The following is a 53,798-nucleotide window of genomic DNA, read 5'->3' as shown; positions in this document are numbered from 1 at the left end:
CGTTCACGGAGCCGCTCCACCTCACCAAGATCCACAGGCCGCAGCATGCGCCACCGCAACCACCGAGATCAAATCAACCTAACGAAGTACTACTAGGGCCTGTCCGGCGGATCAGGGTCGGACAGGGCGCGGCGTCCGGTGCGGTGCATCGCAAGGCGCCGGAGCGTCTTGATGGCGGAGCCATTCGGATGTTTCGGCAACGCCGCGAGGCGCCGTGCCAGACGCCGCGACCCCGGCCATGATCCGCCGGACAGGCACTAATCCACGTCGAGCCGACAGGCGGCGACCCGTGGCCCGAGGGGGGTGAGTACCACGCGCGTACGGGCCGTTCCCGACTCATGACCGGCCAGGTCGAGCAGCGATCTCACGAGGGAACGGAGCACCGCGCGCTCCGTCTCGTCCAGGACCGCCGGGCCGGTGTCGGCACCCGGCGGCCACTCCACGATCCCGGCCACCGTGTGCATGCCGTTCTCGGTTCTGGTCTCGACGCTCAACTGGGGCCCCTCCAAGGACTCCGGCGCGGTGTACGGAGGGGACTGGACACCGGACGCCACACGCTCGGCCCACCGTTCCACGGTGGACAGGTCCTGGAAGGCCTGGCGGAGTTCCGTACCGTCGGGGGAACGATCCCTGGGGTCCTTCACGTGAGTACTCCTTACTGCAGACAACTACGGAACGACCCTTGCCCACCCGGCTCCCGGTTCCGTCCCGAACCGTTCCCGCTTTCTTCCCGTTCCCTCGTTCGCCAAGGGAACGCAGCGGTAATCGATGGCCGCATGCTGACCCCCGTTCGGCTCGGACAGGGATCCGTGGTGATCCGCAGAGGATGCGACATCCTGGGGGATTGAGGCGTGGCAACCAATCGATTCGACGGCTCGGGCACGATGTGCCGGATGCCGGTGCACAAGGGATCCGGATCCTGATGGGCACCCGGATATCAACGGACATTCCCGGTCGCTTTTCGGGAATGGGGCCCTTCCTCCTCGTCTGGTCCGGTCAGGCGGTGTCCCTGGCAGGAAGCGCGGCGGTCCGGTTCGCCTTCATCGTCGAGGTGTGGGCGTCCGGCGGGAAGGCGACTGCTGTCACCGTCCTCTCGCTGTGCGCCATGCTGCCGCAGGCCGTGTTCAGTCCCATTGCGGGCGCAATCGTCGACCGGATACCCAAGCGCACCGCGCTCCAGATTGCCGACGTCGGCGGGCTCCTCGTGGTGGGCACACTGGCCCTGCTCCACTACCTCGGCGCATTCCACGCCTGGCAGGTCTATCCGGCCGCCGTGCTGCTCGGCATCTGTGCCGCCTTCCAGTTCCCGGCCCTGTCCTCGGCCGTTCCCCTCCTGGTCCGCAAGGACCAACTGGACCGCACCAACGGCCTGTTGGCCGGCGCGAAGAGTGCCGCCGGGATCGGCGGCCCCGCGCTGGGCGGTCTGCTCGTCGCCCTCTTCGGGATCGGCCCGACGCTCCTGGTCGACATGGCGAGCTACGCGTTCGCCCTCATCGGCATCCGGATCGTGCGCTTCAACGGCGACCGGGTGACGAAAAAGACCGACGCACCGCGCAAACGGATCACCGCCGATGCCGTCGAGGGGCTGCGCTATCTGTTCCGGGTACCCGGCCTGCGCGACCTGATCGTCAACTTCTGCGTCGTCAACCTCGTCATGGTCTTCGGCTTCGCCCTGATCTCGCCGATGGTGCTGATCCGGGCCGGCAACGGCGCGCTCGCCGCGGTCAACACCTCGGTCGGCATCGGCGGAGTGGCCGGGGCCCTGCTCATGGCGGCCTGGGGCGGCCCCGCGAACCGGGGCCGGGGCATGATGCTCGGCGTGGTCGGCATGTGCCTGTCCGCCCTGGTGGTGATGAGCCTGGTGGACGGGGTGACCGGCTGGTGCCTGGCCATCCTGGTCGGCGCCCTGCTCATGACGGTGGTCAACGCCTCGATGCAGACGATCGTGCAGACCAAGGTCCCCCACGAATGGCAGGGCCGGGTCTTCGGCGCGGTGATGTTCCTGTCGCAGATCTCCGTGCCCGTGGCCATGGCGGTCTCCGGACCGCTCGCCGACCAGGTCTTCGAACCGCTGGCCGCGCGGGGCTCCGGGCTCTTCACCGTGCTCGGTCCCCTCGTCGGCGACGGTCCGGGCAGCGGCATGGCGGCCATGTTGTTCCTCGCCGGCATCGGCGGGACCGGGGTCGCCGTCTGGGGCCTCGCCAGCCGCTCGATCAGGAACATCGACGACCTGCTGCCCGACCTCGACGCCCCGCAGGAGCCCGCCGGGCAGAGCGAGTGCCGAGGAGGTGAGCGCGATGAGGTGCGTGCATGAGCTGTTCGAGGAGCAGGTGGCACGGACGCCCGGCGCGACGGCGCTGATCCACGAGGACGAACGGATCGACTACGCGGGACTCGACGAGCGGGCGGCCCGGCTGGCGGGCCTGCTGGCCGCGCGGGGCATCCGGGCCGGTGACACGGTCGGCGTGTACCTGGAGCGCTCCGCCGCACTCGTCGTGACGGTGCTCGGCATCCTCAAGGCCGGAGCCGGATACGTGATCCTGGACCCCGGATTCCCCGCCGAACGGCTGCGCGCGATGGCCGAGGACGCGAGGACGGCCGTGGTCGTCTCGGCGCGCGACGCCGCGCCCGGCATGCTCGACGTGGAGCAGGTGCACATCGAGGACGTCCACGGGGCGCAGCCGCTGCCGCGCGGCGCCGTCCGGGTCCGGCCCGACGACATCGCGTGCGTGATGTTCACCTCCGGGTCGACCGGGCGGCCGAAGGGCATCGCCTCGTCGCACCACGCGATCACGTCCACCCTCACCGGGCAGACCTTCGCCTCGTTCGGTCCCGGCGCGATCTGGCTCCAGTGCGCGCCGCTGTCCTGGGACGCGTTCGCCATGGAGCTGTGGGGGCCGCTCATGAACGGCGGGACCTGTGTCCTGCACCCCGGCCGGCGGCCCGAACCCTTCGTGATGGCACGGCTCGTCGCCGAGCACGGCATCACCTCCATGTACCTTTCGGCGTCCTTGTTCAACGTCGTCGTCGACGAGTACCCGCAGGTGATGGACGGACTGCGGGAGCTGGTGGTGGGTGGCGAGGCCCTGTCCGCGCCGCACGCGGCCCGTGCCCTGGAGCGCCGGCCGGAGCTGCGGCTGAGCAATGGCTACGGGCCCGTCGAGTGCATGGTCTTCCTGACCGTCCACCCGGTGAGCCTCGCCGAGCTCGGCGAGGGTCCGGTGCCGATCGGCCGTCCGCTGGCGGGCAAGCGGCTGTACGTCCTCGACGAGGAACTGCGCCCGGTACCGGACGGCCGCACCGGTGAGATCTACGCCGCCGGGGCGGGCCTCGCCCGCGAATACCGGGGACGGCCGGCGCTGACCGCGGAACGCTTCGTCGCCGCCCCGTCCGGTGAGCGTCTCTACCGCACCGGCGACCTCGGGCGACGGCGTGCCGACGGGGTCCTCGAATATCTGGGCCGGGCCGACAGCCAGGTGAAGATCCGGGGCTTCAGGGTGGAGCCGGGCGAGGTCGAGAGCGTGCTGGCCCGGCACCCCGGCGTCGACCGGGCAGCGGTCGTCGCCCATGAGCACCCGGCGGGCGACCGGCAGCTGACCGCGTACGTCGTGCCGCGCGGCGGTGCCCGGGAGAACTTCTCCGAAACGGAGTTGCGTGCCCACGCCTGCGGCGTGCTGGCCGACTACCTGGTCCCGGCGGTCTTCGTACCGCTGGACGCGCTGCCGCTCACCCCCAGCGGAAAGCTGGACCGGGCGGCCCTGCCGGAGCCCGGCACCGCGGCGGCCCTCCCGGGCCGGGCGACGGGGAGCGGCACCGCGGCCGCGCTGTGCGAGCTCTTCTCCCAGGTGCTGCGCACCGGCCCGGTCGGCCCGGACGACGACTTCTTCGCCCTCGGCGGCCACTCCCTGCTGGCCGCCCGGCTGCTGGGCCGGATCCACGCCGTGCTCGGCGCCGAGATCGACATCCGCGGGCTCTTCGAGGCGCCCACCCCGGCGCTGCTGGCCCCGCTCGTCGACACCGCTCCCCCGGCTCCTTGCGCGGCTCCCGCGCCCGGCACCGCCTCCGGCGCGCTCCCGGTGTCGCACGCGCAGCACCGGCTGTGGTTCCTGGACCGGATCGGGGCGGGCGCCGCGTACAACCTGCCGATGCTGGTCCGGTTGCGCGGCGCGGTCGACGCGGCCGCGCTGGGCGAGGCGCTGGCTGCGGTCGCCGGCCGTCACGAAGTGCTCCGCACCGTCTTCGAGGAGTCCGACGGCGCCCCCGTGCGGCGGGTGCTGAACGGGGCGGCCGCGCGGCCTCCCTTCCGCCACCTGCGGGTCGCCGGGGATTCGATGGAGCGGGAGATCGAGCGGGAGGCCCGGCACCGCTTCGACCTGCGTGCCGAACTCCCGGTACGGGCAACGCTGTTCACCAGCCTGGAGCAGCCGAAGGAGCACGCGCTGCTGGTGCTGGTCCATCACATCGCCGGGGACGGATGGTCCCTGCGGCCGCTCTTCCGCGATCTGTCGCGCGCCTACGAGGCACGGGTGAGCGGCGCGGACACTGCCGGGCTCGCCCCGCTCGCCGTCCCCTACGGGGAGCACGCCCGCCACCAGCTCGACCGGCTCGGCTCCGTGTCCGATCCGCACGCCCTCGCCGCCCGCCAGCTCAGGTACTGGCGCAAGGAGCTGGACGGGCTGCCACCCGGCGGTCCGCTGCTGCCCCGCCGCGCCGGGCGCCCCGCCGTACCCGGTCCGGCCGCGCAGGTCGTGGTCCGCCGGCTCGACGCGGCGGCCCACGCCCGGGTGGTCGACGCGGCCCGCGCCCGGGGCGCCACGCTCTTCATGGCCCTGCACGCCGCGCTGGCCACAGTGCTGGTGCGGGCCGGGGCGGACGAGGACCTGGCGATCGGAGCCCCGGTGGCCGGGCGTGCCGGGGACGGCAGTGTCGAGGACGTCGTCGGGTTCTTCGTCAACATGCTGGTACTGCGCACCGATCTGTCCGGCGACCCCACCGCGGGCGAAGTGCTCGCCCGGGTACGGGAGACGGACCTCGCCGCGTTCAGCCACCAGGACGTGCCGTTCGAGGACGTGGTCGGAGGCCTCAATCCGCCCCGCTCCCCGGGCCGTCAGCCGTTCACCGACGTGGTCCTGGCGCTCCAGAACAACGCGCGGGCCGAGGTCACGCTGCCCGGTGCCGAGCACGGCGTCGAGATCGTGCGCACCGGCGCCGCCCGGTTCGAACTCCTGGTGGACGTCACGGACTCCACCTCCGAGCAGGGCGCACCGGACGGGCTGACGCTGACGTTCGAGTACCGGGGGGAGGCGCTGGAGGCGGACTTCGTCCAGTGGCTCGCACTCGCCCTCCCCGAGGCCCTGGAGGCGGCTGCGGCCGACCCCGGCACGCTACTGTCGCAACTGGGTCTCACCGCGCCGCCCCGGCGGGCCGGGGAGAGCGACCGGATCACGGCACCCGCCCGGCACCGGGGCGCCGCCGGGCGACCGATGACCGCCCTGGAGCAGGAGATCGCCGCCGTGTGGGGCGAGGTCCTCGGCGTGCCGGTCGCCCGCCCGGACGACGACTTCTTCGCACTCGGTGGCAACTCCCTGCGCGCGGTGCGCGCCGTGGCCCGGCTCGGCTCCGACAGACCGGTGACGGTGGCCCAGCTGTTCGCCGCGCCCACGGTCGCCGCCTTCGCCGCCGAGCTGGAACAGGCGGTCGTCAGACCCGCGCCGCCCGCCGCGTCCCCCATCCCGCGCCGCCCCAGGGTGCCGCGCCGTCCGCAACCCCAGACCCAGTCCAGCAGAAAGCAGGAGGAGTGGCAGTGGACCTCAGTGTGATGTTCTTCGGTGCGGACAGCACCACGGCCGGCGGGGCCCGGCACACCGAGACCTACGAGGACATCCTCTCCGTGGCCGGGACCGCCGACCGGCTCGGGTTCCACGCCGTCTGGACTCCCGAGCGCCACTTCCAGCAGGTGGGGCAGGTCTTCCCCAGCCCTCCGGTACTCAGCGCGGCGCTCGCCGTCGCCACCGAGCGGATCGGGATCCGCGCGGGCAGCGTCGTGCTGCCGCTCCACCACCCGCTGCGGGTGGCGGAGGACTGGGCCGTCGTGGACAACCTGTCGCACGGACGGGTGGGTCTCTCCGTCGCCACCGGCTGGCACTCCAAGGACTTCACGCTGGCCCCCGAGAGTTACGAGGACCGCCGGCGGTCCGCCCTGGAGACGATCCCGCGGCTGCGGTCGCTCTGGGCGGGCGAGGCCGCCGAGTACCCCGACGGCACGGGCACCCCGGTCTCCGTGACGCCCCAGCCCCGGCCCGTGCAGGACACCCTGCCGCTGTGGATCACCACGTCCGGCAACCCGGAGACCTGGGAGGCTGCCGGACGCCTGCGCGCCGGGGTGCTCGGCGCGACGGTCGGGCAGAGCCGGGACGAGCTGGCCGAGAAGATCGCCCGCTACCGCGCCGCCTGCGCCGCGGCCCCCGACCAGCGGGGCACAGACGCACACGGCCGGGTCACGCTGATGGCCCATACATACGTCGGCACCGACGACGCGGAGGTCCGCCGGATGGCGGGCGCACCGCTCAAGACCTATCTCGCCTCGTACGTCCGCCAGACCGCGGCGAACCGTTCCGCGGACGCCACGACGGCGGCTCTCACCGAGGAACAGACCGCGATGCTCGCCGACTTCGCGTTCGAGCGCTATCTCAGCTGGGGCAGCCTGCTCGGCTCCCCCGGCCACTGCGCCAAGATGCTCGCCGATCTGGCCGAGCTGGGCGTCGACGAGGTCGCCTGCTTCATCGACTTCGGCATCGGACGCGACGACGTACTGGCCGGGCTGCACCGGTTGGCCGAACTGAAAGAGAACCTGTGATGAGCGCCCCCACCGTTTCGCGCCCCGTCCCGGGTGCCGCGTCCCCTTCTTCCATGGCCGACCGGTTCGGCGCACTCGGCAGGGAGCAGCGCATCCGCCTGATGCGCCGTCTGCTGGAGGCCGGGCGGGCCCGTGAGATACCCGCCGTCATACCGCCGCGCGACCCGGCCCGCCGGGTGCCGCTGAGCCCCGCGCAGCACGACCTGTGGGTGTACGACTCGCTGTATCCCGGCACCCCCGCGCTCAACCTGTGCGCCGCGTACCACTTCGAGCAGTCCGTCGATGCGGCACATCTGGAGGCGGCGCTGACGCTGATCCAGCGTCACCACGACATCCTGCGGACCCGGATCGTGACGGACCCGTCGGGCGAGCTGCACGTCGAGTTCCACGACGACGCGACCTTCGATCTGGAGCGCGAGGATCTGCGGGGCACCGCCAGGACGATCGACGAGGCCTTCGAGACCTTCCGCAGCCGCCCCTTCGACCTCGGCCGGGACAAGCTGATCCGGGCCCGGTTCGTCCGGGTCGACGAACGGCGCTCCACCCTGATGCTGAGCCTCCACCACACCATCAGCGACTGGTGGTCGTTCGACGTGCTGCAGAACGAGTTCGCGCAGGTGTACGGAGCCCTGCGCGACGGCCTGGAGCCGCCCATCACCCGGCCCGCCGTCCAGTACGCCGACTTCTCGTGCTGGCAGAGCGAGCTGGAGGAGTCCGGGGTCTTCGCCAGTCGGCTCGACTTCTGGCGGCGTTATCTCGCCGACCCGCCCGGTCCGCTCACCGTGCCGGGCGGCACCGCCGTCACCGAGGGGGGCGGGATCGCCCAGGTCCCCTTCCGCATCGACGCGCAGACCACCGCTGCCGTGCGGGCCCTGGCCCGGGAGCGTGGTGCCTCCGTCTACGTCGTCCTGATGGCCGCCTTCGCCGTCCTGGCGCACCGGGTCAGCGGCGCCGACGACCTGGTGCTCGGCACACCCATCGCCAATCGCGCGGCCAAGGGCCTCGACCGGGTCATCGGGTATGTCATGAACGCCGTGCCGACGCGCTGGAGGGTGACGCCGGAGCGTTCCTTCGCCGATGTGCTCGCCGGGTTCGCCGTCGACTTCCCGGATCTGATGGCCAACTCGGACGTGCCCGTCGGCCGGATCGTGTCGGCCGCGGCGCCCGAGCGCAGCGCGGGCCGGGCCCCGCTGTACCAGTGGGTGTTCATGCACCTGACGCAGCAGCCCAGCGTCTCGGTGATGAAGGAGTTCGCGGAGCCGGAGCGCATCCACACAGGCGGCGAGCACGACCTGGTCGGCGTGGTGAAGGACAGCGGTGACGGCATGGAGGGCAGCTTCGGGCTGCGTACCGATGTCTTCAGCCCCGAGACGGTGGCCCGCTGGACGCAGTGCTACGTCGAGCTCCTGCGGCAGATCACCGCCGACCCCACCGCCCTCATCGGGGACATCGACCTGGTGCCCCGTGCCATGCGCGGTGAGCTGCTCTCCGGATCCGCCGGGCCCGCCGCCCCCGCCCCCCTCTCACTGCCCGAGCTGGTGGCGCGGCAGGCGGTCCGCACGCCGGACGCGCCGGCCGTCGAGTCCCCGGGGCACACCCTGAGCTACGGCCGGCTGGACGACCGGGTGGCACGGCTGGCGGGCAGGCTCGTCCGTCTCGGGGCCGGCCCCGGGCGGGTCGTGGCCCTCGCCCTCGCCCGCGGCAGCGACTGGCCGGTGGCGGCGCTGGCCGTCCAGCGGGCCGGCGCCGCCTATCTGCCCCTCGACCCCGCCCACCCGGCCGAGCGGCTCCGCCGGGTCCTGGCCGAGGCCGCGCCCGTGCTGCTCGTCACCGAACCCGGCGCCGCGCCCCTGGGGACCGGGCTGCCGACCCTGGTTCTCGACGAGGACTCCTGGTCCGGGGAGCCGCTGCCGCCCGGCGGCCCGGCACCGCACGATGTCGCCCACGTCATCCACACCTCCGGCTCCACCGGCACCCCCAAGGGCGTGGTGGTCACCCACGCCGGTGTGGCCGCGCTCACCCGAAGCCTGGTGGACGGCATCGGACTGGACGCCGACAGCCGGGTGCTCCAGCTCGGGCCGCCCTCCTTCGATATATCCGTCGGAGAGCTGTGCCTGGCCTTCGGTTCCGGCGGAACCCTGGTGCTCCCGCCCCCGGGTCCGCTCGTGGGCGAGACCCTCGGGACGGTACTGACCGAGCGGCGGATCTCCTGCGCGTTCGTCCCGCCGTCCGTACTCGCGACCGTACCGGCCGGAGCACATCCGGATCTGCGTGCCCTGGTCGTCGGCGCGGAGGCCTGCCCGCCGGAGCTGGTGGCCCGCTGGGCCACCGCGGGGCGGCGCTTCCACAACGCCTACGGGCCCACCGAGTCGACCGTCGTGTCCACCGTCTCCGGACCGCTGGAGGCCGACGGCACGGTGCCGCCCATCGGCACACCGGTGGCGGGCACCACCGTCTATGTCCTCGACGAGCGGCTGCGTCCGGTACCGGCCGGGGCGGGCGGTGAGCTGTACCTGTCGGGTGCCGCGCTCGCCCGTGGCTACCTGGGCCGTGCCGCGCTCACCGCCGAGCGGTTCGTCGCCGACCCCTACGGTCCGCCCGGCAGCCGCATGTACCGCACCGGCGACCTCGCCCACCGCGACGACAACGGCCGCACCTACTACCTCGGGCGCGGCGACGAGCAGGTGAAGCTGCGCGGGCTGCGGATCGAGCCCGGCGAGGTCGCCGCCGCGCTGGCGGAACACCCCACCGTGGGAAGGGCGGTGGCCGTCGTACGCCAGGACCGGGCCGGCGGCGCCCAGCTCGTCGCATACGCGGTGCCCGCGCCGGGCTCAGAGATCGACGAGGGCGCGCTGCTGCTGCACGCCTCCGGGCGCCTGCCCGCGGCCATGGTCCCGGCCGCCGTGGTGGCTCTGGACGCGCTGCCGCTGTCGTCCCACGGCAAGCTCGACCGGGACGCCCTGCCCGCGCCCGCGCCACGGACCTCGGACACCGTCCGGCTCCCCGGGTCGGCGCGTGAGGAGATCCTCTGCGGGCTCTTCGCCGAGCTCCTGGGCCTCGAACAGGCCGGTACCGACGACGACTTCTTCCGGCTCGGCGGCGACAGCATCATGGCGATCCAGCTCGCCGCCAGGGCGCGGGAGGCCGGGCTCGTGCTCTCGCCGCACGACGTGTTCACCGTACGCACCCCGGCCCGGCTGGCCGTGCTGGCCCGCACGCCCGACGGCGGCGCCCCGGAGCAGGAGGACACCGGAACCGGGCGACTGCCCCTCACCCCGGTGATGCAATGGTGGCGCGAACAGGTCCAGGACACCGCGACGTTCACCCAGTCCATGCTGTTCCCGCTGGCGCCCGGCACCGGACTCGCGGCGATCCGGGCGGCCGTCTCCTCGCTCCTCGAGCGGCACTCCGCGCTGCGGATGCGCCTGGTGCGCGGGGACGACACAGGCTGGGAGCTCCAGGTGCCCGAGGAGAGCGGGCCCGTCGACGCGGCGGCCGTCCGGGTGGCCGTTCCGGCGGACGCCGATCTCCACTCCCGGGCGACGGAGCTGGCGCGCACTCTCGCCCTGCGGCCCGAGCACGGCGAAATGGTGCGGGCGGTCTGGCTCGACCCCGGCCCCGGCCGGCCCGGCGCGCTGCTGCTGACCGTGCACCACCTGGCGGTGGACGGTTTCTCCTGGCGGGTGATCGGCCAGGAGCTGGCCGCGGCGCTGGACCGCGGCGCCGAGGGCGCGGCCGCGCCCGCCCGGAGCGCCTCGTTCACCCGGTGGTCCCGGCTGCTCTCCCAGGAGGCCGGGCTGCGGCTCGGTGAACTCCCCTGGTGGGAGCGGCAGCTGGCGGACGGCACGGCGGGCCTGGCCGACGGCCTGGGGTCGGACGGGCAGCGCGAGACCTTCACCTTCGAGCTGGACCCGGGGCTCACCCGCAGTGTGCTCGTCACCCTGCCGGGCTCCTTCAACTGCCGTCCCGACGCGGTGATGCTGACCGCGCTGACCGCGGCGGCCGTCCAGCGGCGGGGCACCGGTTCCGCGCTCGTCGTGCATCTGGAGGGCCACGGGCGCGAGGCCGTCTCCGCCCAGGTCGACGTGTCCGGCACCGTCGGCTGGTTCACCACGCAGTACCCGGTCCGTCTGGACCTCGGTGCCGCCAGGGTGACGCCCGGCGGCCGGCCCGGTGAGGCCCTGAAGTGCGTCAAGGAGCAGCTGGCGTCGGTGCCGTCCGGCGGGCTCGGCTGGGGTCTGCTGCGCTACCTCGACCCCCGGACCGGCCCGGCACTCGCCGCGCTCCCGGCCCCCGACGTCCGCTTCAACTATCTGGGCCGGTTCGCCGCGGGCGACGCGGCGGGCGGGCGGCTGCTGGAGCCGGGCCCGGACGCCGTGCCGCTGGCGCACACCCTGGAGGTGGACGTGCTGGCCCGTGAGGAGAACGGCGAGCCCGTTCTGGAGGCGAGCTTCTCCTACCCTTCGGGGGTGCTCACCGCGGACGAGGTGCGCGCACTGGCCGGGGCGTGGTCCGAGGCTCTCGGCGTCCTCGCGGACCACTGCGGGCCGGACGACGGCGCCGTCCACACCCCGTCCGACTTCCCGCTCGTCGACCTCACCGGCGACCAGCTCGAACTGCTCGGACAGGACATGGACTTCGGCGACCTCGACGCCGGCTTCGACGACTCCGGCTCCACCGACGGCGAGGGGGAGCGACGATGAACGCGCGCATCGCGGACGTACTGCCGCTCTCCCCGCTCCAGGAGGGCCTGCTCTTCCAGGCCGCCCGGCAGACCGAGGGACCCGACCCCTATCTGGTGCAGGCCCGGTTCCTGACCGGCCCCTCGGTCACCGGGGAATCGGTACGGGCAGCGGTCACCGCGCTCCTGGTCCGGCACCCGAATCTGCGCGCCTGCTTCCGGCACGAGCGCCTGGACCGGCCGGTCCAGGTCGTGCCCGAGGCGGTCCGGGTGCCGTGGAGCGAGGCGGATCTGACCGGTCTCGCCCCGGACGCGGTGCGTGTGCGGACCGACGAGGTGCTGCGCGAGGACGCGGCGCTCCGCTTCGACCTGGCCCGCCCGCCGCTGGTGCGTGCCACGTTCCTGCGGAACGACACCGGCGCCGAACTGGTCGTGTCCTTCCACCACATCCTGCTGGACGGCTGGTCGATGCCGGTCGTCGAGCGGGACCTCGCCGCCCTCGTGGCGGGCCGGCCGCTGCCGCCCGCCGCGCCCTACCGGGACTATCTGGTGTGGCTGGGCGGCCAGGACCGGCACAAGGCGGAGGCCGCGTGGTGCGATTCGCTGGAGGGGCTGGAGCGGACCGCGCTGCCGGCCCCCGCCGGACCGGACACGGCACCCGACCGTTCACAGCTGTGGCTGTCCACCGGCCTCACCGAGCTGCTGGTCCGGAGGGCCGCCGAAACGGGCGTCACCCTCAACACCCTGGTGCAGGTGGCCTGGGCGCTGGTCCTGGCCCGGCTGACGGGCTCCCGCGACCTGGTCTTCGGCGCGGTCGTCTCGGGGCGCCCGCACGACCTGCCGGGCGTCGAGTCCATGGTGGGCCTGTTCATCAACACCCTGCCGGTCCGGGTGCGGCTGCGGGACGGCGAGCGGGTGGAGGAACTGCTCCTGCGGGTCCAGGAGGAGCAGTCCCGGCTGCTGGAGCACCACCACGCCCGCACCGCCGAGGTGCAGCGCGCCGTGGGGGCCGGTGAACTGTTCGACTCGGTCGTCGCCTTCGAGAACTTTCCCCGGGGTGCCGGGAACGACGACGGCCCCGGCACCGTCCGCCTGGTGAAGGTGACCGACGCGACGCACTACCCGGTCACCGTCGCGGCGGTCGCCGAGGACCGGCTGCTGCTGTCGGTGAGCTGCCGCCGGGGCATCTGCGCCGACGCGGTCACCCAGCGCCTGGCACACGTGCTGGAGCAGCTGGCCCGCTCTGCGCGGACACCGGTGGACGACATCGACGCCCTGCCCGCGGCGGAGCGGCAGCGACTGCTGGCCCTGGCCGACGGCCCGGCCCGGACACCCGCCGAACCCGCCACCCCGGCCGGGCGGTTCGCCGCCCAGGCGGCCCGGACCCCGAACGCACCGGCCGTCGACACCGACGGCGAGCTGCTCAGCTACGCCGGGCTCGACGCCGCGTCGGACCGGCTGGCCGGCCGCCTCGTCCGGGCCGGTGTGGCACCGGGGCACACCGTGGCCCTGCTGCTCCCCCGTTCGGCGTCCGTGGTCGTGGCCCAGCTCGCAGTCCTGAAGGCGGGTGCCTGCTGGCTCCCTCTCGACCCGGCTCAGCCTCAGGAGCGGCTGGTCCGGCTGATGTCGGCGGCGGCACCCTCGCTCGTCCTCACCGCGGGGACGGGTCCGGCTGCCGCCCGGCTGCCCGCCGGTACCCCGGTGCTCGACGTCACCGAGGAGTCCGGGGACGCGCCGTTCGAGGCCGTTCCCGCCGATCCCGGGGCCGCCGCCTGTGTGATCTACACCTCCGGCTCCACCGGGGAGCCCAAGGGGGTGGTGGTCCCACAGCGGGCGATCACCGAACTGGCCGTCGACGCCCGCTTCGCCGGCGGTGCCCACCACCGGGTGCTGCTGCACAACCCGTACACCTTCGACGCCTCGACCTACGAGGTGTGGGTCCCGCTCCTGAACGGCGGGACGGTGGTCGTCGCTCCCGCCGAGGCGGTCACTCCCGACCTGCTGGAGCGGGTGGTCCGGGAACGGCGGGTCACCGCGCTGGTGCTCACACCCGAACTGCTGCGCACCGTCGCGGAGATCGCTCCCGGGTCGCTGTCCGGGCTCCGTGAGGTGTGGTCCGGCGGCGACGTCCTCGCACCCGACACCGTGCGCCGGATCCGGGAGCACTGCCCGGACACGGCGGTCGTCAACGGATACGGCCCCACCGAGACGACGGTCTTCGCCACCGCGCACACCGTGTCGCGGGATTCGGCGGGGCACCCGGGCGCGGTCCCCATCGGGCGCCCCCTGGACAACACCCGCGCCCATGTCCTGGACGCCCGGCTGCGCCCCGTCCCGGCCGGCGCCACCGGGGAGCTCTACCTCGGCGGCAGCGGGCTCGCCCAGGGCTACCTCGGGCAGCCGGTGCCCACCGCGGAGCGGTTCGTGGCCGATCCGTACGGGCCGCCGGGCAGCCGCATGTACCGCACCGGGGACCTGGCCCGCTGGACCCCGGACGGCTTACTGGAGTTCGCGGGCCGGGCCGACGACCAGGTCAAGGTGCGCGGTTTCCGCGTGGAGCCCGCCGAGGTCGAGGCCGCGCTGGCGGGCTGCCCCGGCGTGGCGCGGGCCGTGGTCGGTGCCCGGCGGGACGCGGCGGGCGGCAAGCTGCTGGCCGCCTGGCTGGTACCGGCCGAGGGCCAGGGCGGGGAGGAACAGTGGCAGCGGACCCTCGCCCGGGTGCGGGAGCATGCCGCCGGGCAGCTGCCGGCGCACCTGGTGCCTTCGCTGTGGGTCCGGATCGACGAGGTGCCGCTCACCCGCCACGGGAAGGTCGACCGGGCCGCGCTCCCCGAACCCGGCCCCACCGGGGAACCGGCGGCCCACCGGGCGCCGCGCACCGCGCGCGAGCGGGAGCTGTGTGCACTGTTCGGCACGGTGCTCGGGATCCCCGCGGTCGGACCCGACACCGACTTCTTCCTGGCCGGCGGCCACTCACTGACCGCGCTGCGCCTGAAGTCGAGGATCGAGACGGTCCTCGGCGTACGGATCCCGGTCTCCGCCCTGTTCGACGCGCCGACCCCGGCCGCTCTCGCCGCCCGGCTCGACGCGCCGCAGTCCACGAACGGCCCCGCTCCCCGGACACCGCTGCGCGCCACCCGCGAGCGCCCCTCGCCCGCGAAGGCGTCCGGCGAGCCGCACCACAACAGCCTGGAGCCGGTGCTGACCCTGCGAACCGGATCCCACCGCGCCCCGCTGATCTGTGTGCACCCGGGGCTCGGTCTGAGCTGGTCGTACGTGAACCTGCTGCCGCACCTCGATGCGGCCCGCCCGGTACACACCCTGCAGAGCCCGGCGCTGCTGAACGGCGTCGGCCTGCTCCCGTCCACCATGGGCGAGATGGCGGAGCAGTATCTGCGCCGTGTGCGCGAACTCCAGCCGCACGGACCGTATCTGCTGATCGGCCGGTCCTTCGGCGGTGCGCTCGCCCATGAACTGGCGGTGCGGCTGCGCCGGGCCGGCGAGGAGGTCAGGATGCTCGCCGTCGTGGACGCCATGCCGATGCCGGAGGAGATCAGACGCACCCCGCTGGACCCCGCCGCCGTCGAGGACGAGATGCTGCGCATCCTGCTCCACTCACACGCCCCGGAACTGTCACTCCCTGCCGGGCAGTTGGAGCGGTCGGCGGTGTTCGCCGCAGCCCGTGACGGGGCCTTCGACGGCCTTTCGGTCGCGCGTCTGCACAACCTCGTCGACGCCGGGGCGCACCACACCAGGCTCGTACGGGAGTGGTGCCCGTCCCCCTACGACGGGCGGACGACGCTCTTCTCGGCGACGCACGACGCGTGGCCGACCACGGCCGAGAAGACCGGGGCGTGGCAGGGCGTGACCGCCGCGCTCGATGTGCACGAACTGGACTGCGGTCACAGCGACGTACTCACCCCGGGCCCGGCGGCCGAGATCGCCGCGGTCCTCGAAACCGCCCTCCGAGGGGACTGAAACCCATGACTGTCGACGCCGTCGATCTCATCGACCTCTACGCCGCGGAGGGCGTGGGGAACGAGGAGTACGAGTTTCCCGCCTCCGACGCCCAGAGCCGCCTGCTCGTCCTCGACCAGCTGAATCCGGGTTCCCCGCAGTACAACGTCCCGGTCGCCTTCTCGGTGCACGGGCCCTTCGACACCGCCGCGTTCGGCCGCGCGCTGGACGCGCTCGTCGACCGCCACGAGGCGCTGCGTACCGTGTTCCGGACCGCTGAGGACGGCACTCCGGCCCAGCGCGTCTCGGCCGTCGGGCGCGTGCCGCTCACGGTCCACCGGAACGTGCCCGCCGGCCGTGCGGACGACCTGGTGCGCGCCGAGGCCGCCCGTCCCTTCGACACCGCCGAGGGGCCGCTGCTGCGCTGCACCGTGTACGCCGTCGACGACGGCAGCCACCGAGTGCTGCTCGTCGCCCATCACCTGGTCTGCGACGGCTGGTCGCTCGGCCTCATGCTGGAGGGGCTGTCCGAGGGGTACCGGCACGAGGCCGGGGGCCGGGCGTACCGGCCTGCCGAACTCCCGCTCCAGTTCCCCGACTACGCGGCCTGGCAGCGGGAGCGCGCCGCCGACGGGGTTTTCGAGGCGTCCGTGGAGCACTGGGTCGGCCTGTTGCGCGGCGCGCCCACCACCATGGAGCTACCGCTGGACCGTCCGCGTCCGCCGGTCCGCACGGCGGCCGGGGGCACCGAGCGCTTCCTGCTCGGCCCGGAGATCAGGGAACGCCTGGCCGAGGTGGCCGCGACCTCGGGCGCCACCCCGTTCATGACGATGTTCGCCGCGTACGCCGCGTTCCTCTCCCGCCTCTCGGGCGGCGAGGACCTGGTCATCGGCTATCCGGCGTCCGGGCGCGAGCGGCCCGAACTCCATGAGATGGTCGGGATGCTGACCAACACCCTGGCGATGCGCGTGGACCTGTCCGGCGACCCCTCGCTCGACGAGCTCACCCGCCGGGTCCGGGCCTCGATGCTGGCGGCGCAGCCCTACCAGGACGCGCCGTTCGAGGCGGTGGTCGACGCCCTCGCCCCGGTCCGTGAGACCAGCCACGACCCGGTGGTGCAGGTGGCACTCAGCTACGAGGACGAGGCCGCGCCGGACCTGGCGCTGGCCGGCGCCACGACCGAACGGCTCCCCCTGACGCTGGACACCGCCAAGTTCGACTTCCACCTGTTCATGGAGCGGTGGGGCGCCGGGCTCGCCGCCCAGTTCATCTACCGCAGCGACCTGTTCGAGGCCGGAACGGTCCACCGCTGGACGGAGAACTTCCGCACGCTGCTGGCCGGGCTCCTCGCGGACCCGTCCGCGCCGCTGTCCACCGTGGAGCTGGTGCCGGCCGACGAGCGCCGCCGGATCATCGCCGGCGCCGACCGCCTCGCCCAGGCCGCGCCACTGGACCGCCTGGTGCCCGATCTGATCGCCGACCGGGCCGCCGAACGCCCCGATGCCACGGCCCTGGTCTGCGGCGACCTCCGCCTGAGCTACGCCGAACTGCTCGCCAGGGCCGACGCGCTGGCCGCCCGGCTGCGCGCCGCCGGGGTGCGGCCCGGCTTCCGGGTCGGTCTGCTGCTGCCCCGCTCGGCCGACCAGGGAATCGCGGCGCTCGCCGTCCTGCGCGCGGGCGGCGCTTACGTACCGCTGGACCAGGCCCACCCGGAGGCCAGGCTCCGCCACATGGTGGGGAGTTCGGGCACCGGGCTCCTCCTGACCTCCCGGGAGACCGCGGACAAGGGCGAGAGCCTGGCGGTGCCGTGCATCCGGGTCGACCGCCCGGCCGTCACGGACCCGGTCGTTCCGGGAGCCGTCACGACCGGTGGGGCACCGGGCCCCGAGGACCTTGCCTACGTCCTGTTCACCTCGGGCTCCACCGGCGTTCCCAAGGGCGTCGCCATCGAGCACCGGGCGCTGATCAACCTCACCCGGGCGGTCCGGCACTCCTTCCCGGTCCACGCCGACGACCGGGTGCTGCAGTTCGTGTCGTTCGGCTTCGATGTCGCCGTGTCCGACCTCTTCTTCCCCTGGGTGGCCGGAGCGGAACTGCACATCCCGCGCGAGGACGAGCGGATCGGCGAGGCGCTCCTGGAGCGGCTGCGGGACTCCCGCATCACCTATGTGTTCCTGCCGCCGTCCGCCGCGATGCTGTTGCCCGACCTGACCGGGCAGCTGCCCGAGCTGCGGACCGTCGCGGTCGGCGGCGAGGCGTGCCCGGCCGAACTGGTCGAGCGGCTGAGCGCGCCCGGACGGCGGATCGTGAACGCGTACGGGCCCAGCGAGGTCACCGTCTACGCGACCACCGGGGACCTCACCCCCGGTGAACCCGTGGTGCTCGGCGGCGCCGTCCCCGGGGCCCGGGTCTACGTCCTCGACGAGCGGCTCCGGCCCGTCCCCGCCGGAGTCGCCGGTGAGATCTATGTGGCCGGTGCCTCGCTGGGGCGGGGCTACATCGGCCGGCCCGCCCTGACCGCCGAACGGTTCGTCGCGGACCCGCACGGCGCACCGGGCACCCGGATGTACCGCACCGGCGACCTCGGCCGGATCGACGCGCACGGCCTCATCCACTACCTCGGGCGCTCCGACCTCCAGGTCAAGCTGCGTGGCGTACGCGTCGAACTCGGCGAGATCGAGACGCTGCTGGCGGGTGCGCCGGGCGTCGCCCTGGCGGCGGCCACCGTCCGCGGCACGGGCACCGCCCAGCGGCTCGTGGCGTATGTCGTGGGCCGGGACGGGGCGGCGCCGCCGGACGCGGAGCTGCGCGCCCATCTCGCCCGGCGGCTGCCGGGTTCCATGGTGCCCGAGGTGTTCGTGCGCCTGGACGAGATGCCGCTCAGCAGCAACGGCAAGATCGACCGGGCCCGGCTCCCGGAACCCGCCACCGTGCGGTGCCGGCCGGACGGCTCGACCACCGTCGCGGGCACCGCGACCGAGCGGCTGGTGGCCGGTCTGTGGGCCCGGGTGCTCAATCTCGAACTCGTCGCCGTCACCGACCACTTCTTCGACCTGGGCGGCAATTCGATCCGGCTGCTGAGCGTTCTGTCCGCCCTGCGCGACCTGGGGACGTACGGCGAACTCAGCCTGGTCGACCTGTTCCGTCATCCCACCGTCAGCTCCCTCGCGGCCTTCCTCGACCGGGCTGCCGCCGGAACTGCCGCCGAACCTCCCGCCGACACGGCCGCCGCGCGCGGCGGTGACCGGCACGCACGACGCACCGCCGCAGCCCGTCGACTCAGCTACCGGAAAGGCTCCACACGATGACCGAGAACGCCAGCGCCGCCGAGCCCCTCGCAGCCGACTCCGCGATCGCGGTCGTCGGGATGAGCGGCCGATTCCCCGGGGCCCCCGACCTGGACACCTACTGGCAGAATCTGCTCGGCGGGCTCTGCTCGGTGACGGATTTCACCGAGGAGGAGCTGATCGCCGACGGCGCCGACCCGCAGGAGGTGCGCGGCCGCGACTACATACCGGCCAAGGGCCATCTCGCGGACGCGGACCTCTTCGACGCGGAGCTGTTCGGCTTCAACCGCACCGAGGCGGCGGCCCTCGACCCGCAGCACCGGCTGCTCCTGCAGACGGCCTGGTCCGCGCTGGAGAACGCCGGCCGCAGCCCGCGCGGCGGCACGGCACGTACCGGCGTGTACGTCGGTGGCGGCCCCACCGAGCACATGCTGGCCGCGCAGACCGATCCGCGGCTCGCCGCGTCCATCGGCGCGCTTCAGGTGCGCATCCTCACCGACCGCGAGTTCCTCGCCCCGTGGATCTCCTACCGGCTGGGCCTGGAGGGCCCGAGCCTGACGGTGCAGACGGCCTGCTCGACCTCGCTGACGGCGGTGCACCTTGCGGTGCAGTCCCTGTTGCTCGGCGAGTGCGACACGGCGCTGGCCGGAGGCGTCGCCGTCGACACGGTGCGCAAGCGGGGCTACGTCCACCAGCAGGGCGGCATCTACTCGCCGGACGGCCGCTGCCGGCCCTTCGACGAGCGGGCCGGCGGCACCGTGCCGGGCAACGGGGTGGGCGTGGTCGTGCTGCGCCGGCTGTCCGACGCGCTCGCCGACAACGACCCGATCCGGGCGGTCATCCGGGGCAGCGCCGTCACCAACGACGGCGCGACCAAGCCCGGGTTCACCGCGCCCGGCGTCGACCAGCAGACCGCCGCGATCGTGGAGGCCTGGGCGGCGGCCGGTCTCGACCCGGCCGACGCCCAGTACCTGGAGGCGCACGGCACGGCCACCGCGCTCGGCGACCGCATCGAGGCGGCGGCGGCCGCCGCCGCGTTCAAGGGCGCGCTCGGCACCGGGCGGATCGGGATCGGCTCGGTGAAGTCGAACATCGGCCACCTGGACGCCGCGGCGGGCGTGGCCGCACTGATCAAGTCGGTGCTCATGCTGGAGCGCGCCACCCTGGTGCCGAACGCCGACGCCGGCCGCCCGCACCCGGAACTCGGCTTCGACGAATCGCCGTTCCACCTGATCGAGCGGCCGGCCGCCTGGCCGGAGCCCGAGCACGGTCCCCGGCGGTCCGGGGTGAGCTCGGTCGGCATCGGCGGCACGAATGTGCACGTGGTCCTGGAGGAGGCTCCCCGGCGCACCGATGCCGGGGCACCGGAGGCCGAGGGCGCGCCGGAGGTCCTGCTGCTGTCCGCCCGCACCCGGGAGGACCTCTCCGCGCTGGCCGGCCGGCTGGCCGGGGCGCTGCGGGATCCGGGTGCCCCGTCCCTCGCCGACACCGCGTACACGCTGTGCCAGGGCCGTACGCCGATGGCCGTGCGCGGCTATGTACGGGCCGGGGACCGGGCGGGAGCGGCGGAGCTGCTCGCCGAACTGGCCTCGGGCGGTGCGGTGGCGCTCGGCGGACCCGACGCGCTCGGCGAGGCCTGGCTGGCGGGTGAGCCGGTGGTGCGAGAGGGCGACGGCCGGCGGGTCGCGCTGCCGTCCTACCCCTTCGCCGGCGAGAGCTACGGCGCGTACTGCCTCGGCCCCGTCGCACCGGCCGAGGAACAGCCGGGGCAGGGCGGCGATGCCGCCGGCCTGGAGCAGGGCGTACGGGCTCTGCTCGCCGAGGCCCTGGGCCTGGCGGACGCCGACGACCCGGAGATGACGTACTTCGCGGCCGGTGGAGACTCACTGACCGCCGTCCACCTGGTCGGCTGCCTCCGGGACGACTTCGATCTCGATGTCCCCATCACGCTGTTCCTGGAGCAGCTGACACTGCACGAGATGGCTCGCCGGATCGTGGCGACCGGGGAGGGCGACGACTCCCTCGACGCCCTGCTCTCGGAGTTCGAGGCGGAGTGAGCGTGGCAATGGCACAGGGCTCGGGCCCCGCCAAGGGGGCCGGGGCCCAAGCCCTGTGCGGTGCGTGGTGTCAGGCGACCGTGCGGGCCGCTCGACCGGACACGTGCGCGGCGACGAGATCCGCGACGAACGGCAGATGGTCACTCAGGAAGAAGTGTCCGCCGGGCAGTACATGCCGCTCGAAGGGACCTTCGGTCTCCCGCTCCCAGGCCTGTACGCCCTCGACGGAGACCCGGGGGTCGCTGTCCCCGGTCAGCGCGACGACCGGGCAGTGGAGCGGCGGCCCGGGAACGTAGGTGCGGGCGGACAGCATGGCGTAGTCGGCGCGCAGCGGCGGCAGCGCGAGCTGGAGGATCTCCGGATGCGCCAACAGCGCCTCGTGCGTGCCGGAAAGCAGTCGCATCTCCCCGATCAGGTCGTCGTCGCCGGGCGGTTCGGGCAGCCGTGAGCGGCGCGGCAGCGAGGGGCCCTCGCTGCCCGAGACGAACAGCGCCGCGGGCGCCCGCCCTTCGGCCGCGAGCCGCCGTGCCGTCTCGAACGCCAGGAGCGCGCCCATGCTGTGGCCGAACAGCAGGAGCGGCCGGCTCCCGCTCGGGGGGAGCGAGGCCAGCACCGCGTCCACGACAACGCCGAACCGTTCGGCGAACGGTTCGGCGATGCGGTCGTGGCGGCCGGGGTACTGCACGACCAGTGCCTCCACCGTCCCCGCGACCTCGGTCGCCAGCGGGGTGTAGCCACTGGCCGAACCACCTGCGTGCGGGAAGCACAGCAATTGCGCCCCGGCTTCGGGGTCCGGGCGGAAGCACCTTATCCAGTTGTTCACGACATCCCTTCTCTCGTGTTCTCGGTTCGGTCCGTGACCGAATCCGTGAACGTCTCCGCTCACTGTTCGGCGGCGATCCAGCTCTCCAGCTGTTCACGGGTGGTCGCCGGGTCCGCGACGAGAACGGCGAGTTCGTCGTCACGGGGTTCCAGGGTCGTCAGGGCCGGGCAGCGGTGGCAGGCCTCGACACCGACCTGGTTCCACCACTTGCAGTGCGGGCGGAGGTGGCACCGTGGCACGGCGGCCGGGCCGGGCTCGGCCGGTACGGTCGTGATCCGTTCGATCAGCCCGCAGGCCTCGCCGACCCGGTTCGCACAGTCCGACACGCAGTGCGAGGCGAACCGGAGCACCCGGTTGGGGGCGATCCCCTCCGGAATGCTACCGAGAACATCGGCGGCGGGTACGGGTTCGGCCAGGTAGACCACCTGATCGTGCTCCCCGGACCGCACGCCGAGGACGACGGTCTCCGGGCGGCTCGCATCACCGCTCGGACACCATCTGAGGGGGCTTTCCTGCCCGTCCCGGGCACGGTCCGCAGTGCTGTCCACGGTGCTCACCTCCGGTTCGTCAGCAGGAACGCTGAGCTGTCGAGTTGACCACCATGCCGCCGATGACTCCGTCGGTGACGGCGCCCTTCTGCTGCTCGGCGGCGACCGCCTGGGCGATGCTTCTGGCGAGCTGCTCCTGGTTGGTGATCCGCTGTGGACGCTCGGCTGCCGAGGCACCGGTGGTCCCGCCGACCGCGACGAGACCGGTAACGAGGGCCGCGGCAGCGGCCGCCGTACGCATGCTGTTGTTCATCCCTGTCCTCCATGGCGTCGGTCATCGCTTACGGGAGTCGACGGTAGGGTCCGGGTGCCGCCGCGATCGGCAGTTCCGGCGGCGGCTTCGGGGGCGCTTGGCGGGGCCGCCTGGAGGACCTCGTCCACGAGGGTGTCGACCGCGGCGAGTTCCGCAGCGACGACCCGTATGTGACGACCACCCAGATCCTCGTGGTCATCGACGGTCTCGGCGCACACGCCAACACCGCGAGGCAGGACCGTCCCGAGGCCGTTCACCCGCATGGCGGTCAGCACGGCCGAACGCGAACTCGGCCTGGAGAGCGGCACACTCACCGGGCGCGCGGCTGCGCTCGATGTCAGCGGTGGTTCATAGACTCCCGCCATGAGTGAACTGGTGAACGAAGACGTGTCGGACCGGACCGGATCCCGCGCGGTGACCGGCCGGCCCCTGCCCATCGACATGAAGGTGGCCCGCCGGGTCGCCGAGGCGATGCGGTCCGCCGCGTCCAAAGCCTTCGAGGCCGCCGGGGTTCCGGACGCAAGCGGCTGGCTCACGGAGCTCGTACAGCCGGAGTTCGGCAGCTTCCAGGAGTTCGTCGCCGGGCTCCGGAACGACGCCGATTCCGATCATGTGCCGCTGATACCGGAGCTGTGCGCGGGGATTCTCGGTGACGACGCCCGTACGGACCGCGCCCTGGCCGGTGACCGGCAGGCGGACGCCCCGTTCTTCCACCACGGGGATCTCGTGGTGCGGGGGCATCTGGACATCGCGGCCCCGTTCGTGGTCACCGGCTCGTTGACCGTCGAAGGCTGCCTGGCCGACTGCGGCCCCGACTCCGTCGTCGCGGTCGGCGGTGATGTGACGGCACACGCGGTGCACACCGACGGCGAGATGTCCGTCGGCGGCGACATCGCGGCCGAGGTGGTCTACGGCCACTACAACGACCACACGCTCCAGGCGGCCACCGTCCGCGCCCGGCTGGTCATCGAGGACGACCACTGCACGATCGCCACGGTGGAGGCGGACACCCACTTCGACCTGGACGACTACCAGCAGGGATACGGCGAGGGCGTGCAGGAGCGGCTGCGCGAGCTCCTGGTGGACGAGGTGTTCAGCAACGAGGAGGACGAGGAGCAGTTGGACCAGAGCCTGCTGTTCGACCGGATGCGCGAGGGGCTGCCGGTCTTCCGCGCGAAGAACGCGTAGCGACGCGGCGGCTCTCCCGGCCCCGGGACGGTGACGCCTGAGGCGTGTTTCGAAAGCAGCGTCGTCCGCCCGGACGCCCACGCCCAGGCGGGACTTTCGAAACCCACCCTAGGAGCACAGCGCCGTCACGACTCTGCTGCGGAGCAGTTCGTACTCCTCGCGGAGCCGCACGATCTCCGCGGGCCGTTCGATCACGTCCCCGCCGACGACCATCTCCTCGGGGGCGAACTGCTCGCGGGTCAGATCGACCTCGATCCCCATGCCCAGACGGTTCCACCAGTGGTAGTCCACTCGCTCACCGTCGACATGGACCTCGCCGCGGATCAGATCACCGCCCAGCAGATCGTGCACCACCAGGGCGGTGACACCGCACTGGTCCCGCGCCGGATTGTCCGGGGTCCAGTCCGGACGGTGCTCCGGCGTCGTGGTGTCCGCGCCCCAGCCGTTGCGAATGGCCTGCTCAAGTTCGTGGAAGTTGCTCAGTGTCATGCCGCTCAGCCTCGCAGACGCCTCTGACAATCCTCCCGGCCGCTCATGCCGGTGCCCGGATCTGCCGATGAGGGGGTGGTCGTCGTCCATCCGCCGCGGTGCCGCCCACGGGGCTTCCCGGAGAAGTCCCCGGGCTTGAACACGGGGGGCCCGCTGCGCGTACCCCTGGGCGACGACCGAAGTCGTGAACACTGCGGAAGGGAAAAACAGTATGAGCACATCGCGGAACAACGAAGGACGTCCCGGGCGCCGGGCCGTCGTCGTCGCGGCCGGAGCCGCCTCGGTGGCCGCCGTACTCACCGCCTGCGGCAACCAGAAGGAATCGGCCGGTTCGAATGTGTCGGATGTGTCGGATGTGGTCGAACCGGCCGGCGACGGAATGGACACCGGCGGCACCGCACTGGCGAAAACCGCCGACATCCCCGCAGGCGGCGGGAAGGTCTTCGCCGACCAGGGCGTCGTGGTGACGCAGCCGAAGGCCGGCGAGTTCAAGGCGTTCTCGTCCAGCTGCACCCATCAGGGATGCACGGTGTCTCGCGTCGTGGACGGCACCATCGACTGCCCGTGTCACGACAGCAAGTTCGACGCTTCGACGGGCGCCGTGACAGAAGGCCCCGCCACTCGGCCGCTGCCCGCCGTGAAGATCACGGTCACAGGCGACTCGATCGCGCTTTCGTCCTGACCGCCTCGTCCGGGACCGGGTCCGCGCCCGGCTCCCGGAGGGCGCCCCACCACCACGCGCACGCACATCGACGAACTGACCCGCGTGAGCCAGGAGGCGATCCACGACACCGCTGTCGAGGCGGTCCAGGCCGTGGCCGGACGCGCCGCGACGGGTCGACCGCCTCCGATGCAAGGGAGGTTCGGGGTGGGCGGGATCTCCGGATCACGGCTCAGGAACCTCCCTTGCGGGGCGCCCGGTTCAGCCAGCAGCCCAGTACGTCGTCCGTGTTCGTGATGGTGGCGACGAGGGCGAGCGTGTTGCGGATCACCGCGGGGGTGTAATCGGCCGGCACCCCGGCGATGGCATCGGACGGCACCACGGCCGTGTAGCCGAGATTCACCGCGTCGAACACGGCGTTGGGGACCGCGACATTGGCCGAGACCCCGGTGACGACGAGCGTGCGGCAGCCGAGGTTGCGCAGCAGCGCGTCCACATCGGTGCCGGCGATGGGCGAGAGACCGTGCAGCCGGCGTACGACGAGATCCTCGGCGGCCACTTCGATCGGTGGGGCGATGCGCACCGCGGTGGTGCCGGAGTGCTGCTGCACGGGCAGCCGGCCGGCGGCCCGGAAGAGCCGGGCGTTGCTGTTGGCTCCCCGGCCGTCGGGGCGGCGTTCGGCCACCGCGTGCAGCACCTGGACCCCGGCCTCGTGGGCGGCGGCGACCAGCCGGGCGACCCGGTGCAGGGCGCCGGACGACCTGGCTTCCTCGGCCAGTTCGGGCAGTGCACTGCCGGGGCCGACGACCCCCTGCTGGCATTCGACCGTGAGAAGCACGGTGGTGCCCGGATCAAGCTGCTCGGCGAGCTGACTCCTCGACGGCACGGCTGCCCCTTTCTGTGGCGGACCGGGCGCGAGAGGCTAACCGCCATTGCGTGATGAGGGAAGAGACCCCATGATTTCTGACACATAGTCAGCAAACTGGAGGGGGCGCCCCATGGCCACTCAGCGACGGGGCCGTCGGATCATGATGACGGACGCCGAACGCGACACCTATCTCGGCGAGCAGCGCACCTGCCGGGTGGCCACCGTTGCCGACGACGGCCGTCCGCACATCGGCGCCCTCTGGTTCGCCTGGGACGGAACCTCGCTGTGGCTCTACTCGATCACCCGCAGTCTGCGCTGGTCCCAGCTGCGCCGCGACCCGAGGATCGCGGTGGTCGTGGACGACGGCGTGGAGTACGGGGAACTGCGCGGCATAGAGCTCTCCGGCGAGGCCGTCCCGGTGGGCGAGGCGCCCCGCACCGGCGGGCCGTGCCCCGAACTCGTAGCGCCGGAGGCGCTGTTCGCGGCGAAGTACTTCGGCATGGACACCATGCCGCACGACGGCCGTCACGCCTGGCTGCGACTGACGCCACGGGCCATCACCTCCTGGGACTTCCGGAAGCTCGCGGGATCGTTCACCACCTGAGAGCCGCCCGCCCTCGCCCATGTCGGCCGGAGAGGCTAAGAGCCGGATCTCGCCCACCATCTCGCCGCGTTGTGTCACCTGCCTCGTCCCGGTCATCGCCACCGCTGCCGGGGTGGTCTTGCTCGGCGAGCAGCTGAGCTGGAACACCCCGGTGGGAGCCCTCGTGGTGCCGGCGGGCGCCGCGCTCGCCCAGAGCAGGCCCCGACGGGCGGGCCGGACCTCCGGCGACCGGGCCGGGACCGGGGATCACCCGTAGTTCAGCGGCTTCATCGGTCCCGCCGCTGCCGCCACCGCATCCGCCAGCGGCCCGATGTCGGTCTCGGCGAGCGACGAGACGGTGAGCCGGATCCCCTGGGGCGCGGTCATCCGGAACCGCGCTCCGGGCGCCACGGCCCAGCCGGAGTGCAGCAGCCTCGCCACCGTGCCGGTCTCGTCTCCGACCGGCACCCACACATTCATCCCGCTGCGCCCGTGGGCCTCCACGCCCCGCTCCGCCAGCGCCCGCACGAGGCCGTCCCGCCGCTTCGCGTACGCCCGCGCCACCCGGGCCGGATCCACGGCGCCCGAGGCCCACAGGTGCACCACGGCCCGTTGCAGCAGCCTGCTGACCCAGCCGGGGCCCAGCCGCTGCCGCCCCGCCACCCGGTCGACCGTGAGCGGGTCGCCGGTCAGCACGGCGACCCGCAGGTCCGGCCCGTACGCCTTGGCGACGGACCGTACGAAGGCCCAGCGGTCCGTGGCGCCCGCCAGCGGATGGAGCGGCAGGTCCACGATGCCGTGCCCGTGGTCGTCCTCGATCAGCAGCACACCTCGGTGCGCAGCGAGAACTCCCCGCAGTTCGAAGGCGCGTCCGGCGCCGATCGCCGCACCGGTCGGATTCTGCGCACGGTCGGTGACCACCAGCGCGCGGGCACCGGCGTTCAGCGCGTGTTCGACGGCGTCGGGCACGGGCCCTTCGTCGTCGACCGCGACGGGCACAGGGCGCAGCCCCAGCGCCGGTACGAGATCCAGCAGGCTGCCCCAGCCGGGGTCCTCGATCGCCACCGCGTCACCGGGCCTGAGGTGCGCGACCAGCACGCGCTCGATCGCGTCCAGCGATCCGGAGGTCGCGGCCACAGGCCCGGCCGGCACCCCGTCCGCGTCCAGCGCGGCGCGGGCGAGCGAGGCGAACTCCGGGTCCACCGGCGCCTGCCCGTACATCCCGGGCTGCCTCTCGTACTCCCCCGCGACCGTCGCGAAGACTTCCCCCAGCGCGGGCAGCAGGCCCGGATCAGGGTTGCCCGCCCCCAGGTCCCGTACGCCCGACGGCGCCTCGACACGGAGCGAACCACGCGCCGTGCTCGCGGGGCGCGGCCGCACCCTGCTGCCCCGGCGCCCGGCCGTCTCGATCACCCCGCGCTCGCGGAGCGTGCGATAGGCAGCCGCCACCGTATTCGGATTCACCCCCAACTGCGCGGCCAACTCCCGTATAGGGGGCAGCACTCGACCGGGTTCGAGCTCACCGGAGCCGACTCCGCTCTCCACACTGGCGGCAATCTCCGATGCGCGCCGCCCAACAATCCGATACTCTCCTAGCACAAACAAGATTATGCACTAGTGCAATGGGGTACGCAATGTCGGACACCGCATCGCCGCAGACCACAGGCTCGGAAGCCGCAGCCGGATACGAGCCGACCGAGCGCACCGTGCCGACCCGTTCCCGTGAGAGGGCGGCATACGACCGGGAGTTGGTCCACTCGGTACTCGACGAGGCGTACGTCTGCCACCTCGGATTCGTCCGCGACGGCGCGCCCGTCGTCCTGCCGACACTCTTCGGCCGGGTCGGCGACCGGCTCTACATACACGGCTCGACGGGCTCCCGGCCGCTGCGCGAGGCCGGCCGCACCGACCCCGGGCTGCCCGTGTGCCTGACGGTGACGCATGTCGACGGGCTGGTGCTGGCCCGCTCCGCCTTCCACCACTCGATCAACTACCGCTCCGTGGTGGTCCACGGCATCGCACGCACGGTCACCGACCCGCAGGAGCGGCGGGCCGCCCTCGACGCCATCGTCGACCACGTGGTGCCGGGCCGCTCCGCCGACTCCCGGCCCGCCGACGAGAAGGAGCTGGCCGCGACCGCGGTGATCCGGCTGGACCTGCGCGAGGTGTCAGCCAAGATCCGTGCGGGCGGCCCCAACGACGAATCCCGCGACCTCTCGCTGCCCCACTGGGCGGGCGTCGTCCCGCTCGCCCGCGGCTGTGCGGCGCCGCTCCCCGCGGACGACCTCGACCCCGCGATCGGGGTGCCGGACTACATCACCGCGCTCTGACACACCGTGGGTACGGACGGGCCCGCCACCGGGCAACGGGTCCGCCCGCCCCGACAGTCAGGCCCCCGGCGCGCCCACGACCGCGACGGAGCGCCCCGGAGCCGGTCGCCGTCGTCACGCCGCGACCGGCCTCCGCCGCCACCTCGCATCCGGCCCTTGTCGTCACGTCGTGGCACGCCCGGCGGACAGCTCCCCCTCAGCGGCCGCGCGGTGGCCGTCCAGCCCTTCGACAACGACCGTTCCCGGCCCCGAAGCGACGGGACCCGAGGGCGTCCGCGGCGTCGACGACTGGGCGATGAAGGCACCGATCAGCACCATGGCACCGCCGATGAGCTGGGGCGCCGACAGGTGCTCACCGAGCATCACCCAGGCGAGCACGGTGGCGATGACCGCCTCAAGACAGGCGACCACACCCGCGACCGCGGGAGAGAGCAGCCGCACCGAGATCACCCCGGTGACGTAGGCGATCACGGTCGCCAGCAACACGATCCAGACGAGCAGCAGCCAGGCCGGAACATCCGTGCCGTCCATGTCGGCACTGCCGCCCAGGACCGACCAGTCCATGCCCCAGGGTCGAGCGACCGCAGTGAGAACGACCGCGCCGATCAACAGCCCGTAGGCGATGACACCGACCGGATTCGGCGGTTCGACGCCGTCCGCCCCGTCCGCACTCCCCTGGTCCGACAGGACGAAGTAGCCGACCTGACAGCAGGCGGCACCGAGCGCGAGCAGCAGTCCGGCCGCATCGAAGCTCAGCCCCGACCAGACCTCGACCACGCACGTCAGTCCGCCCACCGCGAGCACCACACCGGCCGCGGCCCGCCGGGTGACCGGTCTGCGCTGGACGAACCGGACCCAGCCGAGGACGAGCGCGGGCGCCAGGTATTCGACGAGCAGAGCGACGCCGACGGGGATGCGGGAGATCGCGGCGAAGTAGAAGGCCTGCACACCCGCGACGGCGAGCAACCCGAAGCCGAGCAGCAGGACCGGCCGGCTGCGCACCAGGTCCCGGTGGCGCCAGGCCACCGGCAGCACGACCAGGGCCGCGCCCGCCACCCGCAGCCACACGACATGGAGCGGATCGAGCCCTGCCTCGATCAGCGGCTTGGCCGCCACCCCTGAACCACCGAATGCGAACGCCGAGGCCAGGGCTAGTCCCAGGCTGGCGCTTCTCCCCTGAGACGCGTGCATCGGCCCATCATGACAGTCACGGTCAGCAGCGTCACCCCGGTCACCCCTGACTCGCTCGCCCCTGGAAAGTAGCGCCGTCTCAGCCTTCCCTGTCAGCCCGGAGAGCTGATCCGGCCGCCCGTACGCAGGCCACTCAGCCCCCGGTCTCCCCCGCACCCCGGCCGGCTGCATGCACGATCCGGGCGGCGAGCCGGTCCGCGTCGATCCCGCCCCGTACCAGCACCTCAACGGCCCGGCACTCGTGATCCATGGCCAGCGCCGCGAGCAGATCCAGCCCTCCGGCCCGAACGTCACCGCGCTTGTGCGCCCGGTCGAGCGCTCCGGCCATCGCCGAGGCGGCCGAGGGCGACCAGCCCTCCGCGTCCCGCGCGGCGGAATGCGGGGCCGGCAGGACCGGGACGGCACCGGAGTCCTCCACCGAGCTCTGCCAGCGGAGTCCGTATCCGATACTGCGCTGGACGAGATAGCCGAGCACCCTGGCCAGTTGGGGTCCCCCTTCGAAGGCCGCCCGCACCGCGGGGTCCGATTCGATGAGAGAGTGCAGCAGATGCGCGGTGTCGATCTGCCGGTCGCCGTCGCGCAGCGCACGCCTGCGGGCGCCCGTCACCACGGCGGCCAGCTCCACCGTGAGTCTGGCGTCGAGCTCGGCGCGGTTCGGTACGGGCTGCTGAGGAATCCGCGGCATCCGGTTGTGCACGCCTCTCACCCCATCAGTTGCACAGTGCCGGCACATCCCCGCAAGGACTCATCCAGGCATCCCACGCAAGTTGGGCACACCCGCACGGCCCCTCCTCCTTGCGGATGAGATCTCGCCATTTCCGGATCCGATTGGTGAAAAGGGCGCGCGCCGCCTTGCCACGCGCTCCCTGGGCAACCGGAAAGCCATTCCCGTACGTCCCACAGGCCACACCCATGCGACAGCCGGAAGGGGGACCGCGGACATGTCCTGGCTGGTCGCCCTGCCGGCTCTCGACGGGCGGGAGTACGTGTACCGGGTCCACGCACCGGCCGACGCACTGCGCGCCGACCTCTTCTGGGCCGCGTTCCACTGCCACGACGACGGCCCGCACCCGCGCGCCTTCGACCGGTTCGACGCCGCCCTGATCTGGCACGCGGAAGCAGAAGGAACCGGTCACACGGATCTGACAGTTCATCAGTATTGAATGTTCCGGCCACTGCGGCTACGTTCCGCGACACCGAAACCCGCCGAGAAGGGGTGGTCGCATGGCCGAAGTCAGCGCAGAGGCGCGCATCGAAGCACCGGCCGAGAAGGTGTGGGCCCAGCTGACGGACTTCACCGCATACGGTCAGTGGAACGCCACCCACACCAGCTTCCCCAAGGGCGGCCCGGAGACACTCGAACTCTCGGCCACCTACGAGGAGAACATGAAGCTCATGGGCTTCCCGGCCGAGGTGACCTGGACGGTGGCCGAACTGGAGACCGCACGCCTGCTGGCCACCAGAGGCAAGGGGCCGATGGGCGTCAACCTGGCCATGCGCTATTCACTGACCCCCGACGGGAACGCCACCACGGTCCGCATCGACGGGGAGTTCACCGGCGCCGCGGTCTCCCTGATGGCGGGAAAGCTCAAGGATTCGGCGACGGCCGCACTCATCGAATCACTGCGCAAGCTGGACGGCCTCATCACCGCCTGACGCCACCCGCCCGGCGCAAAGGGCCTCGCGGCTCGGCCGCGAGGCCCTTGTCACCACACCCACGAAAACCGCGCCCACGGACTCAGTGCTCGTCGGCAAGGATCAGGTACAGCTTCTTGCGAGCCTCGTTGATGACCGTGAGCGCCTTCTGGCGCTGATCGGCCGAGCCGGTCTTCCAGACCTGGCCGAACGCCTCCATCAGGCCGAAGCCGGCCTGCCGCACCTCGTTGACACTCTCCCAGTCGACACCGCGACCGGCTTCCTCCCAGGGCGCCTCGGGCCCCGACTCCGCCTCGGTGCGGCCGGTGCCGGTGAGCGTGAACAGCTTCTTTCCGCCCTCGCTCGCACTGACGATCAGCCCCTCGCCCTCCAGCAACTGAAGGGTCGGGTAGACCGAACCGGGGCTGGGCCGCCAGGCCCCGCCGCTGCGCTCCCCGATCTCCTGGATCATCTCGTAGCCGTGCATCGGCCGGTCCTTGAGCAGGGCCAGGATCGATGCGCGTACGTCACCACGCCGCGCCCGCCCCCGACCACCACCCCGACCACGCCCGCCGCCGAAGGGTCCACCTCCGAAAGGCCCGCCCCCGAACGGCGGCCCGAACTGCCCGAAGGCCGCCCGCCGCCCCTCGAAGTCGCCACGCCCCTGATGACCGGGCCCGCAGTGCCCGTACCCATGCCCGAATCCACGCTCGTGTCCATGTGAACGCATCGCTGCACTCCTTCCATCATCGATCTGTCGCGATGCGTCAACGATATATCGGAACCGATCGCATGACAATGCCTTGCCCGATTGCCACATGGTTCGTGGACGGCAGATGTTCCGCGCCGCAGGGCCGTCCGGGGCGGTCCCGGACCGCCCGTGCCGCGGCGTCTCGTCCTCGGCTTCCCCTCACCAAGACCGCGGAAGCGCTCACCTGCCTGCTCCGGCCCGCGGACCGCCGCGCCCGCCGCGCACCGCCTGCCCGCGCCGAAGTGCCCGCTCGGCGCGGACGATCACCCGAGGAAGAGCGGGAGCCTCGCGGCGAGTTCGCCCAGCTCGGCCTTCTCCTCGTCGGTCGCGGCACGCCGTCCGGTGCCGACGAGCAGGGCGGCCTTGTCGGAGAACGACGCGGGGAAGGCGGCTCCGGCGATTCTCTCCGGCGTCTCGCGGGTCCGGGCGAGCCCCTCCTCGGGCGGTTCGGCCGCGTCCGGGAGGTGCGCGATCAGGTCGAGGTGGTGCAGCGTCCACTCCAGGACGTACGCACGGAGGTAGTCGCCCGCGGTGAGGACCTCGTCGCGGGTGCCGACCAGGAGGCCGGGGTCGGCGAGCCCGGCGGCGCGACCGGCGGCGGAGCCGAGGTCGTCGAGGTGGAACTTGAGCAGCCGGGGCTCCTCGTACGCGGCGGCCAGCCGGACCGTCAACGCGTCCAGCGGATCGTCACCGGCCGGCGGTGTCGCGGCGACGTCCCAGTAGGTCACCGCGTCACGGGTCGGCTCCGCCTCGGTGGGGGTCACGAGGGTGATCAGGACGTCCTGGGCGTCGACGACCAGATGGCACACCAGGTCCCGTACGAGCCAGCCGGCGCAGCCGGACGGTTTTGCGAAGTCCTCGTCCGAAAGCCCGGCGACCACCGTGCGCAAGGCCGCCCAGGAACGCGAGAAGAGATCCGTAGTGCGGTGCCGCAGGAGCGGACAAGCACATCGGCACAGCCGGTACCGGTGGCACCGTTCACCCATCGGCATTTCAGGTCCAGTGACACCGGATTGGCCTTGGCACGCGGCTCCGCACCGTACATAGGGTCGCACCATGAGGATTCGTATCGTCGACGCGTTCACCGACCGCCCCTTCACCGGCAATCCGGCGGGAGTCCTGGTCCTGGAATCCGGCACCTTTCCCGAGGACGACCGGCTCCAGCGGATCGCCATGGAACTGAACCTTTCCGAGACCGCCTTCGTTCACCCGCTGCCGCCGGGCGGCGAGGCCGACTGGGCACTTCGCTGGTTCACACCGACCACCGAGGTCGACATGTGCGGGCATGCCACCCTCGCCACCGCGCACGTCCTGCACACCACAGGGGCGGCGAGCGGCACGATGCGCTTCGCGGCGCGGTGCGGGATCCTCACCGCGACCGCCCGCCCGGACGGCGCCATCACCCTCGACTTCCCCACCGCTGCACTGACACCGGAGGCCACCCCGGCCGGGCTGGCCGCCGCACTGGGAGCGGAGCCGCTCTGCGTGCACGACACCGGCCCCCACATCGGCGACCTGGTCGTCGAACTGTCCGACGAGGCGACCGTACGAGGGCTGATCCCCGATCTCGTCGCCCTGGCCGAGGTCTCCCGGCGGGGCGTCGTCGCCACGGCCGCCGCGGAGGACCCCTCCCGCGGCTACGACTTCGTCTCCCGCGGCTTCTTCCCGCGCGTAGGGATCGACGAGGACCCGGTGACCGGCAGCGCCCACACGGCGCTGGCGCCCTTCTGGTCGGCCCGGTTCGGCCGTGACGAGCTGACCGGGCTGCAGGCTTCCGCCCGTTCCGGCCTGGTCCGGACCTCGCTGCGCGGCGACCGCACCCTGCTGACCGGCGACGCCGTGACGGTCATCGACGGCGAACTGCTCACGACGCTCTGAGCCCCCGCGCCCGGCGCGGGAGGCCGCACAAGGCTGCTCACCCTCACGGTGTGGGCAGCCAGTCCACCTTCCCCGCCAGCAGGGCATATCCGACGAACGCCCCGATGTCCAGCAACGCGTGCGCCGCGACCAGCGGCCCGACCCGCCCCCAACGCCGGTACAGCAGCACGAAGACGACGCCCATCACCGTGTTGCCGATGAAGCCGCCGATCCCCTGATACAGGTGGTACGAACCGCGCAGCACCGAACTGGCGACCAGCGCGGCCGTCGGCGTCCACCCCAACTGTCCCAGTCTGCGCAGCAGATACCCGACGACGATCACTTCCTCCACCACGGAGTTCTGGATCGCGGACAGGATCAGGACCGGGAATTTCCACCACACGTCGGGCAGCGACTCCGGGACCACGGTCAGATTGAATCCGGCTGCCCGAGCCACCAGATAGAAGGCGAGGCCGGCGCTTCCGATGCCCGCCGCGATCAACGTGCCGCGCCCCAGGTCCGGCCACGGCCTGGTGCGGTCGAAACCGATGGACCTCAGGCCCGCGCCCTCCCTCATCAGCAGATGCGCGACCAGCGCGACGGGCACCAGAGCCGTCGCGATGCCGAAGAGTTGCCAGGCGAGATCCAGCCATGGACGCCCTGGGGCGTACGAACTGTTGAGGGTCGCGGCCTGATCCTTCAAACCCCCTGGTTTCGTCAGTGACCCGACAAAACTGATCAGGGCGGACACCCCGCTGGCACCCAACGAGAGAGCCAGTACGAGGACCGTTTCGGACCGAAGGATCCGTCGCGGAACAGCCTCCTGGGGGAAAGAATCAGCCACAAGCCCCGCCTCCACCTGTACACCTGCCTTCAGTTGTGCATTCGCGCCCCATCCTGCTCCCCGCCCGGCTAGGGTCTCGAATGCAGGTACGAAGATCATGCGCGACAGGCCGGGGGACAACCACCATTGCCGATGGTGTGGTCCCCCTTTCCTTGTTCAATCTCAAGGAGGGGCACCACCGACATGGGACGTCACAGCTTGCCCGACGAGTACGCCGGAGACGAAGGCGGGGACGGCACACCGCCTCAACGCCGGCGCACCGTCGTGATCGCGGCCCTGCTCGTACTCGCGGTGGCGGCGGGAACGGCCGTCGCGGCACAGGGCGGCCTGCTGTCGTTCTCGAAGAGCTGCGAGGACACGGCGGTACGCCTGTCCATCACGGCGTCCCCGGACATCGCACCGTCCATTCGCGCCGTCGCCGACAAGGCGCGCAAGGACGAGGTGCGTTCCGACGGCCGCTGCCTGTATGTGACAGTGGTCGCCCGCGACTCCTACGAGGTCGCCGACGCTCTCTCCAGCGCCGCCCGCACCCCGGACTTCCAGGTCTGGCTGCCCGACTCCGACCTCTGGGTCGACCGGGCCAAGGGCTCCGGTGACGGCGTCCCGGTCACACCGGGCGATTCCGTCGCGTCCTCCCCCGTGACCCTGGCCGTGGTGCCGTCCGCTGCCGAGAGCCTCGGCTGGCCGAAGAAGAAATACTCCTGGGCGGAGTTGACGTCTGCGGCGATGGAGTCGGACAAGGTCCGCCTCGGCGCGGCCGACCCGGCACGCAGCGCCACCGGCCTGCTGGCGCTCGCCAGCATCGGCGCGTCCTCCGAGAAGCAGGGCGGGGACAGCGACACCCGGGTCGCAGCGACCGCCAAGCTGCTCGCGCAGCGCATGTCGGACGGTGACACGCAGGTGCTGGAGACACTGGCACAGAGTGGTTCGGGCTCCGAACAGGGCAATCCGGAGCGCAATCAGGCGGTACTCCTCTCCGAACAGGCCGCGTTCGCCCACAACGCGGAGTCGACCGGCGGCGGAAAGCTCGACCTGTTCTACCCCAAGGACGGCACCCCGCTCCTCAACTACCCGTACACCCTGGTCGACGAGAGCCGGCTGAGCACGTCCGAGAGCCGGGCGGCGCTGCGGTTCATGACGCTGTTGAACGAACCCGGTGCGCAGGACGTCCTGGAGAAGAACGGCTTCCGGGACGTCGACGGCACGGCCGGGGAGTCGGTGATCGCACCGGCGGGCGGCAAGAAGCCCCAGCCGTACGCCACCGCGGCCGCGGCCGCACCGACCGCCGAGGCGCTCCAGCAGACGCTCGGCATGTGGACGATCACGGTGCAGAGCGCTCGGCTGACCACGGTCGTCGACGCGTCGGCGTCCATGGCCACGATCGTGCCGGGGCGCAATCAGTCCCGGATGGATGTCACCAAGGCGTCCCTGATCCAGGCTCTCAACCAGTTCACCCCGAACGACGAGATCGGGCTCTGGGAGTTCGCCACCACGCTCGACGGCGAGAAGGACTACCGCAGACTGGTGCCGGCCACCCGGCTGGGCGACCCGGCGAAGGGCGGCGGCACCCACCGCGAGAAACTGGCCGCGGCCTTCGCGGCGCTGAAGCCCGTGCCGGGCGGCGCGACCGGTCTGTACGACACCGTGCTTGCCGCCTACAAAGATGCCCAGGCGACCTATGTGAGGGGCAAGTTCAACGCGGTCGTGATCCTCACCGACGGATCGAACCAGGACAATCTCTCCATCTCCCGCAGTGCCCTGATCGCGGAACTGAAGCGGATCGCCGACCCTGAGCGCCCGGTGCCGCTGCTCGCCATCGCGGTCGGTCCCGAGGCGGACCGCGAGGAAGTGAACGAGATCGCGAAGGTGACCGGTGGCGGTGGCTACCAGGTGATCGACCCGGCCGAGATCCAGACGGTGATCCTGCAGGCCATCATGACCGCCGGTCAGAGCAGTCACGCCGACCAGGAGTAGCCCGTGCGAGCGCCGGGGTCACAGCTTCGGGGCACCGGCCGGCCAGCTGTGCACGGGCTCCCCGCTGTGCATCAGTTCGGCGTACTGCCGGGTTGTCGCGGCCAGCGCCGCGTGCCTGTCGAGCCCGGCCTCCCTTGCCCGGTGGTAGGTGTCCACCTGCCAGGAAGCCCCGTTCACCCGGCGCTTGCAGCGCTCCTCGATGACCCCGAGATAGCGGTCGCGGTCCGCGGGCGCGATGTTCCAGGCATCGAGCCCCGCGGCGGCCAGCGGCAGCAGTTCGTCCCGTACGAGCTTCACGGCCGGAACCCGGGTCAGTCCGCCCGCACGGCCGGGACGCGGCCAGATCAGCTCCGCATCGATGCCCAGACGGCACGCGGTGTCGAAGTTCTCCTCCGCCGCGGCGAACGGCAGCCTGGTCCACACCGGGCGGGACTCCTCGGCGAGCGCCCGCACGAGCCCGTAGTAGAGCGCCGCATTGGCGACCAGATCGGTGACGGTGGGGCCGGCGGGCAGGACCCGGTTCTCCACGCGCAGATGGGGTACGCCGTCGACCAGGCCGTACACGGGCCGGTTCCAGCGGTAGACCGTTCCGTTGTGGAGCACCAGTTCCTGCAGCCGTGGCACCCCGCCCTCGTCGAGAACCCGCAGCGGCTCCTCCTCGTCGCAGATCGGGAGCAGCGGCGGGAAGTAGCGCAGGTTCTCCTCGAAGAGTTCGTACGCCGAACCGATCCACCGCTCGCCGAACCAGGTCCTGGGCCGCACGCCTTGGTTCCGCAGTTCGGGCGGCCGGGTGTCGGTGGCCTGCTGGAAGAGCGGCGGCCGCGACTCCCGCCAGAGCTCCTTGCCGAACAGGAAGGGTGAGTTGGCGCCGAGTGCGATCTGGACACCGGCGACGGCCTGGGCCGCGTTCCACACGGCAGCGAATCGGGCCGGCGTCACCTGGAGATGGAGCTGGAACGAGGTGCAGGCGGCCTCTGGGGTGATCGAGGCAGATGTGGAGACCAATCGCTCCACGCCCTGGATATCGAGAGAGAAATCCTCGCCGCGCGCGGCCACCATTTGATCGTTCAGCAGTGTGTAGCGGTCCACGTCCGAGAGGTTCGCCAGGACGAGGTCCTCACGGCGCAGGGTGGGCAGAATACCGATCATCATGATCCCGGCATCGACCTCGCCCGCCTTCCGGTGGGCATATCCGAGCCCGGCCCTGAGCTCTTCGGCCAGCTGATCGAAAACGCGCCCGTCCAGACGGTGCGGGACTATGTTCACTTCCAAATTGAACATCCCGAGTTCGGTCTGGAAATCACGGCTCGCGATGCGTGGGAGGACCTCTGCATTCATCATCTTCGGCATGCCGTCGGCGCCGGCGAGATTCAGCTCGATCTCCACACCCATGAGGTTGCGCGGCCGGTCGAACCTCCGCTCCGCAAGAAGCCTCTCCAGTGCCTCCAGACACTGGTGAAGCTTCTTCCGGTACCCCCGCCGATCTGACAGGTCAAAGGCGCCCGCCACGACCTTCTCGCCCATCGGAGCGTCCCTCCCTCAAGTGGGCGGCCCGCGGCCCAGACCGCTCGCGTCACGATCGATAATGCCCAGGCGGGGTGATCCATAACGCCCACGGGAACGCGGCTGACCCAGTAATCTGAGGCCGAAGCCCGGGGCACATTCCATGGGCATGATGAAGCCCACGGTTTCCCTGCCGGGCATCGGTGAAAACGCCGACGCGTTTCGGCCGTCCCCGCCCGGGGAAAAATCCCTGGCAGTGGCTGCGCCACTGACACGGAATCAGTAGATTCTCCGCATAATAAAGTCTTGATACCACCTTGTCGGCAATGCCCGTGACGGCTAGTGGAATCACCGCGTGAACACGTGTCGTATAAACTCCGCGGACGAGGCAGAGAGTTGACGCACCGGCCCAGTCACCGGCCTCCTCTGGCCCCGCATGCCGACAGCGCCGTCTGCACCCGCCCACGCACCACCGTGTCTCCGAAGTGAGAGGCGACCCACCATGCCGCTGCATGTTCCCCCGGCTCCCGTGCCCGCTCTGCGCAGCGTTCTCGCGGCACTCGGTTCACCCACCGCGGTCCGCGAAGCCCGCACACCCGCCCTCCGGTCCGCCCAGGGGCCTCTCAGCCCCGAACTCCCGCTCCCCGTCCACGTACTGGAGCGGATCGGTCCGAACGGACTCGTTCCCGCCACCCGGCTCGCCGGGTGGCGTTTCCTGATCCGTACCTCGGAACAGGCCGTCGCCGCGGCGGACACCATGCTCACCCCGGACGGCTGGGCCTTCTCGCACTTCTTCGAGGGTCCGTACATCGCCTCGACCGAACTCGCCCTGCGCCAGGCCGAGGCGGTGACAGCGCGGTACCAGCCGCGGCTGCTGTCCATCCCGGAGCTCTACATGCTGGCGCTGTGGCTGCACGGCGATGTCGAGGCCGACGCCTCCGGCGGTTCGCTCGCCCCCGCCGACCTTCTGGTTCCGCTCGCTCCCGCCCCACCGGGTATCGCGGCACACCGCCCGCACCGGGTCGCCGATCTGCTCCGCGTGATGACACTGCGCATCACGCCCGGCCCCGGCCCCCTGCTCGGATCCCCGGCCTGAGAACCGGCCCCCGCTCCGGCCTCCTGCGCCCCGCCGCCGTCCCGGCCGCGGGGCACAGTGCTGGAGGGGCGCACTCCGTGCCCGTTCGGACTAGCCCGTACTGACCACCCCGAACCACCCGAAGGGACAGTGCAATTGCGGTGAACCGTCCGTGCGGGTGATGCGTCCTCCGGGTAAGGAGAAGTGCTGCTGCGAAATCCCTGCGGATTGACGCCCGTGGGGCAACACTGGGAACGGACCGATCGATACGGGGGGCGGCCATGAACACCTCATCCAGCCGCAGGACATTCACTACAACGCAGCGAAAGAACCCAGCCATGTGCCAGCACCAGCCACCTTGCCCGACCGCCGACTCAGCCGACCGGGAAGCCGCCCGCCTGACGGCGCACCACCCGGAACAGGGCTGGAGCCTGCTGTGCAACGGAGTCCTGCTCTTCGAGGACACCGGCGAGCTGCTTCCGGACGGTCGGATCATCGCTCCGCACCGGCCCCTGGGGACCGACCGGGTGATGAAGGCCGCCTGACCGCAGCCGGTACGAGCTGGGGCCGGCCCGGAGAATTCTCCGAACCGGCCCCGACGCATGCCCGCGTCACGCGGTCACGCTCAGTTGTCGTACTCGTCCAGCGGCGGGCAGGAGCAGACGAGGTTGCGGTCGCCGAAGGCGCCGTCGATACGGCGCACCGGCGGCCAGTACTTGTCCGAGGCCGAGACTCCGGCCGGGAAGACCGCCACCTCACGGCTGTACCCGTGCTTCCACTCCCCGCCCAGCATCGCCGCGGTGTGCGGAGCGTTGTGCAGCGGGTTGTCGTCCGCGCTCCACTCGCCGGAGGCCACCTTCTCGACCTCGCCACGAATGGCGATCATCGTGTCGCAGAACCGGTCGAGCTCCGCGAGGTTCTCGCTCTCGGTCGGCTCGATCATCAGCGTCCCGGCGACCGGGAACGACATGGTCGGCGAGTGGAAGCCGTAGTCGATCAGCCGCTTGGCGATGTCGTCGACGCTGACGCCGGTGGCCTTGGAGATCGGCCGCAGGTCCACGATGCACTCGTGCGCGACGAGACCGGCCGGACCGTTGTACAGGATCGGGTAGTGCGGTTCCAGACGCTTGGCGATGTAGTTGGCCGCGAGGACGGCGACCTGCGTCGCGCGCTTCAGGCCCTCCCCGCCCATCAGGCGTACGTATGCCCAGGAGATGGGGAGAATGCCGGCCGAGCCCCACGGGGCGGCCGAGATCGGTCCGACGCCGGTCTCGGGGCCCGCAGAGGGCTGGAGCGGGTGGTTCGGCAGATACGGCGCGAGGTGCGCACGCACACCGACCGGGCCGACGCCGGGACCGCCGCCGCCGTGCGGAATGCAGAAGGTCTTGTGCAGGTTCAGGTGCGACACGTCGCCGCCGAACCGGCCCGGCCTGGCGAGGCCCACCAGCGCGTTGAGGTTGGCGCCGTCGACATACACCTGGCCGCCGGCGTCGTGCACCTCGGCGCAGATGTCCGCCACGTGCTCCTCGAACACACCGTGCGTCGAGGGGTACGTGATCATGAGCACAGCGAGCTCCTCGCGGTGCTTCTCGATCTTGGCGCGGAGGTCCGCAATGTCGATCTCGCCGTCGTCGGCGGTCTTGACCACGACGACCTTCATGCCGGCCATCACGGCGCTGGCCGCGTTGGTGCCGTGGGCGGAGGACGGGATGAGGCAGACGGTGCGCTGCTCGTCGCCGTTGGCCCGGTGGTACGCCCGTACGGCCAACAGGCCCGCGAACTCGCCCTGCGAGCCCGCGTTCGGCTGGATGGAGACCGCGTCGTACCCGGTGACCTCGGCGAGGCGCTCCTCCAGCTCGCGGATGAGCGTGAGGAAGCCCTCCGCCTGTTCGGCCGGGGCGAACGGATGCAGCGCGCCGAACTCGGGCCAGGTGATCGACTCCATCTCGGTGGTCGCGTTCAGCTTCATGGTGCAGGAGCCGAGCGGGATCATGCCGCGGTCCAGCGCGTAGTCCCGGTCGGCGAGCTTGCGCAGGTAGCGCAGCATCGCGGTCTCGGAGCGGTGCTGGTGGAAGACCGGGTGAGTGAGGATCTCGTCCGAGCGCAGCAGGCCCTCGGGCAGTGCGTCGGCGACGGTGGCGTCCAGCTCCTCAATGTCCCCGTCGGCGCCGAAGGCTGCCCAGACGGCGGCGACCTGCGTACGCGTGGTGGTCTCGTCGCAGGCGAAGGAGACCAGGTCGGCGTCGACGAGCCGCAGGTTGACCCCGCGCTCGCGGGCGCCCGCGACGACATCGGCGGCCTTCCCGGGGACGCGCACGGTGAGGGTGTCGAAGTGGGCCCCGGTCACGACCTCGATGCCGGAGGCGCGCAGGCCCTCGGCCAGGATCGTCGCGTAGCGGTGGGTGCGCCGGGCGATCGTCCGCAGCCCGTCCGGGCCGTGGTAGACCGCATACATTCCGGCCATGACGGCGAGCAGCACCTGGGCGGTACAGATGTTGCTGGTGGCCTTCTCGCGGCGGATGTGCTGCTCGCGGGTCTGCAGGGCCAGCCGGTAGGCCTTGTCTCCGTCGGCGTCGACGGAGACACCGACGAGGCGCCCGGGAAGGCTGCGAGCGAACTTCTCGCGTACGGCCATGAACCCGGCGTGCGGTCCACCGAAGCCCATCGGTACACCGAAGCGCTGCGTGGTGCCGACGGCGATGTCCGCGCCCAGGTCACCGGGCGAGGTGAGCAGAGTCAGGGCCAGCAGGTCGGCGGCGACCGTGACGACCGCGCCCAGCTCGTGGGCCTGCTCGATGACGGGCGCGATGTTCCGCACTTCCCCGGACGCGCCCGGGTACTGCACCAGGACACCGAAGACACCGCGCTCGGCGATCTGTGCCGGGATGCCGTCGGACAGGTCGGCGACGACGACCTCGACACCGGTCGGCTCGGCGCGGGTCCCGATGACCGCGATCGTCTGCGGCAGGGTGTCGGCATCGATCAGGAAGACGCCGCCCTTGACCTTGCCGACGCGCCGGGAGAGCGCCATGGCCTCGGCGGCCGCGGTGCCCTCGTCCAGCAGGGAGGCGCCGGAGGTGGGCAGCCCGGTCAGCTCGGCGACCATCGTCTGGAAGTTGAGGAGCGCCTCCAGGCGGCCCTGCGAGATCTCCGGCTGGTACGGCGTGTAGGCCGTGTACCAGGCAGGGTTCTCCATGACGTTGCGCAGGATCACCGGCGGGGTGAAGGTGCCGTAGTAGCCGAGCCCGATCATCGGGGCCAGCACCTGGTTGCGGTCCGCGAGCGCGCGAAGCTCGGCCAGCACCTCGGCCTCGGTACGGGCGGTCGGCAGTCCGAGGGCATCCGTGCTCTTGATGACATCGGGCACCGCGGCCGCGGTGAGCTCGTCCAGCGAGCCGTAACCGACCTGGGCGAGCATCTTCGCCTGCGCCTCGGCATCGGGGCCGATATGGCGCTGCTCGAACGGAATGCCCTGCTCCAACTGGGAGAGCGGAGTGCGACGGGGGGTCATGGTGGAGGCCTCCTGGTCTGTCACGACCTGCGAGGGGCACCACGGCGCGGGTGCCCGAACGGCCTCCCCCTCTGTCATCTCAACCTGAGAGCTTCACCGGCGCACCCTACGGCGTACCGGCTTTCACCGTCGGTGAGGAAGGGACTCGCACCGGCACTCGGCCGCACGTGACCCGCCCTGCTTTCCAGAGTGACCTCGTCCGTGCGGTACTGGGGCCTGAGAGATTCCGGGGAGGATTTGCTCCTTCGGCGCCTTCGGATCAGCTCCGGAGGACTCTCCCGCACGGGGTCAGCGGCCATCACCAGCCTACCAGCGGGGTTCATGGCCGATTTCTCGAGTGGCCAACCACCCGGATCTGCATTTTTGTAGTGCTTGTGGAGTAGCCGCGACCAGTGGGAGGGACCGTGCAGACCGACATCGATCCGCGCAGCCTGATCGGCCGCAAGGCGTTCGACCGCAAGGGCACCAAGATCGGGACCGTGGACGAGGTGTATCTCGACGACGCGACCGGAGTGCCCGAGTGGGCTGCCGTGCGTACCGGACTTTTCAGCCGGGACGCGTTCGTCCCGCTGGAACCCAGCGAATTCGTGGAGGATTCTCTCCGCGTTCCCTTCGACCGCGCGCTGATCAAGGACGCGCCCGACTTCGGCGTCGGCCGCCATCTCTCACCGGAACAGGAGCTCCAGCTCTACCGGCACTACGGTCTGGACTCCCTGTCCGAGCCGGCCGGCCCGGACAGGGACTTCGGCAGACTGGCCGGCCAGGACGAGTAGTCCGCCGGCTCCCGCACCAGGGGCAGCGGATCGGCGGTCCGGAGTTCCGGGTCGTCGATCCGGAACGTACGCACCCGTCCGGGCGCCGACTCGGGCTCCTCGAACCGCACCGTCACCCGGCCGACCCCGCTGCCCTGCACCCAGCCGTGGCCGTATGTGTCATGGCGTACGTCGTGCCCGGCGGGCCAGCGCCGGGCGGCGCGCTGCTCGGCGGTCTCCCGGTCCTTCGCCCCCGATTCACCCGGCGGCCCGGCCGAGTCGTCCCCGGCCGGCGCCGCTTCCTCCGCCGGATCCTCGGCCGCGGCCTGTTCACCGGCGGCCTGGGCGAAGAGATCCTCCTGCGTGTAGTCGGCGAGCCCCGTCACGCCCACTCCCAGGAGCCGGACGCCTCCGGTGGTGTCCACGGCCTCCAGGAGGCGTGCGGCGGCCTCACGGACCACCGTGGGGTCGTCCGTGGGCCCACGGAGCGTCTCGGACCTCGTGAGCGTCGAGAAGTCGTACCGGCGCACCTTCAGCACCACCGTCCGCCCGGACCGCCCCGCGCCCCGGAGACGCTGGACGCACCGGTCGGCCAGCCGCTCGACCTCCGTCCGGATCCGCACCCGGTCGTGCAGGTCGGCGTCGAAGGTGTCCTCGACCGACACCGATTTCGCGTCCCGCTCCGCGACCACCGGCCGGTCGTCGTACCCGAACGCCATCCGGTGGAGCGAGCTGCCGTGCGCCTTCCCCAGCAGGCGTACGAGCTCGTCCTCGCCCGCCTCCACCAGGTCGTCGACCGTGGTCATCCCGGCACGGCGCAGATGGTCCGCCGTCGCCGGCCCGACACCGGGCAGGATCCGCACCGGCATGGGGGCGAGCAGAGCCCGTTCCGTACCCGGCTCTATGAGCAGCAGGCCGTTCGGTTTCGCCTCCTCCGAAGCGATCTTGGCCAGCATCTTGGAACCGGCAAGTCCGACCGAGCCGGTGAGCCCGGTGACCGCTCTGATGGCAGTACGCAACTGCTCACCGATCTCCAGCGCCGAAGCCGCGTCGTCGGCGCTCCCGCCGGCCTCCAGGTCGACGAAGGCCTCGTCCAGACTGAGCGGCTCCACCAGCGGGGAGAGCCGCGCGAGGAGCTCCATCACTTGATCGCTCACCGATCGGTACAGCTGGAAGCGGGGCACCAGGTACGCCGCGTTGGGTGCGAGCCGCCGCGCCTGCGCCATGGGCATCGCCGAGTGCACGCCGAAGCGTCGCGCCTCGTACGACGCGGTGGCGACGACCCCGCGCGGCCCCAGCCCGCCCACCACGACCGGCTTGCCGCGCAGGCTCGGCTTCGCCGCCTGCTCGGCAGCGGCGTAGAAGGCATCCATGTCCAGATGCAGGATGGTGGGCGCGGCTCTCACATCAGTCGATGCTGCCCTACGGCACTGACAATCACCGCGCCCCGGGGCCGGTCCGGAGGATCGGGGTCAGCCGGCGCGGTTGCGCCGACGTGCGAGCTCATCGGTGGGGTTGTTCCCGATGAGGGTCTCGCCGGTGTCCACCCGCTCACCGTGCAGCTGCGAGAGGGCGGCATCGACGTCCTGCCACACCACACCCACGGCGATGCCGAAGACTCCCTGACCGCCCTGGAGCAGGCTCACGACCTCGTCGGGCGAGGAGCACTCGTAGACCGTCGCCCCGTCGCTCATCAATGTCATCCGCTCAAGGTCCTGGAATCCCCGGGCCCGCAGATGCTGAACCGTGGTGCGGATGTTCTGGAGTGCCACACCCGTGTCCAGGAAGCGCTTCACGATCTTCAGCAGGACGACGTCCCGGAAGCTGTAGAGCCGCTGCGTGCCGGAGCCGTACGCGGGACGCACGCTCGGTTCCACAAGCCCCGTGCGTGCCCAGTAGTCGAGCTGCCGGTAGGTGATCCCGGCAGCCGCACAGGCAGTCGGCCCGCGATAGCCGATGTCGTTGGCCGATGCCACTCCGCCCCCCGCCACCGCCGCCGGTTGCACCGGCTGCACGATGGTGTGGTCGGCTGTACTCCCCTGCTGCGGATACGGCCCACCCGCCGCCGTACCGTCGCCGCTGCTTCTCACGCCGACCTCCGTCCTTGACCTGCCATCTCGAAGGTAGGCAGTCACTCGGGGTGCGTCAACGATCGCCACACTCGGCACGCCGAGTGATAATCACCCTGAGGGTGGTTTCCCGTGTCTCACGAGCGGGAAAGGCTTGCCGGATGCGCGGACGGCGGCCCCGGAGAACGGTCACTGACTGTTGGTACCGAAATCCTCCGGAGAGATCTGATCGAGGAACTCGCGGAATTTCTCCACCTCATCCTCCTGCTCGTCCGGGATGGCGATGCCGGCGTCGTCGAGCACCCCGTCACTGCCGTAGATCGGCGTTCCGGTGCGCAGCGCGAGCGCTATGGCGTCGGACGGCCGCGCGCTCACCTCGACTCCGCTGGCGAAGACCAGCTCCGCGTAGAAGACCCCTTCCCGAAGGTCCGTGATGCGGACCTCGGTGAGCTCCTGGCCGACGGCCTGGAGCACGTCCTTGAAGAGATCATGGGTCAGCGGCCTGGCCGGAGCCATGCCCTGCTGGGCGAAGGCGATCGCGGTCGCCTCACCAGGACCGATCCAAATGGGGAGGTACCGGTCGCCTCCCACTTCACGCAGGAGCACGATCGGTTGGTTGGAGGGCATTTCCACCCGGACACCCACAACGTCGAGCTCGTTCACACAGCAACCCTAGGACGTGCTCGGCAGGTTTGGGTAGTCGGGCACCGGCGCGATCAGTGGAGCCGGATGTGCAGAGCGCTCTGCACAAGGGCCGAATGAAGCCTCACCGACAGCTCCGCAAGCTCTTTCGCAGTGGCCTCCGCATGGGCTCTGGTCTGCGGATTCCGGTGCCTGCGCAGGGGCGCGACCACCTGCTCGATGAGCCCGACCTCGCGATCCGCGGCCGCCCGCACGGCACGCAGGTGACGCGGCTCCAGACCGAACCTGCCCAGATCCGCCACAAGCCTGGCAACGGTGACCATCTCGGCGTCGTAGCCGCCCTCGGCGGTCGGAGTGACCAGGCCGTACGACTCCCACTCGTCGAGGTCGCCCTCGGTGACCTCGGCGGCCGCCAGCAGCTCGGCACGGCCGATCCGGGCCGCAGTGGCCCGTCCGGACTCCGCGTCCCAGCCGCCGTCGATCGGACCCCGCGGGCCGCCCCCGGACGGCAGGGCGGCCTGTTCACCACGGGCAAGGGCATCCAGGTGCTCACGGATGACCTTCAGCGGGAGGTAGTGGTCCCGCTGCATGCGCAACACCTGAGCCAGCCGCTCCACATCGGCACCACGGAACTTGCGGTAGCCGGAAGGGGTCCGCTGCGGCTCGACGAGCCCCTCGGCCTCCAGGAATCGAATCTTGGAGATCGTGACCTCGGGGAACTCGTCCCGCAGCCGCAGAAGCACCGTGCCGATGCTCATCGGGCGGTCGTCGCCGGTGGCGGTGCCGGCCGCGGCACCGCCCGTCGGTGTTCTCAGCATGGGCCTTCCCTGACGGGTCAGATACCGCGCTGGCTCGCGTAGAAGACCAGCCGGTACTTGCCGATCTGCACTTCGTCGCCGTTGGACAGGGCGACGGAGTCGATGCGCTCCCGGTTGACGTAGGTGCCGTTCAGGCTGCCCACGTCCCCGACCGTGAAGCTGCCGTCGGGTCCCCTGCGGAACTCCACGTGCCGCCGCGACACCGTCACGTCGTCGAGGAAGATGTCGCTCTGCGGGTGACGGCCGGCCGTGGTCAGCTCACTGTCCAGCAGGAAGCGACTGCCGGAGTTCGGACCGCGGCGCACCACCAGGAGCGCGGAACCGAGCGGAAGGGCGTCGACGGCGGCCTGTGCCTCGGGCGAGAGCGACGGAAGGGCCGTCTGCCCGGTGGCCTCCGCGTCATATGCCTCAAGACCGGAGATCGAGATGGTGGAGGTCGTCTCCGAGGCACGCTCGGGTACCCCGCCCCTCAGCGGCGCACCGCAGTTGGAGCAGAAACGACTGGCCTCGGCGTTGCGATGGCCGCACCTCGTACAGACCGGCATGGACGAACCCTCCTGCCTGGGGGCGAACTCTCCACCCGTACTCGAGGTCGACGATTCTCCGAAACCTATGCGGCCGGGACCGGCAGGGTCAACAGACGACGCGCCGGAAGCTCCCGAATTGTCACTGCCCGCACCCGACACCTGATCCCGGAAGAGCGGGCGCTCCGTGGCCTGCTCGTCTCCCTGACCATGGCGCGGTGCACGATGGCGGGCAGCCTCGTCGCGAGCGCTCTTGCCGAACAACTTCCCAAACAACTTCACGGGCGATTCCCCTTGACCGAAATAGACCCGCCCGTGGGGCAGGACGAACCCTGAATGAACACACCTGCCGACCCGGACATCCTCACAACGTCCGTATCCGCTCGACAGTTTCCACCACGCGCCACGAATACGATGCGGCGACCCCCCGCAACCTCGTACCCGTGTCCTTCGTCCCGCTTACGCCGCGGCTTCACGGGGACGACGACCGAGCGTAGTCAGGCTGCTTCGCCGGTCGCAAGGCGTCCACGACGATGTCGTCGACCTGCTCGACCTGCACAGTGGCCTGCTCCTTCTCCAATGTCTGGACCACACCGCCCGGGATGTTCAGCGCCGGCTCCAGATCCTGGGGCTTGCCGATCACCTTGAAGACGTACGGCGCGGTGATCTTACGGTCGTCAACCCTGACATTGCCGCCGTCACCGGAGAAGTACGTATTGGCCACCACACGCACCCCATTGACCTCGATCGCCTCGGCGCCCGCCGCTCGTAGCTCCTGGAGTGCGTCGAGCAGCATGTCCGCCTTCACACCGTTCCCGGGGTCGTTGACGGTGAGCGTGATCCCGGGGCCGTGTGCCGCCACGGTACCCGCGATCACACCGAGTTGACGCTCTTTCTCCACCGTCTGCTTGCGCGCCTCCTCGGCCTGGTCGGAGCTGTTCTCCAGCTCCGTGCGCTGTGCGACCAGCCGCTGTTTCTCGTCCTCCAGGCGCTGTGTCCGGTCGTCCAGCTCGTCGAGGATCCGGACCAGGTCCTCCTGCCGGGCACCCCGCAACGCGCTGTTGTCGCTATTGGACCGCACCTGAATGGCCAGTCCGAGACCGAGCACGAACAGCAGGAGTGCGACGACGAGTTGGGCCCGCGTCACCCGCGGCGGCCACAGCCCCGCGATCAGCCGCTGACGACCGGTGAGTTCATTGGCGGGGCCGGGCGTCTGCTCGTCGGCGTGCCCCTGGTCGCCGGGAAGTTCTTCGTTGCTCATCGGCGTCAGGCCCGGAAGACGTGCCGGCGGATGGCCGCGGCGTTGGAGAAGATCCGAATCCCGAGCACGACCACCACACCGGTGGACAGCTGCGCTCCGACGCCCAGCTTGTCGCCCAGGAACACGATCAGTGCGGCCACCACTACGTTCGAGAGGAACGACACGACGAACACCTTGTCGACGAAGATCCCGTCGAGCATGGCTCGCAGACCACCGAAGACTGCGTCGAGGGCGGCAACGACGGCGATCGGGAGATACGGCTCGACCACGGCCGGCACCTCGGGCCGGACCAACAGTCCGACCACGACTCCCACGACGAGGCCCAGTACGGCGATCACGATGTGCCCTTCCCTGTGTCTGCCGCACCACTGCCGGTGTCTGCGGCCTGATAAGGCTCTGCTGTGCGTACGATCAGGCTCGGCGCGACCGGAAGGCTCACCTTCTGCTGCACGGACATGCTCGTCCGGACGTCGAAGGTGTCCTTGAGCGCCTGCAGATACTGACCGTCGGCACTGTCCTGGAACGCGGTGCCGAGTTGCTTCCCGTTCCCCACCGCCAGCACCGTGTACGGCGGCACGAGCGGTCTGTTGTCGACCAGTATGGCGTCGCCCGCCGCCCGGATCGCCGACAGGGCCGTCAGCCGCTGCCCGTTGATCGCGATCGCCTCCGCGCCGGACTGCCACAACCCGTTGACGACCCGCTGGAGGTCCCGGTCGCGGACCCGCCCGGTGTCGGCGAATCCGCTGGTCTCCCTGGGGCCACCGCCGCCCTGGTCGGTGTTCTCGGCGTCGTCGACCACGAGTTTCACGCCGGGCCCCTCCACCGGGGTCGCCCCGGCCAGCAGCGCCACCTGTTCCCCCTGGTCCCCGCCGTGCTTCTCCAACGCCTTGCGCTGGCGCCTGCCCACATCGTCCCGGAGCTTGTCGACCTGGGACTCAAGGGTGTCGGCCGCCGCCGTCTCGTCGTCGATGCGATCGATCAGCTCCTGGCGCTCCTTGGCGAGGACCGGCGCGGAGACGCGTGCCTCCGCGGCCCCGAGCGTGACCACGAGGGCGGCGAGCACCAGACATGCGGCGAGGCCGAGCTTCGACTTGAGCGTACGGGGCAGGCCCGCGCTCCCATCGGCCTTGCGACGCGCCGACGCCTCGGCGTATCCGTCGTCCAGGCTGTGGTCCATCACATTGGTCAGCAGCGACATGGACGCGTCGGGACGCGCCGGCGGCGAGACGGTACTCCGATCGGGGGGCTGCTGCGACATGCCGCACATCGTCGCACGTCGCCGCCGCTACCGCCGAATGGCCCCACCGGTGTGCCCGCGGGCGCCCGCGGACGTCTTCGGGCACACCGGAAGAACCGTCACTGCCCTGCGCTGTCCACGACCGTCGCCCATTCGTCCAGCAACGCCTGCGCGGAGGCGTCGTCCGGACCCTCGGCCCACAGATGGGTGACCGCCTCGGCCCGGTCCGGCAGCACCATCACCCACCGTCCGTCGGCCTCGACCACTCGTACACCGTCCGTCGTGTCGACGCTGCGGTCGCCGGCAGCCTCCACGACCCGGCGCATGACCAGGCCCTTGACGGCCCAGGGGGTGGCGAGGTCACGACGCAGCACATGGGCCCGGGGGATGCGGGCGTCGATCTGGCTGAGGGTGAGCTGTGTCCTGGCGACCAGTCCGAGGAGCCGCACGAATGCGGCCGACCCGTCGAAGACACTGTTGAATTCGGGAACGACGAAGCCCCCGCGCCCGTCTCCACCGAAGATGGTGCCTTCCTCGCGTCCCACGCGTGTCAGATCGTCGGGCGATGTCGTCGTCCATTCGACTTGCGTGCCGTGGTACGCCGCGACCTGCTCGGCGACACGTGTCGTGGTGACCGGCAACGCCACCCGTCCGCTGCGCCGCTCGGCCGCCACGAGATCGAGCATGACGAGGAGCGCCCGGTCGTCCTCGACGATCCGGCCCCGTTCGTCGACCAGGGAGAGCCGCTCACCGACCGGGTCGAACCGCACGCCGAACGCAGCCCGCGCCGACGAGACGATCTCGCCCAGCCGCACAAGACCGGAGCGCCGGGTCTCGGCGGTCTCGGTGGGTCTTGATTCGTCGAGGCCGGGATTGATGGTCAGCGAGTCGACACCGAGCCGCCCCAGCAGGCTGGGCAGTACGAGCCCGGCACTCCCGTTGGAGGCGTCGACGACCACCTTGAGACCCGCGTCGGCGATCCCCGCGGTGTCCACGTTCCGCAGCAACGATCCGGTGTACGAGTCGAAGACGCTGGACGGGAAGTGCAGATCACCGATCTCGCCCGGAAAAGCCCGGCGGTATTCCTGCCGTGCATAGACCCGGTCCAGCTTCCGCTGCCGCGCCTGCGACAGATCCGCTCCCCGCTCGTCGAAGAACATGATGTCGACCGAGTCGGGCACGCCTGGGGACGTACGGATCATGATCCCGCCGTCGCTGCCCCGCGCGGTCTGCTGGCGCGCGACGGGCAGAGGGACGTTCTCCAGGTCCCGGACATCGATGGCGCTGGCCTGAAGGGCCGAGATCACGGCTCGCTTCAGGGCACGGGCGCCGCGGGAGTGGTCGCGTGCGGTGGTGACCGTCGAGCCCTTCTTCAGCGTCGTGGCATAGGCGCCGGCCAGCCGGACCGCGAGTTCCGGGGTGATCTCGACGTTCAGGATCCCGGACACGCCCCGGGCGCCGAAGAGATGAGCCTGTCCGCGCGATTCCCAGATCACTGAGGTGTTGACGAAAGCGCCGGCTTCGATGGTCTTGAACGGGTAGACACGGACATTGCCCTGAATGATCGACTCCTCGCCGATCAGGCACTCGTCCCCGATGACCGCACCATCCTCGATGCGGGCCGCCCGCATGACATCGGTGTTCTTTCCGATCACGCAGCCGCGCAGATTGCTGTGCTGACCGATATAGACGTTGTCGTGCACCACGGCCTTGTGCAGGAACGCACCGCTCTTGACGACGACATTCGACCCGATGACCGTGTGCTCGCGAATCTCCGCACCGGCTTCGACCTTTGCGTAGTCCCCGATATAGAGCGGCCCACGCAGCACCGCGTCGGGGTGCACTTCCGCGCCTTCGGCGACCCATACGCCGGGTGAGATCTCGAAGCCGTCGATGTCGACGTCGACCTTGCGTTCAAGAACGTCGGCCTGCGCCTTCACATAGCTTTCGTGGGTACCGACGTCCTCCCAGTAGCCCTCGGCGATGTAGCCGTAGATGGGCTTGCCTTCCTTCATGAGCTGCGGGAAGACATCACCGGACCAGTCCACCGAGACATCGGCCTCGACATAGTCGAATACCTCGGGCTCCATGACATAGATGCCGGTGTTCACTGTGTCCGAGAAGACCTGACCCCAGGTGGGCTTCTCCAGGAAACGCTCGACCTGGCCGCCCTCGTCCACAATTGTGATGCCGAATTCCAGCGGGTTCGGGACGCGAGTCAGGCACACCGTGACCAGACCGCCCTTTTCCTTGTGGAAGGCGATGAGATCGGTGAGATCGAAGTCGGTGAGTGCATCACCGGAAATGACGAGGAAGGTGTCGTCCTTCAGCGCTTCCTCGGCATTCTTCACGCTCCCCGCGGTGCCGAGCGGTTTCTCCTCATTGGCGTAGCTGAGCTCCATCCCGAGCTCTTCGCCGTCCCCGAAGTAATTCTTGACCAGCGAGGCAAGAAACTGGACCGTCACGACGGTCTCATTCAGCCCGTGCCGCTTGAGAAGCCTAAGCACATGCTCCATGATCGGCCGATTGGCGACGGGCAGAAGCGGCTTGGGCATGCTTGAGGTCATGGGGCGAAGGCGAGTACCTTCGCCGCCAGCCATCACGACGGCCTTCATGTCGGAAACGTCCTCCTTGAAGAGACGACGGTCTGGCCGACTTCGCCCGTCGGGGCACCATCCGGGTCATCCGCGGCGGGCCGGCCACACTGCACGACACCGCCTCAACGAGCTCAATCGGCTACTGCATCCGCCTTGACGAGCCGGCGGACCTGAACCACGTAGAGGATCCCTGCCCACCAATAGAGCGTTGTACCCCAACCTGCGAACGCCCATCCGAAAATAGCGGCCAGCGATGCAAGCCAACCACTTCCGTCGCTGAGCAGCAACAAGGGGAACGCGTACATCAGGTTGAACGTGGCCGCCTTCCCCAGGAAGTTCACCTGGGGCGGTGGATAGCCGTGACGCCGCAGGATTCCGACCATCACAAGGAGCATCAGCTCACGGGCAAGAAGTGCCACGGTGAGCCACAGCGGCAGGATCTCCCGCCAGGTCAGGCCGACCAGGGTCGAAAGGATGTAGAGGCGATCGGCAGCAGGGTCCAGGATCCGGCCGAGGCTGCTGATCTGGTTCCACCGACGGGCGAGCTTTCCGTCGAGGTAGTCGCTGATGCCGCTCAGCATCAACACCAGCAGGGCCCAGCCGTCGCTCTCGGGGCCACCGAACACGGGGCGAAGAATCAGCCACAGGAAGAGCGGAACCCCTACAAGGCGAGCCATGCTGAGGATGTTGGGGATGGTGAGTACTCGGTCCGTCTGAACCCGAGTCTCCTGGACCTCCACCCGGGGGCCTCCTGTGAAGAACGTGCCAATGATGCCCCCTGACCTTACCCTCAGCCACTGCTGTCGGTTGCACAGGGGTGACCGGAAGTATCCCGTGAAACGCAGAAAAGCCCCGTGCCACAAGGGCACGGGGCTCTCCCGCAAAAGGAGTTCGGCGGCGTCCTACTCTCCCACAGGGTCCCCCCTGCAGTACCATCGGCGCTGAAAGGCTTAGCTTCCGGGTTCGGAATGTAACC

Annotated in this window: 42 protein-coding genes, 1 rRNA gene, 1 pseudogene and 1 riboswitch; of the genes and pseudogenes, 19 read left to right on the top strand and 25 right to left on the bottom strand. The window is 71.2% G+C overall.

Features of this window, described 5'->3' with window-relative positions; all coding sequences use genetic code 11:
- Nucleotides 1-257: 257 nt before the first annotated feature.
- Nucleotides 258-644 (bottom strand): hypothetical protein, encoded by a 387-nt coding sequence (locus ACWCQ6_RS22535; RefSeq protein WP_451091807.1) that lies wholly within the window; start codon nucleotides 642-644, stop codon nucleotides 258-260.
- A 182-nt stretch (nucleotides 645-826) separates the two neighbouring features.
- On the opposite strand from ACWCQ6_RS22535, the gene ACWCQ6_RS22530 reads away from it, so the two are divergent.
- The 7 genes from ACWCQ6_RS22530 to ACWCQ6_RS22500 are packed head-to-tail and all read left to right on the top strand — an operon-like array spanning nucleotide 827 to nucleotide 20,838.
- Complete coding sequence (locus ACWCQ6_RS22530; RefSeq protein ID WP_451091805.1) at nucleotides 827-2,314, top strand: MFS transporter; 1,488 nt, start codon at nucleotides 827-829, stop codon at nucleotides 2,312-2,314.
- Nucleotides 2,298-5,819, top strand: a complete 3,522-nt coding sequence (locus ACWCQ6_RS22525) for an amino acid adenylation domain-containing protein (RefSeq protein WP_451091803.1) — start codon at nucleotides 2,298-2,300, stop codon at nucleotides 5,817-5,819. The genes ACWCQ6_RS22530 and ACWCQ6_RS22525 overlap by 17 nt, the downstream gene beginning before the upstream one ends.
- On the top strand, nucleotides 5,804-6,856 hold the full coding sequence (locus ACWCQ6_RS22520; protein ID WP_451091801.1) for a MupA/Atu3671 family FMN-dependent luciferase-like monooxygenase: 1,053 nt from the start codon (nucleotides 5,804-5,806) through the stop codon (nucleotides 6,854-6,856). The genes ACWCQ6_RS22525 and ACWCQ6_RS22520 overlap by 16 nt, the downstream gene beginning before the upstream one ends.
- Nucleotides 6,857-6,909: 53 nt before the next feature.
- Nucleotides 6,910-11,559, top strand: a complete 4,650-nt coding sequence (locus ACWCQ6_RS22515; RefSeq protein WP_451091799.1) for an amino acid adenylation domain-containing protein — start codon at nucleotides 6,910-6,912, stop codon at nucleotides 11,557-11,559.
- Nucleotides 11,556-15,515 carry a non-ribosomal peptide synthetase gene (locus ACWCQ6_RS22510; RefSeq protein WP_451091797.1) on the top strand — a complete coding sequence of 1,320 codons (3,960 nt, stop codon included), beginning with the start codon at nucleotides 11,556-11,558 and terminating at the stop codon, nucleotides 15,513-15,515. The genes ACWCQ6_RS22515 and ACWCQ6_RS22510 overlap by 4 nt, the downstream gene beginning before the upstream one ends.
- A gap of 5 nt (nucleotides 15,516-15,520) precedes the next feature.
- A complete protein-coding gene (locus tag ACWCQ6_RS22505) occupies nucleotides 15,521-18,802 on the top strand; it encodes a non-ribosomal peptide synthetase (RefSeq protein WP_451091795.1) in 3,282 nt (1,093 codons plus the stop codon).
- Nucleotides 18,799-20,838, top strand: coding sequence for a beta-ketoacyl synthase N-terminal-like domain-containing protein (locus ACWCQ6_RS22500; protein WP_451091793.1), 2,040 nt, complete (start codon nucleotides 18,799-18,801; stop codon nucleotides 20,836-20,838). Before ACWCQ6_RS22505 ends, ACWCQ6_RS22500 begins: the two co-directional genes overlap by 4 nt.
- Before the next feature lie 70 nt (nucleotides 20,839-20,908).
- Here the strand turns inward: ACWCQ6_RS22500 and ACWCQ6_RS22495 are convergent, their stop codons facing one another.
- Genes ACWCQ6_RS22495 through ACWCQ6_RS22485 form a run of 3 tightly spaced genes read right to left on the bottom strand, consistent with a single transcriptional unit; the run spans nucleotide 20,909 to nucleotide 22,462 of the window.
- Nucleotides 20,909-21,661, bottom strand: a complete 753-nt coding sequence (locus ACWCQ6_RS22495; RefSeq protein ID WP_451091791.1) for a thioesterase II family protein — start codon at nucleotides 21,659-21,661, stop codon at nucleotides 20,909-20,911.
- 59 nt (nucleotides 21,662-21,720) lie between these two features.
- Nucleotides 21,721-22,209: a hypothetical protein gene (locus ACWCQ6_RS22490; RefSeq protein WP_072488668.1), complete on the bottom strand. Its 489-nt coding sequence runs from the start codon at nucleotides 22,207-22,209 to the stop codon at nucleotides 21,721-21,723.
- Nucleotides 22,210-22,228: 19 nt separating this feature from the next.
- Complete coding sequence (locus tag ACWCQ6_RS22485) at nucleotides 22,229-22,462, bottom strand: hypothetical protein (protein ID WP_451091789.1); 234 nt, start codon at nucleotides 22,460-22,462, stop codon at nucleotides 22,229-22,231.
- Nucleotides 22,463-22,825: 363 nt separating this feature from the next.
- On the opposite strand from ACWCQ6_RS22485, the gene ACWCQ6_RS22480 reads away from it, so the two are divergent.
- Complete coding sequence (locus tag ACWCQ6_RS22480; protein ID WP_451091787.1) at nucleotides 22,826-23,650, top strand: hypothetical protein; 825 nt, start codon at nucleotides 22,826-22,828, stop codon at nucleotides 23,648-23,650.
- A 108-nt stretch (nucleotides 23,651-23,758) separates the two neighbouring features.
- Here ACWCQ6_RS22480 and ACWCQ6_RS22475 read toward each other — a convergent pair whose 3' ends face one another.
- Nucleotides 23,759-24,139, bottom strand: coding sequence for a YunG family protein (locus ACWCQ6_RS22475; RefSeq protein ID WP_451091785.1), 381 nt, complete (start codon nucleotides 24,137-24,139; stop codon nucleotides 23,759-23,761).
- Nucleotides 24,140-24,350: 211 nt separating this feature from the next.
- On the opposite strand from ACWCQ6_RS22475, the gene ACWCQ6_RS22470 reads away from it, so the two are divergent.
- On the top strand, nucleotides 24,351-24,821 hold the full coding sequence (locus ACWCQ6_RS22470; protein WP_451091783.1) for a Rieske (2Fe-2S) protein: 471 nt from the start codon (nucleotides 24,351-24,353) through the stop codon (nucleotides 24,819-24,821).
- Nucleotides 24,822-25,032: 211 nt separating this feature from the next.
- Here ACWCQ6_RS22470 and ACWCQ6_RS22465 read toward each other — a convergent pair whose 3' ends face one another.
- The gene (locus ACWCQ6_RS22465; RefSeq protein WP_451091781.1) at nucleotides 25,033-25,686 is read right to left on the bottom strand and encodes a cysteine hydrolase; all 654 of its coding nucleotides are present in this window, start codon (nucleotides 25,684-25,686) and stop codon (nucleotides 25,033-25,035) included.
- A 112-nt stretch (nucleotides 25,687-25,798) separates the two neighbouring features.
- Here ACWCQ6_RS22465 and ACWCQ6_RS22460 point away from each other — a divergent pair, with 112 nt between their 5' ends.
- Together ACWCQ6_RS22460 and ACWCQ6_RS22455 are read left to right on the top strand one after the other, a co-directional pair.
- Complete coding sequence (locus tag ACWCQ6_RS22460; protein ID WP_451091779.1) at nucleotides 25,799-26,272, top strand: pyridoxamine 5'-phosphate oxidase family protein; 474 nt, start codon at nucleotides 25,799-25,801, stop codon at nucleotides 26,270-26,272.
- Nucleotides 26,273-26,345: 73 nt separating this feature from the next.
- Nucleotides 26,346-26,528, top strand: a pseudogene (locus ACWCQ6_RS22455) (EamA/RhaT family transporter); the annotation flags it as partial.
- On the opposite strand, the gene ACWCQ6_RS22450 reads toward ACWCQ6_RS22455, so the two are convergent.
- On the bottom strand, nucleotides 26,519-27,850 hold the full coding sequence (locus ACWCQ6_RS22450; protein WP_451091777.1) for an aminotransferase class I/II-fold pyridoxal phosphate-dependent enzyme: 1,332 nt from the start codon (nucleotides 27,848-27,850) through the stop codon (nucleotides 26,519-26,521). The pseudogene ACWCQ6_RS22455 and the gene ACWCQ6_RS22450 sit on opposite strands and share 10 nt — an antisense overlap.
- A gap of 35 nt (nucleotides 27,851-27,885) precedes the next feature.
- On the opposite strand from ACWCQ6_RS22450, the gene ACWCQ6_RS22445 reads away from it, so the two are divergent.
- Nucleotides 27,886-28,581: a pyridoxamine 5'-phosphate oxidase family protein gene (locus ACWCQ6_RS22445; protein ID WP_451091775.1), complete on the top strand. Its 696-nt coding sequence runs from the start codon at nucleotides 27,886-27,888 to the stop codon at nucleotides 28,579-28,581.
- Nucleotides 28,582-28,743: 162 nt separating this feature from the next.
- Here ACWCQ6_RS22445 and ACWCQ6_RS22440 read toward each other — a convergent pair whose 3' ends face one another.
- Both ACWCQ6_RS22440 and ACWCQ6_RS22435 read right to left on the bottom strand, forming a co-directional pair.
- Nucleotides 28,744-29,772 carry an EamA family transporter gene (locus ACWCQ6_RS22440; RefSeq protein ID WP_451091773.1) on the bottom strand — a complete coding sequence of 343 codons (1,029 nt, stop codon included), beginning with the start codon at nucleotides 29,770-29,772 and terminating at the stop codon, nucleotides 28,744-28,746.
- A 133-nt stretch (nucleotides 29,773-29,905) separates the two neighbouring features.
- Complete coding sequence (locus ACWCQ6_RS22435; RefSeq protein WP_451091771.1) at nucleotides 29,906-30,469, bottom strand: Clp protease N-terminal domain-containing protein; 564 nt, start codon at nucleotides 30,467-30,469, stop codon at nucleotides 29,906-29,908.
- A 244-nt stretch (nucleotides 30,470-30,713) separates the two neighbouring features.
- Here ACWCQ6_RS22435 and ACWCQ6_RS22430 point away from each other — a divergent pair, with 244 nt between their 5' ends.
- Nucleotides 30,714-30,935, top strand: coding sequence for a hypothetical protein (locus tag ACWCQ6_RS22430; RefSeq protein ID WP_451091769.1), 222 nt, complete (start codon nucleotides 30,714-30,716; stop codon nucleotides 30,933-30,935).
- Nucleotides 30,936-30,996: 61 nt separating this feature from the next.
- Entirely contained in the window at nucleotides 30,997-31,428 is a 432-nt protein-coding gene (locus tag ACWCQ6_RS22425; protein ID WP_451091767.1) for a type II toxin-antitoxin system Rv0910 family toxin, read from the top strand.
- A gap of 82 nt (nucleotides 31,429-31,510) precedes the next feature.
- Here the strand turns inward: ACWCQ6_RS22425 and ACWCQ6_RS22420 are convergent, their stop codons facing one another.
- Complete coding sequence (locus tag ACWCQ6_RS22420) at nucleotides 31,511-32,137, bottom strand: PadR family transcriptional regulator (protein ID WP_451091765.1); 627 nt, start codon at nucleotides 32,135-32,137, stop codon at nucleotides 31,511-31,513.
- Between the two features lie 284 nt (nucleotides 32,138-32,421).
- Nucleotides 32,422-33,093 (bottom strand): maleylpyruvate isomerase N-terminal domain-containing protein, encoded by a 672-nt coding sequence (locus ACWCQ6_RS22415; protein ID WP_451091809.1) that lies wholly within the window; start codon nucleotides 33,091-33,093, stop codon nucleotides 32,422-32,424.
- A 121-nt stretch (nucleotides 33,094-33,214) separates the two neighbouring features.
- Between ACWCQ6_RS22415 and ACWCQ6_RS22410 the strand changes: the two genes are divergently transcribed.
- Nucleotides 33,215-34,036, top strand: a complete 822-nt coding sequence (locus ACWCQ6_RS22410; protein WP_451091763.1) for a PhzF family phenazine biosynthesis protein — start codon at nucleotides 33,215-33,217, stop codon at nucleotides 34,034-34,036.
- 43 nt (nucleotides 34,037-34,079) lie between these two features.
- Here ACWCQ6_RS22410 and ACWCQ6_RS22405 read toward each other — a convergent pair whose 3' ends face one another.
- Entirely contained in the window at nucleotides 34,080-34,859 is a 780-nt protein-coding gene (locus tag ACWCQ6_RS22405; RefSeq protein ID WP_451091761.1) for a CPBP family intramembrane glutamic endopeptidase, read from the bottom strand.
- A 183-nt stretch (nucleotides 34,860-35,042) separates the two neighbouring features.
- Here ACWCQ6_RS22405 and ACWCQ6_RS22400 point away from each other — a divergent pair, with 183 nt between their 5' ends.
- Nucleotides 35,043-36,833, top strand: coding sequence for a substrate-binding and VWA domain-containing protein (locus ACWCQ6_RS22400; protein ID WP_451091759.1), 1,791 nt, complete (start codon nucleotides 35,043-35,045; stop codon nucleotides 36,831-36,833).
- Nucleotides 36,834-36,851: 18 nt separating this feature from the next.
- Here the strand turns inward: ACWCQ6_RS22400 and ACWCQ6_RS22395 are convergent, their stop codons facing one another.
- The gene (locus ACWCQ6_RS22395; RefSeq protein ID WP_451091757.1) at nucleotides 36,852-38,357 is read right to left on the bottom strand and encodes a glutamate-cysteine ligase family protein; all 1,506 of its coding nucleotides are present in this window, start codon (nucleotides 38,355-38,357) and stop codon (nucleotides 36,852-36,854) included.
- Between the two features lie 481 nt (nucleotides 38,358-38,838).
- Here ACWCQ6_RS22395 and ACWCQ6_RS22390 point away from each other — a divergent pair, with 481 nt between their 5' ends.
- Complete coding sequence (locus tag ACWCQ6_RS22390; protein ID WP_451091755.1) at nucleotides 38,839-39,432, top strand: hypothetical protein; 594 nt, start codon at nucleotides 38,839-38,841, stop codon at nucleotides 39,430-39,432.
- 317 nt (nucleotides 39,433-39,749) lie between these two features.
- Entirely contained in the window at nucleotides 39,750-39,956 is a 207-nt protein-coding gene (locus tag ACWCQ6_RS22385) for a DUF5999 family protein (RefSeq protein WP_451091753.1), read from the top strand.
- An 80-nt stretch (nucleotides 39,957-40,036) separates the two neighbouring features.
- Here the strand turns inward: ACWCQ6_RS22385 and gcvP are convergent, their stop codons facing one another.
- Nucleotides 40,037-42,922, bottom strand: a complete 2,886-nt coding sequence (gene gcvP, locus ACWCQ6_RS22380; protein ID WP_451091751.1) for an aminomethyl-transferring glycine dehydrogenase — start codon at nucleotides 42,920-42,922, stop codon at nucleotides 40,037-40,039.
- Nucleotides 42,923-43,116: 194 nt separating this feature from the next.
- Nucleotides 43,117-43,213, bottom strand: a riboswitch (glycine riboswitch).
- A gap of 113 nt (nucleotides 43,214-43,326) precedes the next feature.
- Between gcvP and ACWCQ6_RS22375 the strand changes: the two genes are divergently transcribed.
- Nucleotides 43,327-43,695, top strand: a complete 369-nt coding sequence (locus tag ACWCQ6_RS22375) for a PRC-barrel domain-containing protein (protein WP_451091749.1) — start codon at nucleotides 43,327-43,329, stop codon at nucleotides 43,693-43,695.
- On the opposite strand, the gene ACWCQ6_RS22370 is transcribed toward ACWCQ6_RS22375, so the two are convergent.
- The 11 genes from ACWCQ6_RS22370 to rrf form a co-directional block, all read right to left on the bottom strand.
- Complete coding sequence (locus ACWCQ6_RS22370; RefSeq protein WP_451091747.1) at nucleotides 43,620-45,080, bottom strand: DNA polymerase IV; 1,461 nt, start codon at nucleotides 45,078-45,080, stop codon at nucleotides 43,620-43,622. The two genes, ACWCQ6_RS22375 and ACWCQ6_RS22370, sit on opposite strands and share 76 nt — an antisense overlap.
- Before the next feature lie 66 nt (nucleotides 45,081-45,146).
- Nucleotides 45,147-45,764 (bottom strand): MerR family transcriptional regulator, encoded by a 618-nt coding sequence (locus ACWCQ6_RS22365; RefSeq protein WP_451091745.1) that lies wholly within the window; start codon nucleotides 45,762-45,764, stop codon nucleotides 45,147-45,149.
- Nucleotides 45,765-45,932: 168 nt separating this feature from the next.
- The gene (locus ACWCQ6_RS22360) at nucleotides 45,933-46,406 is read right to left on the bottom strand and encodes a bifunctional nuclease family protein (RefSeq protein WP_364553640.1); all 474 of its coding nucleotides are present in this window, start codon (nucleotides 46,404-46,406) and stop codon (nucleotides 45,933-45,935) included.
- Between the two features lie 53 nt (nucleotides 46,407-46,459).
- Nucleotides 46,460-47,203 carry a transcriptional regulator FtsR gene (gene ftsR / locus ACWCQ6_RS22355; RefSeq protein ID WP_451091742.1) on the bottom strand — a complete coding sequence of 248 codons (744 nt, stop codon included), beginning with the start codon at nucleotides 47,201-47,203 and terminating at the stop codon, nucleotides 46,460-46,462.
- A 17-nt stretch (nucleotides 47,204-47,220) separates the two neighbouring features.
- The gene (locus tag ACWCQ6_RS22350) at nucleotides 47,221-48,009 is read right to left on the bottom strand and encodes an FHA domain-containing protein (RefSeq protein WP_451091740.1); all 789 of its coding nucleotides are present in this window, start codon (nucleotides 48,007-48,009) and stop codon (nucleotides 47,221-47,223) included.
- Between the two features lie 190 nt (nucleotides 48,010-48,199).
- The gene (locus ACWCQ6_RS22345; RefSeq protein ID WP_451091738.1) at nucleotides 48,200-48,988 is read right to left on the bottom strand and encodes a DUF881 domain-containing protein; all 789 of its coding nucleotides are present in this window, start codon (nucleotides 48,986-48,988) and stop codon (nucleotides 48,200-48,202) included.
- Between the two features lie 5 nt (nucleotides 48,989-48,993).
- Nucleotides 48,994-49,326: a small basic family protein gene (locus tag ACWCQ6_RS22340; RefSeq protein WP_003970459.1), complete on the bottom strand. Its 333-nt coding sequence runs from the start codon at nucleotides 49,324-49,326 to the stop codon at nucleotides 48,994-48,996.
- Complete coding sequence (locus ACWCQ6_RS22335; protein WP_451091736.1) at nucleotides 49,323-50,246, bottom strand: DUF881 domain-containing protein; 924 nt, start codon at nucleotides 50,244-50,246, stop codon at nucleotides 49,323-49,325. The genes ACWCQ6_RS22340 and ACWCQ6_RS22335 overlap by 4 nt, the downstream gene beginning before the upstream one ends.
- Before the next feature lie 98 nt (nucleotides 50,247-50,344).
- Nucleotides 50,345-52,840 (bottom strand): sugar phosphate nucleotidyltransferase, encoded by a 2,496-nt coding sequence (locus tag ACWCQ6_RS22330; RefSeq protein WP_451091734.1) that lies wholly within the window; start codon nucleotides 52,838-52,840, stop codon nucleotides 50,345-50,347.
- Between the two features lie 113 nt (nucleotides 52,841-52,953).
- On the bottom strand, nucleotides 52,954-53,562 hold the full coding sequence (locus ACWCQ6_RS22325) for a CDP-alcohol phosphatidyltransferase family protein (RefSeq protein WP_451091732.1): 609 nt from the start codon (nucleotides 53,560-53,562) through the stop codon (nucleotides 52,954-52,956).
- 149 nt (nucleotides 53,563-53,711) lie between these two features.
- Nucleotides 53,712-53,798: ribosomal RNA gene (gene rrf, locus ACWCQ6_RS22320) — 5S ribosomal RNA — on the bottom strand; the annotation flags it as partial.

The sequence above is a fragment of the Streptomyces sp. NPDC001880 genome (assembly GCF_053594575.1).
Note: the sequence above shows the minus strand (reverse complement) of the source record. Positions and strands in the feature narration are given on the sequence as shown.

What these genes read in the sequence shown, in the direction of transcription:
- ACWCQ6_RS22510 (WP_451091797.1), top strand. Translation starts at nt 11,556, where the DNA reads ATGAACGCGCGCATCGCGGACGTACTGCCGCTCTCCCCGCTCCAGGAG.
- ACWCQ6_RS22400 (WP_451091759.1), top strand. Translation starts at nt 35,043, where the DNA reads ATGGGACGTCACAGCTTGCCCGACGAGTACGCCGGAGACGAAGGCGGG.
- ACWCQ6_RS22430 (WP_451091769.1), top strand. Translation starts at nt 30,714, where the DNA reads ATGTCCTGGCTGGTCGCCCTGCCGGCTCTCGACGGGCGGGAGTACGTG.
- ACWCQ6_RS22345 (WP_451091738.1), bottom strand. Translation starts at nt 48,988, where the DNA reads ATGAGCAACGAAGAACTTCCCGGCGACCAGGGGCACGCCGACGAGCAG.
- ACWCQ6_RS22395 (WP_451091757.1), bottom strand. Translation starts at nt 38,357, where the DNA reads ATGGGCGAGAAGGTCGTGGCGGGCGCCTTTGACCTGTCAGATCGGCGG.
- ACWCQ6_RS22505 (WP_451091795.1), top strand. Translation starts at nt 15,521, where the DNA reads ATGACTGTCGACGCCGTCGATCTCATCGACCTCTACGCCGCGGAGGGC.
- ACWCQ6_RS22530 (WP_451091805.1), top strand. Translation starts at nt 827, where the DNA reads ATGCGACATCCTGGGGGATTGAGGCGTGGCAACCAATCGATTCGACGG.
- ACWCQ6_RS22445 (WP_451091775.1), top strand. Translation starts at nt 27,886, where the DNA reads ATGTCGGACACCGCATCGCCGCAGACCACAGGCTCGGAAGCCGCAGCC.
- ACWCQ6_RS22480 (WP_451091787.1), top strand. Translation starts at nt 22,826, where the DNA reads ATGAGTGAACTGGTGAACGAAGACGTGTCGGACCGGACCGGATCCCGC.
- ACWCQ6_RS22330 (WP_451091734.1), bottom strand. Translation starts at nt 52,840, where the DNA reads ATGAAGGCCGTCGTGATGGCTGGCGGCGAAGGTACTCGCCTTCGCCCC.
- ACWCQ6_RS22475 (WP_451091785.1), bottom strand. Translation starts at nt 24,139, where the DNA reads ATGACACTGAGCAACTTCCACGAACTTGAGCAGGCCATTCGCAACGGC.
- gcvP (WP_451091751.1), bottom strand. Translation starts at nt 42,922, where the DNA reads ATGACCCCCCGTCGCACTCCGCTCTCCCAGTTGGAGCAGGGCATTCCG.
- ACWCQ6_RS22500 (WP_451091793.1), top strand. Translation starts at nt 18,799, where the DNA reads ATGACCGAGAACGCCAGCGCCGCCGAGCCCCTCGCAGCCGACTCCGCG.
- ACWCQ6_RS22515 (WP_451091799.1), top strand. Translation starts at nt 6,910, where the DNA reads ATGGCCGACCGGTTCGGCGCACTCGGCAGGGAGCAGCGCATCCGCCTG.
- ACWCQ6_RS22425 (WP_451091767.1), top strand. Translation starts at nt 30,997, where the DNA reads ATGGCCGAAGTCAGCGCAGAGGCGCGCATCGAAGCACCGGCCGAGAAG.
- ACWCQ6_RS22390 (WP_451091755.1), top strand. Translation starts at nt 38,839, where the DNA reads ATGCCGCTGCATGTTCCCCCGGCTCCCGTGCCCGCTCTGCGCAGCGTT.
- ACWCQ6_RS22470 (WP_451091783.1), top strand. Translation starts at nt 24,351, where the DNA reads ATGAGCACATCGCGGAACAACGAAGGACGTCCCGGGCGCCGGGCCGTC.
- ACWCQ6_RS22485 (WP_451091789.1), bottom strand. Translation starts at nt 22,462, where the DNA reads ATGAACAACAGCATGCGTACGGCGGCCGCTGCCGCGGCCCTCGTTACC.
- ftsR (WP_451091742.1), bottom strand. Translation starts at nt 47,203, where the DNA reads ATGCTGAGAACACCGACGGGCGGTGCCGCGGCCGGCACCGCCACCGGC.
- ACWCQ6_RS22440 (WP_451091773.1), bottom strand. Translation starts at nt 29,772, where the DNA reads ATGCACGCGTCTCAGGGGAGAAGCGCCAGCCTGGGACTAGCCCTGGCC.
- ACWCQ6_RS22410 (WP_451091763.1), top strand. Translation starts at nt 33,215, where the DNA reads ATGAGGATTCGTATCGTCGACGCGTTCACCGACCGCCCCTTCACCGGC.
- ACWCQ6_RS22525 (WP_451091803.1), top strand. Translation starts at nt 2,298, where the DNA reads ATGAGGTGCGTGCATGAGCTGTTCGAGGAGCAGGTGGCACGGACGCCC.
- ACWCQ6_RS22420 (WP_451091765.1), bottom strand. Translation starts at nt 32,137, where the DNA reads ATGCGTTCACATGGACACGAGCGTGGATTCGGGCATGGGTACGGGCAC.
- ACWCQ6_RS22460 (WP_451091779.1), top strand. Translation starts at nt 25,799, where the DNA reads ATGGCCACTCAGCGACGGGGCCGTCGGATCATGATGACGGACGCCGAA.
- ACWCQ6_RS22335 (WP_451091736.1), bottom strand. Translation starts at nt 50,246, where the DNA reads ATGTCGCAGCAGCCCCCCGATCGGAGTACCGTCTCGCCGCCGGCGCGT.
- ACWCQ6_RS22385 (WP_451091753.1), top strand. Translation starts at nt 39,750, where the DNA reads ATGTGCCAGCACCAGCCACCTTGCCCGACCGCCGACTCAGCCGACCGG.